At 68.7% G+C, this 57,671-nt stretch carries 47 protein-coding genes and 5 tRNA genes (1 of these 52 running past the window's edge); 35 read left to right on the forward strand and 17 right to left on the reverse strand.

Annotated features, from left to right (window positions below):
• The first annotated feature begins 152 nt into the window (after nt 1-152).
• The 15 genes from LB310_RS12025 (at nt 153) to LB310_RS12095 (ending at nt 18,721) form a co-directional block, all read left to right on the forward strand.
• Nucleotides 153-1,745, forward strand: a complete 1,593-nt coding sequence (locus tag LB310_RS12025; protein WP_157009663.1) for a serine hydrolase — start codon at nt 153-155, stop codon at nt 1,743-1,745.
• A gap of 66 nt (nt 1,746-1,811) precedes the next feature.
• Entirely contained in the window at nt 1,812-2,756 is a 945-nt protein-coding gene (locus LB310_RS12030; RefSeq protein ID WP_087191593.1) for a lysine exporter LysO family protein, read from the forward strand.
• 42 nt (nt 2,757-2,798) lie between these two features.
• Entirely contained in the window at nt 2,799-4,991 is a 2,193-nt protein-coding gene (locus LB310_RS12035; protein ID WP_301155104.1) for an ATP-dependent helicase, read from the forward strand.
• A gap of 714 nt (nt 4,992-5,705) precedes the next feature.
• Nucleotides 5,706-8,075: an excinuclease ABC subunit UvrC gene (uvrC, locus tag LB310_RS12040; RefSeq protein ID WP_238991250.1), complete on the forward strand. Its 2,370-nt coding sequence runs from the start codon at nt 5,706-5,708 to the stop codon at nt 8,073-8,075.
• The gene (gene rapZ, locus LB310_RS12045) at nt 8,072-9,091 is read left to right on the forward strand and encodes an RNase adapter RapZ (protein ID WP_096228477.1); all 1,020 of its coding nucleotides are present in this window, start codon (nt 8,072-8,074) and stop codon (nt 9,089-9,091) included. The genes uvrC and rapZ overlap by 4 nt, the downstream gene beginning before the upstream one ends.
• 9 nt (nt 9,092-9,100) lie before the next feature.
• Complete coding sequence (gene yvcK / locus LB310_RS12050) at nt 9,101-10,225, forward strand: gluconeogenesis factor YvcK family protein (RefSeq protein ID WP_087192127.1); 1,125 nt, start codon at nt 9,101-9,103, stop codon at nt 10,223-10,225.
• Nucleotides 10,204-11,136, forward strand: a complete 933-nt coding sequence (whiA, locus tag LB310_RS12055) for a DNA-binding protein WhiA (RefSeq protein ID WP_087192128.1) — start codon at nt 10,204-10,206, stop codon at nt 11,134-11,136. Before yvcK ends, whiA begins: the two co-directional genes overlap by 22 nt.
• A 72-nt stretch (nt 11,137-11,208) precedes the next feature.
• A complete protein-coding gene (gap, locus tag LB310_RS12060; RefSeq protein ID WP_087192129.1) occupies nt 11,209-12,210 on the forward strand; it encodes a type I glyceraldehyde-3-phosphate dehydrogenase in 1,002 nt (333 codons plus the stop codon).
• Nucleotides 12,211-12,416: 206 nt separating this feature from the next.
• The gene (gene pgk / locus LB310_RS12065) at nt 12,417-13,601 is read left to right on the forward strand and encodes a phosphoglycerate kinase (RefSeq protein ID WP_087192130.1); all 1,185 of its coding nucleotides are present in this window, start codon (nt 12,417-12,419) and stop codon (nt 13,599-13,601) included.
• Nucleotides 13,602-13,667: 66 nt separating this feature from the next.
• Nucleotides 13,668-14,438 (forward strand): triose-phosphate isomerase, encoded by a 771-nt coding sequence (tpiA, locus tag LB310_RS12070; RefSeq protein WP_087192131.1) that lies wholly within the window; start codon nt 13,668-13,670, stop codon nt 14,436-14,438.
• Nucleotides 14,438-15,982 (forward strand): 2,3-bisphosphoglycerate-independent phosphoglycerate mutase, encoded by a 1,545-nt coding sequence (gene gpmI / locus LB310_RS12075; protein ID WP_087192132.1) that lies wholly within the window; start codon nt 14,438-14,440, stop codon nt 15,980-15,982. Before tpiA ends, gpmI begins: the two co-directional genes overlap by 1 nt.
• Nucleotides 15,983-16,618: 636 nt before the next feature.
• Entirely contained in the window at nt 16,619-16,873 is a 255-nt protein-coding gene (gene secG, locus LB310_RS12080; protein WP_041238829.1) for a preprotein translocase subunit SecG, read from the forward strand.
• A gap of 69 nt (nt 16,874-16,942) precedes the next feature.
• A tRNA-Leu gene (locus tag LB310_RS12085) sits at nt 16,943-17,031 on the forward strand.
• 79 nt (nt 17,032-17,110) lie between these two features.
• Complete coding sequence (locus LB310_RS12090) at nt 17,111-18,016, forward strand: cation diffusion facilitator family transporter (protein ID WP_278806002.1); 906 nt, start codon at nt 17,111-17,113, stop codon at nt 18,014-18,016.
• Between the two features lie 12 nt (nt 18,017-18,028).
• Complete coding sequence (locus LB310_RS12095) at nt 18,029-18,721, forward strand: HAD family hydrolase (RefSeq protein ID WP_278806000.1); 693 nt, start codon at nt 18,029-18,031, stop codon at nt 18,719-18,721.
• Between the two features lie 201 nt (nt 18,722-18,922).
• Here LB310_RS12095 and LB310_RS12100 read toward each other — a convergent pair whose 3' ends face one another.
• The 4 genes from LB310_RS12100 to LB310_RS12115 form a co-directional block, all read right to left on the reverse strand.
• A complete protein-coding gene (locus tag LB310_RS12100; protein ID WP_278805998.1) occupies nt 18,923-20,293 on the reverse strand; it encodes a radical SAM protein in 1,371 nt (456 codons plus the stop codon).
• 221 nt (nt 20,294-20,514) lie between these two features.
• Nucleotides 20,515-20,590 (reverse strand) — tRNA-Gly (locus tag LB310_RS12105).
• A 52-nt stretch (nt 20,591-20,642) separates the two neighbouring features.
• Nucleotides 20,643-20,716, reverse strand: a tRNA-Cys gene (locus tag LB310_RS12110).
• 70 nt (nt 20,717-20,786) lie between these two features.
• Nucleotides 20,787-20,862: transfer RNA gene (locus LB310_RS12115), tRNA-Gly, on the reverse strand.
• Nucleotides 20,863-21,108: 246 nt separating this feature from the next.
• On the opposite strand from LB310_RS12115, the gene LB310_RS12120 reads away from it, so the two are divergent.
• Nucleotides 21,109-21,183, forward strand: a tRNA-Val gene (locus LB310_RS12120).
• Nucleotides 21,184-21,316: 133 nt separating this feature from the next.
• Here LB310_RS12120 and LB310_RS12125 read toward each other — a convergent pair.
• Nucleotides 21,317-21,520 (reverse strand): zinc ribbon-containing protein, encoded by a 204-nt coding sequence (locus tag LB310_RS12125; RefSeq protein ID WP_224767965.1) that lies wholly within the window; start codon nt 21,518-21,520, stop codon nt 21,317-21,319.
• 218 nt (nt 21,521-21,738) lie between these two features.
• On the opposite strand from LB310_RS12125, the gene LB310_RS12130 reads away from it, so the two are divergent.
• A complete protein-coding gene (locus LB310_RS12130; RefSeq protein WP_087192137.1) occupies nt 21,739-22,938 on the forward strand; it encodes a GAF domain-containing sensor histidine kinase in 1,200 nt (399 codons plus the stop codon).
• Nucleotides 22,935-23,579: a response regulator transcription factor gene (locus LB310_RS12135; RefSeq protein ID WP_087192138.1), complete on the forward strand. Its 645-nt coding sequence runs from the start codon at nt 22,935-22,937 to the stop codon at nt 23,577-23,579. Before LB310_RS12130 ends, LB310_RS12135 begins: the two co-directional genes overlap by 4 nt.
• Before the next feature lie 139 nt (nt 23,580-23,718).
• On the opposite strand, the gene LB310_RS12140 is transcribed toward LB310_RS12135, so the two are convergent.
• From LB310_RS12140 to LB310_RS12165, 6 genes are all read right to left on the reverse strand, one after another.
• Nucleotides 23,719-24,633, reverse strand: coding sequence for a 4Fe-4S binding protein (locus LB310_RS12140; protein ID WP_157006996.1), 915 nt, complete (start codon nt 24,631-24,633; stop codon nt 23,719-23,721).
• Entirely contained in the window at nt 24,630-24,887 is a 258-nt protein-coding gene (locus LB310_RS12145) for a chaperone NapD (RefSeq protein WP_087192140.1), read from the reverse strand. Before LB310_RS12145 ends, LB310_RS12140 begins: the two co-directional genes overlap by 4 nt.
• Nucleotides 24,888-25,047: 160 nt before the next feature.
• Nucleotides 25,048-25,380 carry a hypothetical protein gene (locus LB310_RS12150; protein WP_301155105.1) on the reverse strand — a complete coding sequence of 111 codons (333 nt, stop codon included), beginning with the start codon at nt 25,378-25,380 and terminating at the stop codon, nt 25,048-25,050.
• A 5-nt stretch (nt 25,381-25,385) separates the two neighbouring features.
• Entirely contained in the window at nt 25,386-27,956 is a 2,571-nt protein-coding gene (locus LB310_RS12155; RefSeq protein ID WP_157006994.1) for a molybdopterin-dependent oxidoreductase, read from the reverse strand.
• 91 nt (nt 27,957-28,047) lie between these two features.
• Entirely contained in the window at nt 28,048-28,656 is a 609-nt protein-coding gene (locus LB310_RS12160) for a 4Fe-4S dicluster domain-containing protein (protein ID WP_278805624.1), read from the reverse strand.
• A 327-nt stretch (nt 28,657-28,983) separates the two neighbouring features.
• Complete coding sequence (locus tag LB310_RS12165; protein ID WP_096228492.1) at nt 28,984-29,760, reverse strand: teichoic acid transporter; 777 nt, start codon at nt 29,758-29,760, stop codon at nt 28,984-28,986.
• A 275-nt stretch (nt 29,761-30,035) separates the two neighbouring features.
• On the opposite strand from LB310_RS12165, the gene LB310_RS12170 reads away from it, so the two are divergent.
• Nucleotides 30,036-31,139, forward strand: a complete 1,104-nt coding sequence (locus LB310_RS12170) for a TerC family protein (RefSeq protein ID WP_087192145.1) — start codon at nt 30,036-30,038, stop codon at nt 31,137-31,139.
• An 88-nt stretch (nt 31,140-31,227) separates the two neighbouring features.
• Here the strand turns inward: LB310_RS12170 and LB310_RS12175 are convergent, their stop codons facing one another.
• On the reverse strand, nt 31,228-32,139 hold the full coding sequence (locus LB310_RS12175; protein WP_301155106.1) for a diacylglycerol kinase family protein: 912 nt from the start codon (nt 32,137-32,139) through the stop codon (nt 31,228-31,230).
• A gap of 73 nt (nt 32,140-32,212) precedes the next feature.
• On the opposite strand from LB310_RS12175, the gene rnd reads away from it, so the two are divergent.
• The 5 genes from rnd to LB310_RS12200 all read left to right on the forward strand — a co-directional run bounded on the left by rnd (nt 32,213) and on the right by LB310_RS12200 (nt 36,521).
• The gene (gene rnd, locus LB310_RS12180; RefSeq protein WP_087192151.1) at nt 32,213-33,370 is read left to right on the forward strand and encodes a ribonuclease D; all 1,158 of its coding nucleotides are present in this window, start codon (nt 32,213-32,215) and stop codon (nt 33,368-33,370) included.
• 242 nt (nt 33,371-33,612) lie between these two features.
• Nucleotides 33,613-34,287, forward strand: a complete 675-nt coding sequence (locus LB310_RS12185; RefSeq protein WP_087192147.1) for a zinc metallopeptidase — start codon at nt 33,613-33,615, stop codon at nt 34,285-34,287.
• A gap of 10 nt (nt 34,288-34,297) precedes the next feature.
• On the forward strand, nt 34,298-35,875 hold the full coding sequence (xseA, locus tag LB310_RS12190; protein WP_123674521.1) for an exodeoxyribonuclease VII large subunit: 1,578 nt from the start codon (nt 34,298-34,300) through the stop codon (nt 35,873-35,875).
• Complete coding sequence (gene xseB / locus LB310_RS12195; RefSeq protein ID WP_087192149.1) at nt 35,862-36,116, forward strand: exodeoxyribonuclease VII small subunit; 255 nt, start codon at nt 35,862-35,864, stop codon at nt 36,114-36,116. The genes xseA and xseB overlap by 14 nt, the downstream gene beginning before the upstream one ends.
• Before the next feature lie 51 nt (nt 36,117-36,167).
• Complete coding sequence (locus LB310_RS12200) at nt 36,168-36,521, forward strand: histidine triad nucleotide-binding protein (protein ID WP_123674520.1); 354 nt, start codon at nt 36,168-36,170, stop codon at nt 36,519-36,521.
• Nucleotides 36,522-36,559: 38 nt separating this feature from the next.
• On the opposite strand, the gene LB310_RS12205 is transcribed toward LB310_RS12200, so the two are convergent.
• Nucleotides 36,560-37,762, reverse strand: a complete 1,203-nt coding sequence (locus LB310_RS12205; protein WP_301155107.1) for an IS30 family transposase — start codon at nt 37,760-37,762, stop codon at nt 36,560-36,562.
• 280 nt (nt 37,763-38,042) lie between these two features.
• Here LB310_RS12205 and LB310_RS12210 point away from each other — a divergent pair, with 280 nt between their 5' ends.
• The 7 genes from LB310_RS12210 to LB310_RS12240 all read left to right on the forward strand — a co-directional run bounded on the left by LB310_RS12210 (nt 38,043) and on the right by LB310_RS12240 (nt 44,369).
• On the forward strand, nt 38,043-38,813 hold the full coding sequence (locus LB310_RS12210) for a hypothetical protein (RefSeq protein WP_123674710.1): 771 nt from the start codon (nt 38,043-38,045) through the stop codon (nt 38,811-38,813).
• 276 nt (nt 38,814-39,089) lie between these two features.
• Nucleotides 39,090-39,686, forward strand: coding sequence for a flagellar protein FliS (locus tag LB310_RS12215; RefSeq protein ID WP_301155108.1), 597 nt, complete (start codon nt 39,090-39,092; stop codon nt 39,684-39,686).
• Nucleotides 39,687-39,765: 79 nt separating this feature from the next.
• The gene (locus LB310_RS12220; protein WP_123674708.1) at nt 39,766-40,356 is read left to right on the forward strand and encodes a hypothetical protein; all 591 of its coding nucleotides are present in this window, start codon (nt 39,766-39,768) and stop codon (nt 40,354-40,356) included.
• 1 nt (nt 40,357) lies between these two features.
• Nucleotides 40,358-40,906, forward strand: a complete 549-nt coding sequence (locus LB310_RS12225) for a hypothetical protein (protein WP_123674707.1) — start codon at nt 40,358-40,360, stop codon at nt 40,904-40,906.
• Between the two features lie 46 nt (nt 40,907-40,952).
• The gene (locus LB310_RS12230) at nt 40,953-42,728 is read left to right on the forward strand and encodes a hypothetical protein (protein WP_301155109.1); all 1,776 of its coding nucleotides are present in this window, start codon (nt 40,953-40,955) and stop codon (nt 42,726-42,728) included.
• Entirely contained in the window at nt 42,728-43,018 is a 291-nt protein-coding gene (locus LB310_RS12235) for a hypothetical protein (RefSeq protein ID WP_123674700.1), read from the forward strand. The genes LB310_RS12230 and LB310_RS12235 overlap by 1 nt, the downstream gene beginning before the upstream one ends.
• A 499-nt stretch (nt 43,019-43,517) precedes the next feature.
• On the forward strand, nt 43,518-44,369 hold the full coding sequence (locus LB310_RS12240) for a hypothetical protein (protein WP_301155110.1): 852 nt from the start codon (nt 43,518-43,520) through the stop codon (nt 44,367-44,369).
• Nucleotides 44,370-44,495: 126 nt separating this feature from the next.
• On the opposite strand, the gene LB310_RS12245 is transcribed toward LB310_RS12240, so the two are convergent.
• Nucleotides 44,496-44,726 (reverse strand): hypothetical protein, encoded by a 231-nt coding sequence (locus LB310_RS12245; RefSeq protein ID WP_123674702.1) that lies wholly within the window; start codon nt 44,724-44,726, stop codon nt 44,496-44,498.
• A 256-nt stretch (nt 44,727-44,982) separates the two neighbouring features.
• Between LB310_RS12245 and LB310_RS12250 the strand changes: the two genes are divergently transcribed.
• Nucleotides 44,983-46,224 carry an acetate/propionate family kinase gene (locus tag LB310_RS12250; protein WP_123674703.1) on the forward strand — a complete coding sequence of 414 codons (1,242 nt, stop codon included), beginning with the start codon at nt 44,983-44,985 and terminating at the stop codon, nt 46,222-46,224.
• Between the two features lie 900 nt (nt 46,225-47,124).
• On the forward strand, nt 47,125-52,821 hold the full coding sequence (locus LB310_RS12255) for a leucine-rich repeat protein (RefSeq protein ID WP_301155111.1): 5,697 nt from the start codon (nt 47,125-47,127) through the stop codon (nt 52,819-52,821).
• A 23-nt stretch (nt 52,822-52,844) separates the two neighbouring features.
• On the opposite strand, the gene pta is transcribed toward LB310_RS12255, so the two are convergent.
• Complete coding sequence (pta, locus tag LB310_RS12260) at nt 52,845-53,840, reverse strand: phosphate acetyltransferase (protein WP_123673562.1); 996 nt, start codon at nt 53,838-53,840, stop codon at nt 52,845-52,847.
• 188 nt (nt 53,841-54,028) lie between these two features.
• Between pta and glf the strand changes: the two genes are divergently transcribed.
• Both glf and LB310_RS12270 read left to right on the forward strand, forming a co-directional pair.
• Complete coding sequence (gene glf, locus LB310_RS12265; protein WP_301155112.1) at nt 54,029-55,243, forward strand: UDP-galactopyranose mutase; 1,215 nt, start codon at nt 54,029-54,031, stop codon at nt 55,241-55,243.
• Between the two features lie 4 nt (nt 55,244-55,247).
• Nucleotides 55,248-56,270 carry a glycosyltransferase family A protein gene (locus LB310_RS12270; RefSeq protein ID WP_087189838.1) on the forward strand — a complete coding sequence of 341 codons (1,023 nt, stop codon included), beginning with the start codon at nt 55,248-55,250 and terminating at the stop codon, nt 56,268-56,270.
• Nucleotides 56,271-56,299: 29 nt separating this feature from the next.
• Here LB310_RS12270 and LB310_RS12275 read toward each other — a convergent pair whose 3' ends face one another.
• Together LB310_RS12275 and LB310_RS12280 are read right to left on the reverse strand one after the other, a co-directional pair.
• Complete coding sequence (locus tag LB310_RS12275) at nt 56,300-56,659, reverse strand: hypothetical protein (RefSeq protein ID WP_202914309.1); 360 nt, start codon at nt 56,657-56,659, stop codon at nt 56,300-56,302.
• Nucleotides 56,660-56,793: 134 nt separating this feature from the next.
• On the reverse strand, nt 56,794-57,671 hold the 3' portion of the coding sequence (locus LB310_RS12280) for an OPT/YSL family transporter (protein ID WP_301155113.1). Its footprint extends 844 nt past the window's final position; only the last 878 of its 1,722 coding nucleotides appear in the window; its start codon lies beyond the right edge, outside the window — the gene reads right to left on this strand; the stop codon is at nt 56,794-56,796.

Genomic DNA, 57,671 nt, shown 5'->3' on the forward strand with positions numbered 1-57,671 from the left:
GCGGCCGCGGTGCGCGCCGCGGTGGAGGCGCGGCCCCGGGTGCTCGGCGCGCTCGCGGCGCTGGCGACGGCGACGATGGTCGTGCTGCTCGCGTGGTTCCTCGTGTTCTCGGGGTTGAACGGGCCGGTGCAGTTCGTGTACAGCAGCTTCTGATGGCGCGCGACGACGACAGGCGGGCGTGCGCGCCGTGCGCGGGACGGGTTGCGCGGGCGTTTGCCGCGGCGGCGCTCGCGCTGGCGTGCGCGCTGCCGCTGGCATCGTGCGGGGCCGAGGCGGATACGGCGGATGACGAGGGCTTCGCCGCCGAAACGGCGGCGACGGCGGACGAGGGCCCAGCCGACGACGAGGAGGGGCCCGAGGACGCGGACGGCGCCGCGCCCGCAGGGCTCGAGCCGACGGGGGAGGACCTCGCCGCGCGCCTGGACGCCTACCTGTCCGCGAACTTCCCGCAGGTGGGCATGCCCGGGGCGGCGGTCGCCGTGGTCGACGCCGACGGCGTGCGCTACCTCGCCACGCTCGGCGACTGCCCCGGCGCCGACGCGCCGTTCGTCGTGGGCTCGCTCAGCAAGTCGTTCGCGGCCGTGGCCGTCATGCAGCTGGTCGAGCAGGGGGCGGTGGACCTCGACGCCCCCGCCGCCCGCTACGCGCAGGGCTACGACGTGCCCGACGAGGTGACGGTGCGCAGCCTGCTCAACCAGACGAGCGGGTTCGGCTCCCACGATTCGCTCTCGGAGGCCGCCGACGGGCAGCTGGGCGACACGTTCGGCTCGTTCTCGTACGCGAATGCGAACTACGACCTGCTCGGGCGCGTCGTCGAGGGCGCGTCGGGCGAGCCGTACGCGCGCTACCTCGACGAGCACGTGCTGGGCCCGCTCGGGATGACCGCTTCGACGGCCGATCCCGTTCGCGCCGAGGCGCTCGGCATGGCGCCGGGGCACCGCGACTGGTTCGGCCTCCATCTGGCCGACGGGTTCCGGCACGCGCAGGGCGACGACGCATGGGGCGGCCCCGCGTCGGGCTACGTGGCGTCCAGCGTGCGGGACATGGCCGGCTACCTGCGCATGTACCTGAACGGCGGCGCGGCCGACGGCGATGGGCGCGTGCTGTCGCCCGACAGCGTGCGGCGCATGTTCCTCGACCGCGTGCCCGATCCGGAGGGCGACACGTACTACGGCATGGGGTGGACGTCGTTCTACTGGGATGACGGCGAGCTCGTGCTGTCCCACGACGGCCAGGTGGAGAACTACGTGGCCAGCATGTGCCTGCTGCCCGAGCGCGGCATCGGCGTGGTGGTGCTGGCGGACGCCAACGACAACGCCGGCGGCAACAGCCGATTCTTCGACCTGGTCAGCGGCGTGGTGACTGCGGCGGTGGGCGGAGTGCCCGCGCCGGTTGACGCGCAGTGGACCGCGCTGTGGCGCCAGCGCACCGACGTGCTGTACGCGTGCGCGGCGCTGGCCTGCGCCGCCCCGCTGCTGCTGGTACGCCGCTGGCCGCGGAGGCTGGCCTCGGCGCCGCGCCGCCGCCTGCTCGCGCAGGGGCTCGCGCTGCACGCGGCGCTGCCCGCCGTCCTCCTCGCGCTGCCGCTCGCACGGGGCGTGCCCTGGCGCGACCTGCTCGCGTTCGCCCCCGACGCGGCGCTCGTGCTCGTCCTGTGCGCCGCGCTGCTCGTCGTCGCGGGGGCGGCGAAGCTCGCATGCGCCGCGCTGGCGCGAAACGCTGCGCCGCCCGCGAACTTGCGGTAAGATAGCTCCTTCACCGATGGGATCGCAGCGCAGGCTCTCGCCATGCGCACGGCGGGAAGGGATGTCGTGGAGATACTGGTCGTCATGGTTGCAGGGGTGCTCGTGGGGGCGACGGTGTTCCCCGCGCGGCTCAAAGGGCTGAACGAGAAGCTGACGCTCGCGGCCACCGGGCTGCTCATCTTCTCGATGGGCGTGCTGCTGGCCGGGCGCGACTCGTTTCTGGAGGAGCTCGGCACCGTGGGGTGGGCCAGCGTCCTGTTCTGCCTCGTGCCGGTGGCGTTCTCGACGATCGCCGTGTACGCGCTGACGAGCCTGTTCATGTCCGACATCGCCCGCCGCCCGGCCGGCCCGCGCGTGGCCGCCGCGCAGGACGGCTCCGAGGGCGGGGCGGGCGCGCGCGGCGAGGCCGCGATGATCGGCGTGGCGGTGGGCGCGCTCGCGCTCGGCGCGGTGTACGGGCTGGCGGGCGTGCCGATCGCGCCGATCGACTTCGTGGCCGGCCATTCCGAAGCCGTCCTCTACGCGCTCATGTTCTTCGTGGGCATCAGCGTGGGCGGCAGCCGCGGCCTGCTGGGCAAGCTGCGCCAGTACCACGTGCGCGTGCTCATCGTCCCGGCGGGGATCGTGATCGGCTCGGTGCTGGGAGGCCTCGCGTGCGCGCCGCTTGCGGGCATGTCGCTGCCCACGGGCGCGGCCGTGGCGTCGGGCCTGGGGTGGTACAGCCTCGCGGGCGTCATGATGACCGACATCGCCGGCGCCCAGGTGGGCAGCATCACGTTTCTGGCGAACCTGCTGCGCGAGCTCGTGTCGTTCTTCAGCATCCCCTGGATCGCGAAGCACCTCAACTACCCCACGTGCATCGCGCCCGCCGGCGCCACGAGCGAGGACACCACGCTGCCCATGCTCATCCGCTGCACGAACGGCGAGACCGTGGTGCTCTCGGTGCTCAACGGCGTTATCTGCTCCGCGCTGGTCCCCGTGCTGATCGAGGCGTTCCATCAATTTATGTAGGAACATCTGTGCGTTTTCTGGTACACTGATCGTATGGAACAAATGATCGAAAAACCAGGGGACTTCCCAGCGGGCGACGGGGGAGGCGGCAGGCCGCCTTTGAACGCGGCCCAGCGCGAGGCCGTCGAGGCGACTGAGGGGTACGTGCGCGTGATCGCCGGCGCCGGCACGGGCAAGACGCGGGCGTTCACCGAGCGCTTCGCCTACCTGGTGAACGAGTTGGGCATCATGCCGGGCACCATCCTGTGCGCCACGTTCACGAACAAGGCGGCCAGCGAGATGCGCCGCCGCATTCGACGGCTGATCGGCGACAGCGACACGGGCTACATCAACACGTTCCACGGCTTCTGCGTGTCGGTGCTGCAGGAGGACTGCCACGCCGTCCAGTACCCGAAGAGCTTCCTCGTGCTGGACAACGCCGACGTGGACGCCATGCTGCAGGTCGTCTACGAGGAGCGCGGGCTCACGCTGCGCGACATGACGTTCTCGAAGGCGCGCGACATGATCGAGATCGTGAAGCTGAAGGAGCGCCCGGACTACTACCGCGACATGCTGGCCCTGCCGCTCGAGGGCCTGCGGCAGAAGTACCTCGATGCGACCGCCGCGAAGGACGTCATCTTCTACGGCTACCTCTACCAGGAGAAGAAGTGCTTCGGGCTGGACTACAACGACCTCATCGTGTTCGTGCTGCACCTCTTCGAGCAGAACCCCGACATCCGGTCGAAGTGGCAGAAGCGGCTCGAGTACATTATGGTCGACGAGTTCCAGGACATCGACGGCCTGCAGCACGAGCTCATGGAGGTGCTCGCCGGCTACCACAAGAACCTGTTCGTGGTGGGCGACCCCGACCAGACCATCTACACCTGGCGCGGCGCGGACGTGCGCTACCTGCTGGACTTCGACCGCGCGTTCCCGGGCACGCGCACCATCATGATGCTGGAGAACTACCGGTCGGCGCCGCGCGTGGTGGCCGTCGCGAACTCGCTGATCGAGAAGAACCGCGAGCGCATGCCGAAGAGGCTCGTCGCCGCGCGCGCGGCCCATGGGCCCACGGTGTGGCATCACGCCAAGAGCTCGGCCGACGAGGCCGCGTGGATCGCCCAGGGCGCTCTCGCGCTGCACGGCGAGGGCGTGGCGTACCGCGACATGGCGGTGCTCTACCGCGCCCATTACGCGTCGCGGCCGGTGGAGGAGGCGCTGCTGCGCGCCGAGGTGCCCCACGCGGTGTACAGCGGCGTGCCGTTCTTCGGCCGGCGCGAGATCAAGGACGCGCTGTCGTACCTGCGGCTCGTCGCCTACCAGGACGACCTGGACTTCGCGCGCGTGGCGAACGTCCCCAAGCGCAACCTGGGCCAGCGGCGCATGGCCTTCCTGCGCGAGAAGGCCGACGAATGGGGATGCAGCCTCATCGAAGCGCTCGCGCGCTCGGCGGACGACGAGCTGTTCAAGCGCACGAAGGCGCGGCAGCTCCTGCAGCTGGTCGATCGCTTCCGCTCGTCGTACGAGGGGCGTCCCGTGTCCGAGGTGCTGGCGGCCGTGCTGTCGGAAAGCGGCTACGAGGGCATGCTGCGCACCGAGGGCGGCCAGGAGCGGCTCGACAACCTGGCCGAGCTGAAGCAGTCCATCTACGAGTTCGAGTCGACATGCGGGGAAGAGGTGACCCTCGAGCACTACCTGGCGCACGTGGCCCTGCTCACGAACGCCGACGCGATGGACGATGCGCAGGACAAGGTGCGGCTCATGACCGTCCATGCGGCGAAGGGCCTCGAGTTCGCGCACGTGTTCCTCTGCTCCATGAGCGAGGGCGTGCTCCCGTCGCGCAAGACGAGCACGCCGCAGGGCATGGAGGAGGAGCGCCGGCTGGCGTTCGTGGCCATGACGCGGGCGCGCGACGGGCTGTACCTCACCGAGGCGGAGGGGCGCTCGCACGAGGGCGCGCCGCGCTACCCGTCGCGCTTCCTGCTGGACATCGACCCGGCGGCGCTCGAGTTCTCGAACAAGCCCGACGAGCGGCGGATCGAGGACGCGCGCGCCGCCTACGCGCTGACCGACCGCTGGATCGCCGACCTCGTCCGCGACGCGCGTTTCTCCCCGGGCGACCGCGTGGCCCACGCGGTGTTCGGCGTCGGGCGCGTGGCGGCCGTCGACACCGAGAAGCGCGCCTACGAGGTGGAGTTCGACGACATGGACACGTCCCGCACCATCTCGTTCAAGGCCAAGCTGGAAGAAGCCTGACGGTCCTGCGCGCCTCGCCCCGTCCGCGTTGCGCAGTCTGCGCCCGCGTCCCGTTCGCGCCCGTATTCCGCGTGGCTCGTGCGCCCGCATCTGCGCCACAAACACCTGCTTTCCGCGCCTCGAGCGTCCGTTGCAGGTTGTTTCACGTGAAACATTTGTTCTGACCCTCTCCTTATCGTGCAGGGCCGCGGACAACCACCCCGGCCCCCTGCGCGCGGCGGCGCCGATCCGGCAAGTGCCCACGTGAAACGTCGCCGAGGCGGGCGAGGGCCGCCCTGCAACCCCGCGCGGCGCCTGTCGGCATCGGGGCAGCGCGCGGAAACCCCCGTTCGTGGTATATTTCGACGGGAAATGATCATCGGCTCGGGAGCCGGTCGGCGACTCGAAGCCGCACGCCCCGCCGACCTGGGGCGATGCCGAAGAGGCGGTTTCGCCGCGGCGCTTTCGGCCCGGGCCGGGCTTCCCGATGATCATTTCCCGTCGAAATCTGCCACGAAACACGGTTTCGCGCGCGCTGGACGGTCGGGGAGGGCCCGAACGGCGTCCGCCCTGTGCACGACGAGCAGCGTCTGCCCCGAGCACCCTTCCTCTCGCGTTTCCGGCGGGGGCTCGGGTGGCGGATCGCCCGTCGTCGGGGGGGGGGGTTCCTTTTGCATTCCGCGTGGAGCAGAGCGTGCCCAGGGGAACGCTTGTGCGGTTTGCTATACTGGCGGTATGGACGAACTCAACGAAACCAACAACGGAGCCGCCTCGTTTGACGTGGACGACGGCCTCGGGCCTGCCGACGCGGGCGGGTTCGAGCGCCTGGATCCCGAGCCCGCGCTCGATCCCGAGGACGCCGAGCGCCTCGAGCGCGAGGGCCGCCGCCGGCCCTCGCTCAACCGCGCCGTGCGCGAGCGCGGGGATGGCTCCGCCGACGATGCGCTCGCCGCCAAGCTCGAGCGCATCAAGCGCGAGCTCGACAGCGTGCCCACGCTTCCGGGCGTGTACCTGTGGAAGGACAAGTCCGGCCAGGTCATCTACGTGGGCAAGGCGAAGCAGCTGCGCGCCCGCATGCGCCAGTACGTGAACTACCAGGACGAGCGCGCGAAGATCCCGCTTCTAGTCGACCAGATCGACAGCTTCGACTACCTCGTGGTGGAGAACGAGCACGAGTCGCTCGTGCTGGAAAAGAACCTCATCAACCAGCATGCCCCGTTCTTCAACGCCGACTTCAAGGACGACAAGTCCTACCCCTTCATCGCGCTCACGAAGGGCGACGTCTTTCCCGCCATCAAGTACACGCGCGAGAAGCACCGCCCCGACACCAAGTACTTCGGCCCCTACACCGACAGCCGCGCCGCCCGCGACATGGTGGACATCGCCCGCCGTGTCGTGCCGCTGTGCGCCACGTCGTGCGCCGATTGGCGCGGGCTCAAGCGCCGCCTCGACAAGGACCCGCTCGCCCTGCTCGACCGCGACGCGCGCCCGTGCTTCGACGCGCATGTGGGCCTCGGCCCCGGCGCGTGCTGCGGCGGCATCACGCCCGAGGAGTACCGGGTCAACGTCAAGCGCATCGAGCGCTTCCTTGCGGGCCAGCACCGCGAGTTCGTCGACGAGCTGACCGAGGAGATGCAGGCCGCCGCCGCCGAGCTCGACTTCGAGCGCGCCGCGCGCATCAAGGCCCGCATCGACACGATCAACAGCCTCACCGACAGGCAGCACGCGGTGTCCACGCGCAACCTCGACGCCGACGTCGTGGGCCTGTTCCGCGAGGAGACGGTGGCGGGCGTGCACGTGTTCATGGTGCGCGAGGGACGCATCATCAACTCCAACGAGTTCGTGCTGAACCGCGGCAAGGACGTGCCCGACCAGGACCTGCTGCACATGTTCCTCCTGCGCTACTACGACGCCACCACCTCCATCCCGCACGAGGTCATCCTGCGCGACGAGCCCGAGGACACCGAGGCCATGGAGGCATGGCTCACGGAGAAACTGGCCAGCCCCCATGGCGCCAAGGTGCGCATCTGCGCTCCGCAGAAGGGCGAGAAGGCCGAGCTCGTTGGCATGGCCGAGACGAACGCGAAGCACACGCTCATGCGCTACAAGGTGCGCACGAACTACGACGACAAGCGCATCAACAACGCGCTTCTGCAGCTGGAAAGCGCGCTCGCCCTCGACGAGCCGCCCATGCGCATCGAGTGCTTCGACATCTCCACCATCCACGGCTCCTACACGGTGGCCTCGATGGTGGTGTTCACGAACGGCAAGCCCGACAAGAACCAGTACCGTCGCTTCAAGATCAAGACGCCGCTCGACGAGGCGAACGACTTCCTGTCCATGCAGGAGGTCATGAGCCGCCGCTATGCGCCCGAGCGCATGGCCGACGAGCGCTTCGGCAGCAAGCCCGACCTCATCATCCTCGACGGCGGCAAGCCGCAGCTGTCCGCGGCGCTCGAGATGTTCGACCGGATGGGCATCGACGACATCGCGATGTGCGGCCTGGCCAAGCGCGACGAGGAGCTGTTCGTGCCGTGGCAGGACACGGGCCCCGTCGTGCTGCCCAGCGGCTCGGCATCGCTCTACCTCGTGAAGCAGGTGCGCGACGAGGCGCACCGCTTCGCCATCACGTTCCACCGGGAGCTCCGCGGCAAGGGCATGACGGCCTCCATCTTGGACGACGTGGTCGGCATGGGCCCCGTGCGCAAGAAGGCGCTGCTCAAGCACTTCAAGTCGTTCAGGAACCTGAAGGCCGCCACGCTCGAGGAGATCAAGGGGGCGCGCGTCGTGCCAAACGAGGTGGCCGAGGAGCTCTATCGCGTGCTGCAGCAGTATAATAGGGATCGCAAGGACGAGCGCGTCGTGGGCGGCGGAGTCGGGAGGGCGGAGGGCCCTGGCACATCCGAGGCCGTAGGCGGCTCGGCAGCCGAGGCCGCGTGCGGCCCGGACGCCTCCGACGCGCTCGACGAGCGTGCGGCCGCCTGCCCGCCCGCGGGCACGGGGCCAGCCGCCACGTGGTCGCCCGCCGTGGACGAGGCGGTGCGCGCGGCCGTGCAGGGCAGGGAGCCCGGCAGGGAAGGAAACGAGGGAAGGACGATCGCATGACCGACGAGAACACCGAGCTGGCGAGCATGCCCGAACTGGTCATCGTGAGCGGCATGAGCGGCGCCGGGCGCACCGAGGCCATGCACTCGTTCGAGGATCTGGGCTACTTCTGCGTGGACAACCTGCCCTCCAGCCTCATCGGCAATCTGCTCGAGCTCACCGGCATGCCGGGCCAGCCCGACGAGCACCGCCGCCTGGCCGTGGTGTGCGACGCGCGCAACCGCGACTTCTTCGCCAACCTCACGGCCGAGCTGGCGAAGCTCAAGGCCCAGGGCATCGGCTACCGCATCCTGTTCCTGGATGCGGCCGACGAGAAGCTCGTCGCACGCTACAAGTCCAGCCGCCGCCGGCACCCGCTGTGCGCCGACGGCGCCTCCATCGCGCAGGGCATCGACCGCGAGCGCGACCTCCTGTTCGAGGTGCGCGAGGCGGCTCACCACGTGGTGGACACCACCGACATGCTGCCGGCGCAGCTGCGCGCGACCATCCGCGCGCTGTTCGCACCCGGCTCCGAGCAGCAGGGACTTGCCGTGACGGTGTACTCGTTCGGGTTCAAGCACGGCGCGCCGCTCGACGCCGACCTCGTCATGGACGTGCGCTTCCTGCCGAACCCCTACTACGAGCCGCAGCTGCGCGCGCTCACGGGCCTCGACAAGCCGGTGCGCGACTACGTGCTCTACCGACCGGAGACCGAGGAGTTCGAGCAGCGCTGGCGCGGCCTGCTGGATTGCGTCATGCCCGGCTACGTGGCCGAGGGCAAGCAGCAGCTCGCCATCGCCGTGGGCTGCACGGGCGGCCAGCACCGCTCCGTGGCGCTGGCGGAGTCCACGGGCGACTACCTGAAGACGAAGGGCTACCGGGTGAGCATCGCCCATCGCGACCTGGCGCTCGCCGAGGGCGCCGACGGCCGCCTCGCAGCGGACCCGCAGGCGGCGGCCCCCGGCCCCGACCCGGCGGCCGCCCCGCAGCCGCCAGCCCCGGCCCCCGACGGCCCCGTGGCCGCCCCGCAGGCGTAGGGCGCCCCCATGGCGAAGCCCGCGTTCACCCACGACCCCTCGGCCACCGCCGCCTTCGCGGCGCTCGGCTCCACGCCTCCCGTGGTCGGGCCCGGCGAGCACCTGCGCGCCGTGGTCATCGGCGGTGGCACCGGCGCCCCCGTGTCCATCCGCACGCTCCTGTCCATGGGCCTGGACACGGCCGCCGTCGTGGCGATGGCCGACGACGGCGGCTCCACCGGCGTGCTGCGCGAGGAGGCGAACGTCACGCCCCCCGGCGACGTGCGCAAGTGCCTGGCCGCCATGGCGGCCGATCCCGCCGACCCGCTCACGCGCGCGTTCAAGTACCGCTTCCCGTTCGCGGGCAACCACACGCTGGGAAACCTCATGCTCTCCGCGCTCGAGGACGCGGCCGGGTCGTTCCCGGAGGCCATTGCCATATGCGAGCGGCTGCTGGGCGCCCAGGGCCGCGTGTACCCCTCCACGCTCGACCGCGTGACGCTCGTGGCGCGCACGCGCGACGGCCGCGAGCTGGAGGGCCAGGCCGTCGCCTGCCATTCGCGCACGGCGCTCGAGCGCGTGACGCTGCGCGCCGACCGCTCCATCGAGGCCTACCCGCCCGCCCTCGAGGCCATCCGGAAGGCCGACCTCATCGTGCTGGGCCCCGGGTCGCTCTTCACGTCCATCATTCCGAACCTGCTGGTGCCGGGCGTGGTCGACGCCATACGCGTATCCCAGGCGAGCACGCTCTTCGTGTGCTCGCTCGCCGACATGCAGGGCGAGACCTGGGGCCTCACGGCCCGCGAGCACGTTGAGGCGCTCATGGACCACGGCCTGCGCGGACTCGTTGACTACCTGCTGGTGCACACGCCGGTGCCGCTGCGCCCCGACAGCCCGGCCGCCGGCGTGTTCGGCGCCATGACCGGCGCCGAACCCGAGCACGCCTCCACGTCGGGCCTCGACGATGCGGAGCTCTCGGGCCGTATCCGCCCGGTGAGGATCAGCTACCATGACGTGCAGGCCATCCAGGCCCAGGGACCGGTGGTCATCGCGCGCAACCTCGTGGACAGCGGCAGCCCCACGTGGCATGACCCGCAGGCCCTGCGCGACGCGTTCTCGGGGGTGTTGAAGCTATGTCGTTCACGGCAGAGGTAAAGGACGAGCTCGCGCGCGTGCCGCCCACCTGCTCGCACTGCGAGAAAGCCACGCTGGCGGCGCTCGTGCGCATCGAGGGCACGCTGTTCTTCAGCGGGCAGGGAACCTACCGCATCGAGATAGCCACGGACGTGCCCAGCGTGGCGCGCCTCATCATTAAGCTGCTCCACGAGCTGTACCACCTGAAGACCGAGCTCACCGTGCGCCGCAGCGTGCTGCACAAGACGCCGAACTACCTTATAGAGGTGCCGGCACAGCCCCATCTGGCCGATGCGTTGCGCGACATGGGCGTGCTCTCGGAGGAGGGCGGCCTGGAGCTGGGCATCAAGGAGAGCCTCGTGGCGAAGGAGTGCTGCACGGCGGCCTACCTGCGCGGCGCTTTCCTCGGGAGCGGCTTCGTTTCCGACCCGCGCGGCGACTTCCACTTCGAGGTCACCGTGGAGAGCGGGGACCTGGCCGAGGGGCTCGTGGATCTGCTCGACCGCAAGGGCATCAACGCGCGCGTCATGCAGCGGCGCAGCTCGCACATGGTGTACTTGAAGAGCGGTGCCGCCATCCTCGAGTTCCTCGCGTTCACCGGCGCGCACCAGAGCGCGCTGTCCATGGAGAACGCGCGGGTCATCAAGAGCGTGCGCAACGACGTGAACCGCATGACGAACGCCGAGATCGCGAACCAGGCGAAGGCGGCCAGCGCCTCGGTGGACCAGATCTACGCCATCAGGGAGGTGCTGGAGGCGCACGGCATGGAGAACCTGCCCCCGGCGCTGCAGGAGTTCATACGCCTGCGCGTGACCTATCCCGACGCCACCCTCAAGGAGCTGGGCGAGCGCGCGACCCCGCCCCTGTCCAAATCGGCCGTTTACCATCGCGTTCGCCGGATCGAGCAGATGGCGAAAGAGTTACACCGCTAGAATGGTTTGCGTACGTGTTGTATCATCGTCTCAGCTTCAGCGAGCAAGAGTATCTTATGAAAGGGGATACGCATGGCAATCAAAGTAGGCATTAACGGATTCGGTCGCATCGGCCGCCTGGCGTTCCGCGCGATGGTGAACGATCCCGAGATCGAGGTCGTGGCAGTAAACGACCTCGGCGACATTCCGACGATGGCCCACCTGCTCAAGTACGATTCCATCCACGGGCGCGCCTTCGACACGGTCGAGGTCACCGAGGACGGCTTCGTGGCCGACGGCCATGCGGTCAAGGTGCTCTCCGAGCGCGAGCCGGCGAACCTGCCCTGGGGCGAGCTGGGCGTCGACGTCGTCGTGGAGTCCACGGGCTTCTTCACCGACGGCACGAAGGCCAAGGCGCACCTCGACGCGGGCGCCAAGAAGGTCGTCATCTCCGCGCCGGCCAAGAACGAGGACATCACCATCGTCATGGGCGTGAACGACGACCAGTACGATCCCGAGAAGCACAACATCATCTCGAACGCCTCGTGCACGACGAACTGCCTGGCTCCCTTCGCGAAGGTGCTCATGGACAACTTCGGCATCAAGCGCGGCTACATGAACACCATCCACTCCTACACGAACGACCAGAAGATCCTCGACCTTCCCCACAAGGACCTGCGTCGCGCCCGCGCGGCCGCCATGTCGATGATCCCCACCACCACGGGCGCCGCCCGCGCGGTGTCGCTCGTGCTGCCCGAGCTCAAGGGCAAGCTCGACGGCTTCGCCACCCGCGTTCCCACGCCGGACGGCTCGATGGTCGACCTCACGGTTGAGCTTGAGCGTGACGCCACCGCCGAGGAGATCAACGCCGCGATGAAGGCCGCCGCCGAAGGCCCGCTCAAGGGTATCCTGGAGTACACCGAGGACCCGATCGTCTCCATCGACATCGTGGACAACCCGCACTCCTCCATCTTCGACAGCAAGCTCACCATGGTGCTGGGCGGCGAGGGCAACTTCGTCAAATGCATCTCCTGGTACGACAACGAGTGGGGCTACTCGAACAGGGTTAAAGATCTGGTGAAGATTTTGCTCTAACGAGCAAAATCTTTGTCGACGCTGCGGGGCGCTGGGGCACCCGATCTTCGCACGATGCCGCGGACTCGCGTACCCAAGTACGCATCGCCCGCGCCATCCCGCGAATCTCGGGCACCGCAGCGCCCCTCGCTGTCTTACTACGCCAACCTGTGCGCCTGTTTTCACGCTTCGCGCGAATTGGACGCGCTTCGCAGAAGGAGGGCCCTATGGCCGATATCAAAACCATCGACGAGCTGGACGCCGCCGGGAAGCGCGCGCTCGTGCGCGTCGACTTCAACGTGCCGGTGAAGGACGGCGCCGTCGCCGACGACACGCGCATCCGCGCCGCGCTGCCCACCATCGAGAAGCTCGTTGCGCAGGGCGCGCGCGTCGTGCTCATGAGCCATCTCGGCCGCCCGGCGGGCGAGGGCTTCGAGGAGGCGTTCACGCTGCGCCCCGCCGCGCAGAAGCTCTCCGAGCTCTTGGGCAAGCCCGTCGTGTTCGCAACCGACACGGTGGGCGACGACGCGCGCGCGAAGGCCGCGTCTCTGCGCGACGGCGACGTGCTCGTGCTGGAGAACCTGCGCTTCGACAAGCGCGAGAAGAAGAACGACCCCGCGTTCTGCGAGGAGCTGGCCGCGCTCGGCGACGTGTACGTCAACGACGCGTTCGGCACCGCGCACCGCGCCCATGCCTCCACGGCCGGCGTCGCGGCGTTGCTGCCGGCGTACGCGGGCTACCTCATGCAGCGCGAGGTGTCCACGCTCTCGGGCATGCTCGAGGCGCCCCGCCGTCCGTTCGCGGCCATCCTCGGCGGCTCGAAGGTGTCCGACAAGATCAAGGTCATCGATGCGCTCATGGACACCTGCGACACGCTCATCATCGGCGGCGGGATGTGCTTCACGTTCCTGCTGGCCCAGGGCAAGCAGGTGGGCACGTCGCTCAAGGAAGATGACTGGGTGGAGCGCGCGGCTGCCATGATCGAGAAGGCCGAGGCGCGCGGCGTGAAGCTGCTGCTGCCCGTGGACGTCGTCGTCGCCGACCGGTTCGCGGAAGATGCCGAGACGCTCACGGTTTCGGTCGACGACATCCCCGGTGATATGATGGGCCTCGATATCGGGCCCGAGACGGCGAAGCTCTACGCCGACGCCGTGGCAGAGGCCCAGACCGTGTTCTGGAACGGCCCCATGGGCGTGTTCGAGATGCAGCCGTTCGAGGCCGGCACGAAGGCCGTGGCCGAGGCCGTGGCCGCCAACGCCGACGCGGACACCGTCATCGGCGGCGGCGACAGCGTGGCCGCCGTCAACAAGTTCGACCTGGCCGACAAGATGACGTTCATCTCCACCGGCGGCGGCGCCTCCATGGAGCTCGTGCAGGGCGAGGCGCTTCCCGGCGTCGAGGCGCTGCGGTAGGACCCGTTCCATGCGGCCCCTGCGACGCGGACGGGTCGCACAACACTCGAAGGAAAGGATACCCCAATGGCACGCAAACCCATGATGGCGGGCAACTGGAAGATGAACAACACGGTGGGCGAGGCGGTGGTGCTCACGCAGGAGATCTCGAACCAGTACGAGAAGGAGTGGCCTGAGTCGGTCGACATCGTCATCTGCCCGCCCTACGTGGACCTCAAGCCGGCCAAGACCGTGCTCGACTTCGACAAGACGAAGATCGCCGTGGGCGCGCAGAACGTGTACTGGGAGCCGAAGGGCGCCTACACCGGCGAGATCTCGGTGCCCATGATCAAGGAGATCGGCTGCGCGTGCTCCATCGTGGGCCACTCCGAGCGCCGCGAGCTGTTCGGCGAGACGAACGAGGACGTGAACCGCAAGGTGAAGGCGCTCGTCGAGGGCGGCCTGTACGCCATCGTGTGCGTGGGCGAGTCGCTGGCCGTGCGCGACGAGGGCACGACCGACGAGTACGTCACCGCCCAGGTGCGCGCCGCCTTCGCCGGCGTGGATGCGAGCGATGCAGCAGGCTGCGTCGTGGCCTACGAGCCCATCTGGGCCATCGGCACGGGCCGGACGGCCACGCCCGAGCAGGCCGAGGCCGTGTGCGCCGCCATCCGCGCGACGCTCGCCGAGCTCTTCGGTGGCGAGGCGGCCGAGGAGATGCGCGTGCTGTACGGCGGCTCCATGAACCCCGGCAACGTGGAGGGCCTGCTGGCCCAGCCGAACATCGACGGCGGCCTTATCGGCGGAGCCAGCCTCAAGTGCGAGTCGTTCGTGCAGTTGATCGAGGCGTGCCTGTGATGGAGCGCGCCGACCTCGCCCTGCCCGCCTGCCTCATCATCATGGACGGGTTCGGCTTGGCCGAGCCCGGCCCCGGCAACGCCATCTCGCAGGCGCGCACGCCGAACCTCGACGCGCTGTTCGCAGAGCGTCCGTGGACGCGCCTCGAGGCCTCGGGCGAGGCCGTGGGCCTTCCCGAGGGACAGATGGGCAACTCGGAGGTGGGGCACCTCAACATCGGCGCGGGGCGCGTGGTGTTCCAGGAGCTCACGCGCATCAACCGCGCCTGCGCCGACGGCTCGCTGGCGGCGAACCCCGTGCTGAACGACGCGTTCGCCGCGGCGCGCGAGCCGGGCGCGGCGCTGCACCTCATGGGGCTCGTGTCCGACGGCGGCGTCCATTCCTCCAACGAGCATCTCTACGCGCTCGCGCGCGCCGCGAAGGAGGCCGGGGTCGGGCATATCGCGGTGCATTGCTTCATGGACGGCCGCGACGTGCCGCCGAAGAGCGGTGCGGGCTACCTGGAGGAGCTCGAGGCCGTGCTGGCCGAGCTGACCGACGACGCGTGCGCCGCCGAGATAGCCAGCATCTCGGGGCGCTACTTCGCCATGGACCGCGACAACCGCTGGGAGCGTGTCGAGCAGGCGTGGCGCGCCATCGTGGCTGCCGATCCGTGCACGGACGCAGCGCCGGCCGAGGTCATGGCGGCCTCCTACGCCGAGGGCGTCACCGACGAGTTCGTCGTGCCCACGGCGCTCTCCGGGCGCGGGGTGCAGGACGGCGACGCCGTCGTGTTCTTCAACTTCCGGCCCGACCGTGCCCGCGAGATCACGCGCGCGCTGGTGGACCCGGCGTTCGAGGGCTTCGGGCGCAGCCGGTTCCCGCAGGTGAGCTTCGTGTGCCTGACCGAGTACGACCCGGAGATCCCCGCGCCGGTGGCCTGCCCCAAGGAGTTCCCCGGCAACGTGCTGGCCGACGTGCTGGCGGCGGCGGGCCTGCGCCAGTACCACATAGCCGAGACCGAGAAGTACGCCCACGTGACGTTCTTCCTGAACGGCGGCCGCGAGGAGCCGAAGACGGGGGAGGAGCGCGCGCTCATCCCCAGCCCCAAGGTGGCCACCTACGACCTCAAGCCCGAGATGAGCGAGCCGGACGTGGCCGCCACGCTGGCCGCCGCCATCGACGCCGACGAGGCCGACGTCTACCTCGTGAACTTCGCGAACTGCGACATGGTGGGCCACACCGGCGTCATCCCGGCCGCGGTGGCCGCCGTCGAGGCGGTGGACGCGGGCGTGGGCGAGGTGCTCGCCGCGCTTGAGCGCAAGGGCGGCGTGGCGCTGATCACGGCCGACCACGGCAACGCCGACAAGATGCTCGGCGAGGACGGCTCGCCGTTCACGGCGCACACCACGGCTCCCGTGCCGCTCGTGCTCGCGGACTTCGCCGGAACCGGCCGCACCCTCGACGGCCGCGAAGGTGCGCTCTGCGACATCGCGCCGACGCTGCTCGAGCTCATGGGCTTGCCGAAGCCCGCCGAGATGACGGGCAGGAGCCTGCTCGCGTAACCCGGCATGATCGGCCGACCACGAGAGGCGTTGCGGCCCGAGCCGCGGCGCCTCTCTTCTTGGTCGCGGGCGGCCCTGTGCCCATCGGGCTGTAGCGTAAAAAGCCCCCTTATGCCAAAAAAGGAGCGGTTTGGCAATCGTGGGAAGTGGTTCGCCGCCTGTCTTTCCCAAATCGTCCGGGAAAGGCCAGGTCGCGTCTTGCGACTTGGCCGGCGAGGGCGGCCTCCCTTGCCAAACCGACTCATTTTTGGCAGGGGAGGCCCGAAATGGCGACAAGGGGGCTGCACGTAACAGGGCTTCGTCGTGCACGGCGGGGTTCTGCCAGGCACGACAGAGTACCGTCGTGCCTGGCAGAGTACCGTCGTGCACGACAGGGTTCTTCTGCGTACGGCAGGGTCCCTCCAGACGCGGCAGGCGGAGCCGGCCGTCCGAAACCAAGGTACGGCCGGCTCCGAACCAAAGCCGGGCCGTCAGGCCGACGGCAGGGCGGCGTCCTGCATGTCATCGGCGCGCTGTTCTGGACGTTTTGCGATACCCACGCCCTGTGACCCATCCCGCTTGCCAGGGAAGGCGCTTTTCGGGTATACTTCATGACTTGTGTAAACGATCGTTCTCAATGGAAAGAAGAGAGACGCCTTGAACCCGTTCCTTATCATCATGCTCATCCTGCTCGTCGTCTCGGGCTTGGGCCTCATCGTGTTCATCCTGCTGCACTCTGGCAAGGGCACGGGCATATCCGACATGATCGCCAGCTCCGTGTACTCCACGCAGACGGGCACGAGCATCGTGGAGAAGAACCTCGACCGCATCACCATCATCTTCGCGGTGGTGTTCCTGCTGTCGCTCATCGTGCTGATGATCATCTACCCGCAGGGAACGATCGCAAAATAGCGAAAATTCGCTCTTCACAAGCGGCGAGGGTTCGGGTAGAATAACCAACGTTGCTTGTGAGCAGCATATGTCGGAGTGGTGGAACGGCAGACACGCTAGCTTGAGGTGCTAGTGCCCACACAACGGGTGTGCGGGTTCAAATCCCGCCTCCGACACCATCGAAGCTAGAAGGAGAGTCCGAGTGGCTCTCCTTTTTCGTATTCTGGCCCCTGACGAGAAGATGCGGAGGAATCGAACATGGCGAAGGCGCTTGCTGCCAAGGACGCGGTCTCCACGCGCATGCGGTCGATCCGCCGGGTGCTGTGGATCGTGCTCGTGCTGAACCTGGCCGTGGCGGCTGCGAAGTACGTGTACGGCGCCGTCACCGGGTCGGCGTCCATGCAGGCCGACGGCATCCACTCGGTGTTCGACTCCGCCGGCAACGTGGTGGGGCTCGTGGGCATCGCCCTGGCCTCGCGGCCGGCCGACGAGGGGCACCCCTACGGCCACGCGAAGTTCGAGACGTACGCGAGCCTCGTCATCGGCGTGCTGCTGCTCCTGGCCGCCTTCGAGGTGGGATCGAGCGCCGTGGCCAAGCTCGCGTCGGGCTCCTATACGGCAGAGGTCACGCCGCTGTCGCTCGTGGTCATGGTAGGCACGCTGGCCGTGAACCTGGGGGTCACCACCTACGAGCGGCGCTGCGCCAAGCGCCTCAAGAGCGAGGTGCTGGCGGCTGACGCCAACCATACGCTCTCCGACGCGCTCGTGTCCGTCGGCGTCATCGTGGGCTTGGCGGCCGTGGCGCTCGGGTTCCCCATGGCCGACCCCGTCATGGCGCTCGTGGTGACGCTCGCCATCCTGGCCACGGCCTGGGACGTGTTCAAGCACGCTCTGGCCACGCTCTCGGACCGGGCGCGCATTCCCGAGGAGGACGTGCGCGCGGCGGCCCTGGCGGTGCCCGGCGTGCGCGACGCGCACCGTATCCGCACGAGGGGCACGGAAGGGGAGGTCTACGCGGATCTGCACGTGCTCGTCGCGCCGGAGATGACGGTGAAGGACGCCCACGGCCTCTCGGAGCGCGTGGAGCGCGCCGTGGAGGAGCGCTTCCCGAACGTGGCGGAGGCGCTCGTGCATATCGAGCCCGACGACGGGCACGTGGACTAGGAGGGGAGCCGCATGATGGAGGCCGTTTTCTTCGACGTGGGATCGACGCTCATCCGGCCGTGCCCGTCGGTTGCCGAGACGATGGCGCGTGCAGCCGCCGAGCGCGGGCACGCGCTGACCGTGCGCGACTTCGAGCTCCACATGCCCGCCATGGACGCCTACTACGAGGCGGAGTACCTGCGCGACGGGGACTTCTGGTGCTCGCACGAGGGCTCGACGGCCATCTGGCTGGACCAGTACCGCTACGTGTGCCACCTGGCGGGCATCGGGCACGACGCGGAGGGGATGGCTGCCGCGGTGAACGGGGCGTACCGCCGCGCGGCGAGTTGGGAGGTGTACGCGGACGTCGCGGGCTGCCTGCGCGCCCTCAAGGAGCGGGGGCTCGCCCTGGGCGTCGTGTCGAACTGGGACGCCGAGCTTGAGGACCTGCTCCGCGACCTGCGGCTGCTGCCGTACTTCGACACGGTGGTTTCGAGCGCCGCAGTGGGCTACCGCAAGCCGAACCCCGTGATCTTCGACCTCGCCTGCGAGCAGCTGGGCGTGCGGCCCGGCGCGTGCGCGCACGTGGGCGACCGCCCCGACGCGGACGGGGACGGGGCTGCGGCCGCCGGCATCCGCCCCGTCATCATCGACCGTCACGGCGCCGAACCTGACTGCCCCTACGACCGCGTGGAAACCCTCGCCGACATCCCGAGCGTCCTATAAGGAATCCCCCACAGGTCGACCCCTCTCGCCCCGCACGGACGCCCGGGCCCCCGGTTGTAAAAGCACACCACGGCACCGAGAGGCCCTGTAGGCGGCGGCAGGCGGGACGAGGAGCTTTCGCGCAGCGTGCGACGAGTTCCGCCTGCCGCCGCCTACAGGGCCGGCCTCGCAGGTCCGTGGAGCTACTTCCGCCTCCCAGCGTTAGGGCCCGCTCGTCCAGTGCCCCTCTTCCCACAGGCGCTGCGCCACGGGCTCCCAGCGGTCGGCTGCGGCGTGCGTCTTCGCGCAGAGCGCCGCCGCGTCCTCCGGCTCCTCCAGGTCGGTGGAGCGGGCGCCCGAGGCCTCCACCATCTGGGCCAGGCGGTCCTTGTTGTCCAGCACGGGGCAGGGCCGCAGGTGGTTGCCGTTGAAGGGCTGGTTGTCGTGGTAGGCCATGAACAGCGGCCGCTTGAGCGCCTCCAGAAGGGGGGTGTCGCGGATGTTCGCGTCCGAGTAGTGGATGAACGCGCAGGGCTCAATGTCGCCGTTCGCGTTGATGTGCAGGTAGCGCCGCCCGCCGGCGATGCACCCCTGCGTGAACTCGCCGTCGTTCCAGAAGTCCATGGTGAACAACGGCTTCGTCTCGCGGAACGCGCGTATCCGGCGGTACATGAACGCGCGGTCCTCGGCCGTGGCCAACAGGTCGGTCGGTGCGGAGGCCCCTACGGGCATGTAGGTGAAGAACCAGGCGAACTTTGCCCCGCGCGCCACGAGGTCGTCGAAGAACGCCTCGCTGCCGATGGAGGCGGCGTTCGCGTGCGTGTAGCAGCACGACACGCCGAAGGGCAGGCGATGGCGCCTCAGCACCTCCATGGCCCGCACGACGGCGGCGTAGGTGCCCTCGCCGCGGCGGGCGTCCGTGGCCTCCTCGAAGCCCTCCACCGAGATGGCGGGGATGAGGTTCTTCACCCGCAGCATGTCCTCGGCCAGCGCGTCGTCGATGAGCGTGGCGTTCGTGAACGCCGTGAAGGCGCAGTCGTCGTGCTTCTCGCACAGGCGGATGACGTCGCGCTTGCGCACGAGCGGCTCGCCGCCCGAGAACAGGTAGAAGAACACCCCCAGCTCCTTGCCCTGCTCCACGATGGAGTCCAGCTCCTCGAACGTGAGGTTGAGCCGGTCGCCGTACTCGGCTGCCCAACAGCCGGTGCAGTGCAGGTTGCAGGCGCTCGTGGGGTCTACGAGCAGGGCCCATGGCACGTTGCAGCCGTGTTCGGCTGCCGCGGCGTCCTGGCGGCGCAGCCCGATGAGGCTCGCGTTCACGAGGAAGTTCTCCAGCACCTTCTGGAGCACGTCAGGGTCGATGTCGGCCCACAGGCTCTTCAGCAGCACCATCCAGTTGTTGTCGGGATGGTCGATGACCTCGTGGAACAAGGCGCGCTGTTCCACGAGGTAGTCCTTGGGAACCAGCGCGTCCACGGCTTTGAGCATCTTGGGCAGCTGCACGTCGGGGTCGCCTCCCTGTGCGTACGCCAGCAGCTTGCGCGCGACTGCCGACTGCGCGCCCTCCGCGATGGTCTTCTTCGTGGATGACATTGGTCTGCTCCTTTCCGGGGGATATCGCAGAACATGATGGCAGAAGGCCTGGAACAGGGGGCGGTTTGTCATCCGGTTGGAACGGGGAGGTTGTCGAGCTGTTGGAGTGCAGCTGCATCGAGGGGGCTGGCCGCGGGACGCTGCCGGACGAGGGAGCCCGTCGCCGTATGCCGCAGGATAAGAAAAACCCGCCGGATCGATGTCCGGCGGGCGGGGTTTCGTGGAGCGGACGACGGGGTTCGAACCCGCGACCCCGACCTTGGCAAGGTCGTGCTCTACCAGCTGAGCCACGTCCGCATTGTGAAGCGTGCAGTGCTTTTGGTCATCCGTCCTCGCAAGGAGGAGCGAATGGAGGCGACGCCCGGATTCGAACCGGGGGTGAAGGCTTTGCAGGCCTCTGCCTTACCACTTGGCCACGTCGCCGTGTTGCGGCAAAACCGTCATGGAAAAGGCCGGCCAAAACTTTGGAGTATGACCGGCCTCGTGATGACGATGGAGCGGACGACGGGGTTCGAACCCGCGACCCCGACCTTGGCAAGGTCGTGCTCTACCAGCTGAGCCACGTCCGCGTCGCGAGGAAATATAATACTGGAACGGCCACTTTCGCGCAAGCCCCCATTTCTGATTTTTTCACATCTCGATGACAACTCTTTCCAAAGGCCGCGCTTTTCCGCTGCGCTGCGGGATACCGCGTCCACGCCAAGCCCGCAATTCGAAACTTTTCGTTCGAAAAGTGAAAAGGCCCTTTGACGCGGCGCCGTGTTCTGGTAACATACCAACTCGTCGGTACGGACGGCGTCCGAACCGCGGAATGTGCGCGATTAGCTCAGGGGGAGAGCATCACCTTGACACGGTGGGGGTCGCAAGTTCAAATCTTGCATCGCGCACCATCGAAACTCGAAAGGCACCCTTGAGGGTGCCTTTTTCATGCAGCCGCCCCTTGCGGGCACCTGTCTGGCGCGGACCCCGCGCAGGCCGGCACCCTTGCGGGCGCTGGCCTGCCATCGTTTCGGCCCGCGCGCGTCAGTCCTCGTCCTCGAGCTTCTCGAACTCGTGGTGGCCGCAGTTGGGGCAGGCGGGCAGCTTCTCGGTATCGCTCGTAATGCGCACGATGTAGCCGCAGTTCTTGCAGCGGTAGCGCCCTTCGCCGGGCTGGTCTCCGGTATGGAACTCCATGTCGCGCTCCTTTCGCTTGTCGAGGGGATCCTTCGGCAAGCAGCCTACCACGCGGCCGCCCCTGGGCGGTGGCGGCCCTGCAACGGCACGGCGAGCATTCGGCGACGCCCCTGCGGCGGGCAAGGCGCGCCGCAGGCTCCTGCGCAGGCGCGCGCGGGCCGAATGTCGTGCAACGGCACGCGAAATAGGGGATAATGGGGAAGAGCAAGGGGAGGCCGTTTCGCGGAGACGGCGGCAGCTGCATCCGCGCCGAGGCGAGGGGGAGAGGCATGGGGGCGTCGAATTTCTGCGAGGACGTGCTTGCGGGCAGGAGCGAGGTCTACGCGCGCACCGTGGAGGACCTGAAGGAGCGCTACGGGTTCGACTTCGTGGGCTTGGGGTTGACGGCGTTTTTGGGGGCGCCGCTCAAGTGGATCTACAGCGCGGGCGCCACCGACGAGCGGCACCACCGCATCGTGCTCGCGCCCGGGCACGGCATCGGCGGCATCGTCATCAAGGCGGGAAAGCCCATGCTGTTCACGAACATAGATGCCGAGATCGACCCGCGCGAGTACTCGTCGTACCCCATCGTGTTTGCCGAGGACCTGCACAGCTTCTGCGCCCTTCCGCTTGTGAAGGAGGGCCGTGTCGTGGGGGCCATCCTGTGCGCGTTCCGCACCGTGAGCGACGCGCACCGCACGAGCTACAGCCGCTTCATAGCCGACCAGAAGGGCCGGCTCGCCGACTTCGACCTGGTATCGAGCGACTTCATGGACTTCGAGCGCATCGCCGAGGAGAAGCGCGACGACGAGGCGGACAGCCCGCTGCTCGTCCACTCGGAAGTGTCGCGCGTCATCGCCGCCCAGGAGGCCGAGCGCAAGCGCATCTCGCGCGAGCTTCACGATGGCATAGCCCAGGAGCTCCTGGGGGTCTCGTTCGTGCTCAAGCGCCTGGAGCCGCACCTGGGCGGCGACGCGGAGGCGCGGCAGCTGTTCGCGGAAGCCAACAACGACATCGACCGCATCCTGGACGAGCTTCACAACATCTCGGTGGAGCTGCGCCCCTCGGCGCTCGACCACCTGGGCTTCATCCCGGCCCTGCGCTCGCAGGCGGCCGTGTTCGAGAAGACCTACGGCGCCGAGATCGTGTTCGAGGGGAACCTGTCGCGCAAGCGCTTCGACCCCGCGCTCGAGACGCAAACCTACCGCATCTGCCAGGAGGCCGTGCTGAACGCCTGCAAGTACTCGGGCGCCGACAAGGTCTACGTGACGCTGGAGGACGCCGACGGCTGGCTGCACGCCACCGTCGTGGACCACGGCTGCGGCTTCGACGTGGAGCACCCCGAGGTGAAGGGGAGCGGCTGCGGGCTCTCCGGCATGCGCGAGCGCGCACGTCTGATCGGCGCCACCCTCACGATGGCCTCCGACGGGGGCGGCACCGTCGTGACGCTCGTCGCGCCCATGAAGATGGCGGAAGGCGGTGCGGCATGATACGCGTGGTGCTGGCCGACGACCACGAGGTGGTGCGCGCCGGGTTCAAGATGATCTTGGAGCAGGACGCCGAGATCAAGGTGGTGGCCGAGGCTGCGGACGGCACGCAGGCCTATACGATAGTCTCGCGCGAGAGGCCCGACATCCTGCTCATGGACATCTCCATGCCGCCCGGCCAGAGCGGCCTTGTGGCCTGCGAGAAGATCGCGCGCGATTTCCCCGGCACGCGCATCGTCATCCTTACCATGTTCGCCGAGCCCGAGTACCTGTTCTACACGCTGCGCGGGGGAGCTGCGGGCTACGTGCTGAAGAACTCCACGTCAGAGGAGCTGCTCTCCGCCGTCCACGCCGTGGCCGGGGGCGGCAGCTACATCCACCCGAAGATGGCCGCGCTGCTCACCAAGCAGCTCGTGGGCTCCGGCGAGGAGGAGGACCGCTCCTACCAGCAGCTGTCGAACCGCGAGCTGGAGATACTGCAGCTTCTTGCGAAGGGGTACACGAACAAGGAGATATCGGAGCAGGTGTACCTCTCCGTGAAGACCGTGGAAGCCCATCGCTCGAAGATCTACAAGAAGCTCGGGTTCAAGACCCGCGCCGATTTGGTGTCCTATGCCCTGGAGCACAAGCTGCTGGACGTGTGAGCCCTTGTGGCCGGCCGGAGGGGCGCTTGCCTGTTGGGGGGGTGCCGTCCGGCGCATGCGATCGACCTCGGCGGGACCGCCCGGCGTGCTGGGCGGTCCCGCATCGCGCAGGTGCCTTCGACCGGCTATGGGAGCGCCCTTACGCCTTCGCGGGGACCTCGTCGGCGGAGGCTTCGGGCGCCTCCTTGGCGCCCTTGCCCAGGCCCAGCGACAGGGCGCGGGTGGGGCAGGCATCCACGCAGGAGCCGCAGGCCATGCAGTCGCCGGCGCGCACGTACGTCTCGTCTCCTGCGAGCACCGGGTTCAGGATGGACGGGTCGGCCAGGCACGCCTTGCGGCACGCGTCGCAGTGGATGCAGGCCGTGCGGTTGTACCTTGCGTTCACCACGCCCACGCGGCCGATGGCCTCGTAGAAGCCGCCGAGCGGGCAGAGCGCGCGGCACCACACGCGGTGGCCCCAGAAAAGCTCCGCCGCCACGATGGCCCCGAGCGTCCAGAGCCCCGCCACGCTGCCGAAGAGGATGCCCTTGTTCACGGCGCCGATGGGTGAGAACGACTCGAACAGCGGCACGCTGGTGGCCGCCGACAGCACGAGCACGGCCAGCGCGACCCCGATCTTCGCGCGGCGCGGCACGGGCGCCTCGCTTACCTTGATGCCCAGCTTGCGGCGCAGCGCGTCCACCAGCTCCAGCAGCAGGTTCACCGGGCACACCCAGCCGCAGAACGCCCGGGCGCGCACGAGTCCGTAGAACGCCACGACCGGCAGCGCGAACCAGAGCCACTCGAGCTCGAATGTCTTGGAAGCGGCGACGACCTGAAGAACCCCGAACGGGTCCAGGAGGGTGACCCCTCCTATCGATGAAGAGGAAAGGCTGCCGAAAAAGGGAAGGTCGGCAGGAGTGGGAACAGGGTCGTCGCCGCCGACGGACACCCCGAACAGGCCCCAGCCGGCAACGAGCAGCGGCGCGGCGAACAGCAGCAGGGCCGCTATCTGCACCGCGTGCCGCAGCCAGGACCACTTGAGCGAATGCGAGGTGTTCGGGGTGCGCATCATCTCTCGGCTGCCTTCTGCACCGTGGGGTCGTCCTCGAAGTTGGCGTACACCAGGTTGATGCCGATGACGCCCTCGAGGGCGACGAACGTGCTGGCGATGTCGTGCGACTCGTCGAGCGTCTCGGCCTCTATGGTCACCACGACCTTGTAGCCGTTCGTCTCGTGCACCTCGACGCCCTCGATGCGGCCGAGGTCCTCGGCTACGCGCGCCGTGGTTTCGGGCGTCGTCTCCACGACGAGGCTTGATATGACCATGCTGCTCTCCTTGCATTCGGGTGCCCCGCATCGGGGCACGTTCCGTTTGGCTGTCCGCGAAAGCGGTCGCAGGGAACGCTTTCGCGGACAGCCAAGGTGGCGAAGGGGTTGGGGCGGCGGAGGGAGCCGCCCCAACGGGGAAGGGTGCTATCTCGACGTGCTAGCCCTGCACGTGGCAGGTGTTGCACTGGTCGTGCGTGGGATCGAGCTCGAGCGTCTGGGACGAGCCGTCCGCATAGTGGTCCTCGGGCATGGCCTTGGAACCGTTCAGCATCGGGTTCGAGCGCTCGCTCGCGCCGTGGCAGCCGTAGCAGCCGGAGGCGCCCAAGGTCTCGAACCGGTCCTGATGGGTGGCGGGCATGAGCGGCGGCGCGCCGGCCGGCACGTTCGCGTTCACGTCCTCCGCGGGCGCGGGGCCCGAGCATCCGGCCGCGGCCAGCGTACCGAACGCCATCGCAACCACGAGGGCGCCGGCAACCAAATGTTTCCTCATAGCGATCACCCCTCGACCTTCGTGATAGAGACGCAGGTCTTCTTGTAGTCGGGCTCCTTCGACAGCGGGCAGTACGTGTCCTGCACCGCCAGGTTCACCAGCGTCTCCTCGGCGAAGAAAGGCGCGAACACGATGCCCTCCTGCGGTTCGGTGCGACCGGCCGTGGAGGCCTTGATGTCGAACTCGCCGAAGCGCGATTTCACGTGCACGAGGTCGCCGTCCTTCACGCCGAGCTTCGACGCGTCGTTCGGATGGATGTTCAGCAGCGCCTCGGGCAGCGCGCGGTCGAGCTCGGGCACGCGGCGCGTCATGGTGCCGGTGTGCCAGTGCTCCAGGAGGCGCCCTGTGCAGAAGTAGAACGGGTACTCGTCGTCGGGCTCTTCTGCCGGCGGCTCGTAGGGGCGGAACACCACCGAGGGCTTCAGGTTGGCGGACTTGTAGAACGACAGGTTGTTGGCCAGGCCCTGCTTGCCGTACTTCGCCACGCCTATCTCGTCGAAGCCGTCGGCTTGCTTGCCGTCGGCGAAGCGCCAGTGCGTCTCGAGCCACTTTCCGTCCACGTTGCGCACGGGCCAGGTCATGCCGTGGCGCGCCAGGTACTCCTCGTAGGGCGCCAGCTGCTTGGCCTCCATCTTCAGCTTCGCGTTGAACTTCCCGTCGGCGTCGTCGTTGATGGCCTTGGCCTTCTCGTTCATCTCGGGGTTCGAGAAGATGCGGTACTCCTCCCACAGCAGGCGGTTCGTCTCGCGCCCGTCGTTCTTGAAGTCGTGCGCGCCCTTGTCGTAGATGAAGCCGAACAGGTGGTCGAAGGCGTCCTTGCCGTCGATCTGCTCGCCGTCGAGCACGCGGTGCGCCACCTCCATGAACGCCCACAGGTCCCACTTGGCCTCGCCCGGCGGGTCCACGGCCTTCTCGAACACCGCCGTGCGCCGCTCGGCGTTGCCGAACTGGCCCTCTCGCTCCACCCACAGGGCCACGGGCAGCACGACGTCGGCGTACTGGGTGGACAGCGTCGGGTACACCTCGTTCACCACGATGAACGTGTCGAAGATGCCCTTCTTGTCGCCCTGTCCCAGGAAGCGGGTGAGGTTCGGCATGGACTGCGCCCAGTTGTTGTGCGCGGTCCACAGGAAGTCGAGGTTGCCCTTCGACATCTCGCGGAAGATCTTCACCGTGTGCATGCCGGGCTTCTGGATGGCGTCGAGGTAGCCCTCGGGCAGATCCCAGATGGCCTCGGTGTAGCGGCGGTGCTGGGCGTTGGCCACCAGGAGGTCGGCGGGCAGGCGGTGAGAGAACGTGCCCACCTCGCGGGCCGTGCCGCAGGCCGTGGGCTGGCCGGTGAGCGAGAACGGGCCGCAGCCGGGGCGGGCGATCTTGCCGGAGAGCAGGTGGATGTTGTAGAGGTTGTGGTTCATCCAGGTGCCGCGGTTGTGCTGGTTCACGCCCATCGTCCACAGCGACATGATGTTCTTGTCAGGGTCGGCGAACTCGAGCGCGAGCGCCTTCAGATCCTCTGCCGGCACGCCGGAGAGCTCCGAGGTGTACTCGAAGGTGTAGGGCGCCAGGCGCGCGGCGTACTCCTCGAACGTGATGGGGCTCACGGCGTCGACGGTCTTGCCCACGTCGCTCGCGTCGTAGCCGTCGTCGGTGGCATTGCCGATGTTCTCGGTGCCCTGCTTGAACTGCAGGTGGTCGTTCACGAAGGTCTCGTCGTACTTCTTGTTCTGCACGAGGTAGTTCGCGATGCAGTTCGCGATGGCCAGGTCGGTGTTCGGCTTGAACAGCATGACCGTGTCGGCGCTCACAGACGTGCGGGTGCGCAGCGTGCCCAGGTCGTAGTGCTTCACGTTCTTGCCCGAGAGCTTGCGGGCCGTGAGGCGCGAGTACAGCATGGGGTGCGCCTCGGCCATGTTGGCGCCCCAGGTGACGAACACGTCGGCGTTGTCGAGGTCGGCGTAGCAGCCGGCCGGCTCGTCGGTCTGGAACACGTTCATGAAGCCCACCACGGCGCTGGCCATGCACAGGCGCGCGTTCGGGTCGACGTTGTTGGACAGCAGGCCCGCCTTGATGAACTTGGCGCAGGCGTAGCCCTCGGTGATGGGCTGCTGGCCGGAGAGCCAGAACGCCAGGCGGGTCTTGTCGGCCTTCCACGTTTCCTTGAGCTTCGCGGACACGAGCTCCAGCGCCTCGTCCCACGTGGCCTCGCGCAGGCCCTCGTCGGTGCCCTTCGTGGCCTTGTCCTCGCGGATGAGCGGCTTGGTCAGACGGTCGTCGCCGTAGAGGATCTTGCCCAGGTAGTAGCCCTTCACGCAGTTGAGTCCCTTGTTGGAAAGGTTCTCCGGGTCGCCCGTCACGCTCACGAGCTTGCCGTCCTTCACCTCGCAGATCACGCCGCATCCGCAGCCGCAGAACCGGCACACGGCCGTGTGCTTCTGCCCCTCGCCGCCCGACGCGGCGCCCGTGGAGCCCGAACCGCCGCCCGCGCAGCCGGTCATCGACGCTAGGCTGCCCGCCGCTGCGGCGCTCGCCAGCGCGACAGCCGTCGCCTTGACGAATGCTCGTCTTGAGATGTCCATGACACCCCTCCTTCTCTCCCTTTTAGCTCTTAGCTTTTAGCTCTTCGCTCTTCTATCCCACCGTTCCTCGAACGGATTGGCAGTGCTTGGGTCAGGCGCCGGCACGGGGATGCTCGGCGTCGGTCCTGATGCGGATGGCGACGTCCGGCTCGTCCACCACGCAGCGCTCGACGCACAGGCCGCAGCCCACGCACTGCTCCTCGTCGATGACGGGAGCGAACACGGAATGGATGGCATCGCCCTCGCGCAGGCGGTAGTCGATCGAGATAGCCTGGTCGATGAGCGGGCAGGTGCGGTAGCACACCTCGCAGCGCATGCCCTGGAACGCGATGCACAGATCCTCGTCGATCACGGCCGTGCCCATGCGCACGTCGGAGCGCTCCTCGATGCCGCGCAGCGCGTTCGTGGGGCAGGCCTCGACGCAGGGAAAGTCCTCGCACAGGCGGCAGGCCTGGGCGCGCGCGTCGACCATGGGGGTTCCGGCGGCGAGTCTCTGGTTGCCGGGTGCAGGGAAGAGGGCGACGTACGGGCAGGCCTCCATGCACTTGCCGCATTTGATGCAGCGGGCCGAGAAATCGGCCTCGCCCTGCGCCCCGGGGGGTCGCAGCAGGCTCTTTGCGGGGCCCTGCACGGCATAGGCGATGCCCTGGAAGGCCACGGCGGCGGCTGACAGGCCGGCTATGACGCTTGATAGTCTCATTCGATCCCTCTTTCCTCACCTCGTATGATGCGCCGAAGGCGAGGTCCTGCCAATCGGGGTAGCCCCGAGGATGCACAGGGGAAGCCCCTCAAGGAGGCGAGGGTTTTCTTCTATTTTTTGCGGTGGATAATTAAAAGGGAGACAGGGGAGACAGGGGGACGGGGATAACGTCATCATTTTTGTTTGCCAAAAATGATGACGTTATCCCCGTCCTGTGTCACGCTGCGTCATGTCCTGTGTCATCAGGGAGGTACCGCCCTTGGCTGCGCTGCAGAACGAGGCATCGTTCCCGTCCCCCTGTCTCACCTGCCTCCTGCGGCGGGGCGCCTAGGCGTACAGGCGGATGCCCACGTACACGGCGGTGTCCGGCAGTCCCTTGATGTCGTAGACGCTCGAGAGCTTGATGGCGGACACGCGCCAGTGGTACGTGGCGTCGCCTGCGGCGACCGTGCCCTCCTGGAACGTGTTGCCCGACTCGTCGACGGCCATCTCGCCGGCCGTGGCCGGATCGAAGCCCTCGGAGGCGATGGCCGTCTGCACGGCGGCCTCCACGCTGCCGGACGAGAAGTCGGCGTACTTCACGCGCATGTTCACGGAACCGCCCGCCTCGGACGTGAACTGCCATGATCCGTTGAGCAGCAGGGTGGCGTCGGCCGCGGACAGGCTGGATACGTTGCTGTACATGAGAAGGGCCTGGGCCTCGCTCACGTCGTCGGGCAGCTTGATGAGGTCCAGGTTGCCGCTTTCGTCGCCGGAGAGCGCGCCCTTGTCGGCGATGGACCAGCCGGATTCCGCGAACGCGGTCTTGACGCCCTCGGCATCGAGGCCGACGAGCGAGGCGAGGTTCGGCAGGCTGGCCATGGAGGCGGGGCGTGCGAGGTTCTGCTCGACCGTCGCCCGCGTGCGCTCGGCCGAGTGCGTCACGTTGTCGATGACGTTGAACAGGAAGACCCCGCCGATGACGGCTGCGGCCAAGACGAACGCGGCCATGGCGAGCATCTGGGGCCGGGGCGCCTCCAGCGGGCGGGTGAGCGAGCTGCCGTCCAGGTAGCGGACGGGGCCGTCGCCCGCGTCGTAGCCGTTCTTTCGCGCGTTGAAAAACATGAGCGTACTCCTGAGGGGTTTGTGTGCTTTGGGCATTATAGCATTGTTCCCACACCGCTCCGTGATAGGATACGTCTCGCCCGTGGGGGAGTAGTTGGCTCGCGCTCTGGAAGCGCGAGCGGCACGTTCAACATCATGGCCGAAAAGCCTGGCGTGTCTTGAATAACGAGACTCATGGCGCAGCTTGCATGCATGCAGCCGCGCCATGAGTCTTTTTTGTGGACTCTGCCCGCCTGCGGTACGGACGAGGAACCCGACAAAGGAGCTAGCAACCCGTGGATCTGTCAATCTTCGCATCGCCCGAGGCATGGATCAGCCTGGTCAGCCTCATCTTCCTGGAAATCGTGCTCGGCGTGGACAACCTGGTGTTCATCTCGATCACCACGAACCGCCTGCCCGAGGACAAGCAGCACATCGGCCGCAAGCTCGGCCTGGCGGGCGCGCTCGTCATGCGCATCGTCTTCCTGTGCTTCGCGTCGTTCCTCGTGCATATGACCACGCCGCTGTTCACCATCGACCTCGGGCCCTACGCGCACGGGTTCTCGGTGCGCGACCTCGTGCTGCTCGTCGGCGGCGCCTACCTTATCTACAAGGGCATCGCCGAGCTGCGCGACACGCTCAAGCTCACCGAGCTCAAGGCCGAGCACTGCGAGGAGCACAAGGCGCTCCACCGCATCGCGCTGCCGCAGGCGGTGGGCACCATCATGGTCATGGACCTCGTGTTCTCCATCGACTCGGTCATCACGGCCGTGGGTATGGCCGACCACCTCATCATCATGATCATCGCCGTCATGCTGGCCGTGTTCCTCATGATGATCTTCATCGACCCCATCTCCAACTTCATCAACGGGCACCCCGAGATGAAGATGCTCGCGCTCACGTTCATCGTGGCCATCGGCTGCCTGCTGGTCATCGACAGCGCGGGCTTCCACACCGGCATCGAGCTCATGCACATGCCGCTCGAGAAGCTGATCGTGTACTTCGCCATGGTGTTCTGCATCGTGCTCGAGGTCATCCAGATGCGCTATAACGCGAACGTCCTCGCGTGGCGCAAGGAGCGCTGGCAGAACGAGACGGCCGCGCAGATCGACAGCGTGCGCGCCGAGATGATGGAGCAGATGAAGCGCGATGCCGACGGCGATGCCGCCGCAGGGGCTTCGGCCGAGGGCGCGAAGGCGGCCGCCGCCGAGCGCATCCGGCCCGTCATCATCGGCAACAACGTGTACGTGATGATGCCGATGGCCGGAGAGGACGCCGCATCGTTCAAGGAGCTCATGGCCTCCTCGAGCACCGCGAGCGCCGCCTTCGACGCCCCGCTGGAGATAGGCGCCCAGGTGGAGGACGTCGAGCCGACGTACGAGGAGCCCGCGGAGAAGTAGGCGTGCCCCTCTTCTCCAGCCGGCCGTGAGGCAGGGGACGGGGATGGCGTCTGGCGTGGCAGGGGGACGGGCGTCCCCCTGCCACGCCCTATTTCTCGGCGAAGAGGCTCCAGCCTTCCTCGCTCACGAAGAAGCGGGCGGCGCGGCGCATGATGTGGGCGGTGAACGGCGTGGTGAGGTTGGTGGCCTCGCCGTCGTACTGCACCTCCATGGGCGGGTCGGCCTCCACGCGCACCTCGCGGGCGCGGTGGATCTCGAGCGAGCCCGTGCGTTCGGGGAAGTCGCCGCCGCGGTCGAGCAGGCCGGCGAGGAGCGCGGGGATGAGCTCGAAGGCGTTCTGGGCCTTCAGCACCACCACGTCGAACACGCCGTCGCGCGGCTCGTTCTCATGCGTGACCGTGATGTCGAACTGGATCTTCGAGAAGTTCACCAAAAGGATGCCCAGGCCCTCGCTCTCAACGTGCTCGCCGTCGAGGTCCAGCTTGAACTTGGAGGTCTGCGGCAAGGGGTTCGCCAAGGCGGCCGAGAAGTAGGCCATGGGGCCCAGCAGGCGCTTCGCCGGCGCGGCGCCGTGCATGATGGCCGCGTCGTAGCCGGCCCCCGCCATGATGCCGAAGCCGAAGCGTTGCCCGTCCACCTCGATCTCGCCCAGGTCGAAGTCGAGCGTGCGCTCCTCGCGCACGAGCTTCGCGAGCGCGTGGGGCTCCATGGGCGAGGCCAGGTTCGCGGCCAGCAGGTTCGCCGTGCCCGCGGGAAACGGCAGGATGGGGACGCCCGTGTTCGCCAGACGGTAGCTCACGTTGGCCACCGTGCCGTCGCCGCCGCTCGCCACCACGGCGTCGAACTCCTCCGCGTCGCCCAGGAGGTCGCGCACGTCGGTGGTGCCGTCGGTCGAGCGCACGCACACCTCGTCGCCGTCGCGGGCGAACGAGCGGATGAAGTCGTAGACGGACCCTTCTCCGAAACCCGAGGCAAGGTTGTTGATGACGAGCAGTTTCACACAATCCCTTTCTGTTTGCTATGATGGCATAGTACAACATGGAGCGCGGATGACAAGGCAGGGAATCTCGTACATGTATATTGCTACCCAGGAAAACCTCGCGGCATTCGTGGAGCGGGCGCGCTCGTCGAGCGTGCTCGCCATCGACACGGAGTTCTTGCGCGAGAAGACGTACTACGCCAAGCTGTGCCTTTTGCAGATGGCCACCGATGACGAGGTGGTGATCGTCGACCCCTTCGAGATGGACGACCTTTCCGTGATGGCGCCGCTTTTGGAGGACGAGCGCATCGTGAAGCTCTTCCACGCGGCGGGGCAGGACCTGGAGATCATCCTGCGCGAGGTGGGCGTGCTCCCGCGCCCCGTATTCGACACGCAGATCGCGGCGGCGCTGCTGGGCCACACGCAGCAGATCGGCTACGCGGCGCTCGTGCATGCCGAATGCGGCGTGTCGCTCAAGAAGATCGACTCGTTCACCGACTGGTCGCGCCGGCCGCTGTCTGCCTCGCAGCGCGACTACGCGGCCGACGACGTGGTGTACCTCCCGCGGCTGTATGCGGGCATGCGGGCGGCGCTGGAGGAGAAGGGGCGGCTGCACTGGCTCGACCACGACTTCGAGGAGCTGTCCGACCCGGCGCGCTACGAGGCGAACGAGCGCGAGCGCTTCCGGCGGCTCAAGCGCGTGTCCCAGCTGTCGCGCCGGCAGCTCTCGGCCGCGCGCGAGGTGGCGGCCTGGCGCGAGCTGGAGGCGCAGCGCCGCGACGTGCCGCGGAAGTGGGTGGTCACCGACGAGCAGATCGTGGAGGCGTGCAAGCGCGAGGCGCGCACGATCGACGAGCTGTTCATGGTGCGGGGGCTGTCCGACCGCCTGTCCACGAAGGACGCGCGCGCGGTGGTGTCGCTCATCTCCTCGGCGCTCTCGGCGCCGCCGGACACGTGGCCCGAGCTCGACCGCTGCGGCAAGAGCGAGCCGAACGTGGATGCAGAGCTCGACCTCATGAGTGCGCTCGTGCGCCTGAGGGCCAAGGAGAACGGCATCGCGTTCCCCACGCTGGCCAGCCACGACGACCTGGCGCGCGTCGCGCGCGGCTACCGCGAGGGCGTGGACCTGCTGCGCGGCTGGCGGCGCGCCATCGTGGGCGAGGAGCTGCTGGAGCTGCTGGACGGCCGGCTGACGCTTAGCCTGGACGGCGGGCTCAAGGTGGAGCGGCGGGAGGGCCCCGGCGCCGCGTGAGGCCAGCCGGGTTCGCGCGGCCCGGAAAGGCGGCGGGCACCTGAGCAGGCCGCTCCTGATAAAGGCCCGCGGCCGCAGGGTTGCGGGAAGATCACGGCTCGGTAACGCGCCTTTGGTGATTCCGCGCTGTTTGCCGCGCGTTTTCAGCCCGATTTCACGCTCTTGTATAATACAGGTGTACGGTAAAAAGCGGCCGCCATGCGGTCGCGGAAGCAACCTCTTCGAAGGAGTGGTTACGTCCTATGTTTTTCGGATTGAGCTATGAATACCTGCTGCTGATCGTGGCCACGCTCGCCATCGGCGGGCTCGCCACGTGGTACGTGAACTCGCAGCTTAAGAAGTACACGAGGGTGCCTATTTCCAACGGGCTCACCGGCGCCGAGGCCGCGCGCCGCATGCTCGCCTACTACGGCGTGACGGACGTGGCGGTGCACCGCGGCGGGCCGGGCCAGGACTTCTTCGACCCGCGCACGAACTCGGTGACGCTCTCGCCCGACGCGTTCGACGGGCGCTCCATCACGGCCACGGCCACCGCGTGCCACGAGGTGGGGCACGCCTGCCAGTACGCCGAGAACTACGCGCCCATGAAGATCCGCGGGGCCATCGTGCCCGTGGTGAACCTGGCGTCGAACGCGTGGATCTTCCTGCTCATGCTGGGCATCATACTGGTGAGTAATCAGCTCACGACGCTCGCCATCGTCATGTACGCCGTGGTGGTGCTGTTCCAGCTGGTCACGCTGCCGGTGGAGTTCAATGCCTCGCGCCGCGCCATGACCTACATGGACACCATCGCGCTGCCGCAGTCCGAGCAGGGCGGCGCGTTCAGCGTGCTGCGCGCTTGCGCGCTCACCTACGTGGCGGCGGCCCTCACGTCCATCCTGCAGCTGCTGTGGCTGCTGGGCCAGCGCCGGGAATAGCGAGGCGTCCATGGGGGATCGAGGAGAAGGAGGGCGCGCGGCCCTGGCCGACGCGCTCGAACGGGCGCGCGCGGCGACGGCAGGGGCCTCCGCGCCCGCCGCATCGTGCGCAGCCGCGCCGGCGCGCGGCGAGGACGGGTCGGATGCCGAAGGCGCGCCCACGGCGCTCTCCGTCTCCGCGGCCATGGCCCTTGCGAAGGGCGCGCTCGAGGGCGTGGTCGTGCGCCTGGTGGGCGAGGTGTCCGAGACGAGCAGCAAGCGCGGCTACAAGGCCGTGTACTTCACGGTGAAGGACGCCGACGCCGCGCTGCCCTGCATGATGTGGATGGGCCGCTACAAGGCCTCGGGCGTGGACCTGGCAGTGGGGCAGCTGGTAGAGCTGACCGGCAGGTTCACGCTGTACGCGGCCAAGGGCCGCATGAACTTCGACGTGTTCTCGATCGAGCTCGCCGGCGAGGGGCGCCTGCGCGCCCAGGTGGCGGCGCTCGCGCGCAAGCTGGAGGCCGAGGGGCTCATGGACCCGGCGCGCAAGCTGCCCATCCCGCAGTTCCCGCTGACCATCGGCATCGTCACCTCGCCGCGCGGCGACGCGGTGCACGACATGCTGCGCACGCTGCGCAACCGCTTCCCCGTGGCGCGCGTGTTCGTGGCGGGCGTGCAGGTGGAGGGTGCCCAGGCCGCCGCCAGCATCGTGGAGGGCATGCGCTGCCTGTACCGCGCCGGCGTGGAGGTCATGCTGGTCGGGCGCGGCGGCGGGTCCTACGAGGACATGATGCCCTTCAACGATGAGGCCCTGGCGCGCGCCATCGCGGCGTGTCCCATCCCCGTGGTCACCGGCATCGGGCACGAGCCGGACACGTTCATCGCCGACATGGTGGCCGACCGGCGCGCCTCCACGCCCACCTATGCGGCCATGGCCGTCACGCCCACGCGCGAGAGCTTGTCGGAGCTGTTCTGCGCGCATGCCCGCTCGCTGTCCATGAGCGCAGGGCGCGCCGTGGAGCGGACGGCCGCCGAGGTGCGCCGCTGTGCCGAGCGCCCCGTGCTCCGGGACCCGAACCTGCTGCTCGCCGCTCCTATGCAGGGCGTCGACCTGGCCTCGGAGCGGCTGTTCCGCGCCATTCCCGCCAACCTGGAGCGCGACCGCGCCACGCTCGACCGCCAGCGCGAGCGCCTGGCGCGCCTTCTGCCCGAGGGCGTGGCGCGCGAGCAGGCCGCGCTGGAACGGTGCCGGGAGCGCCTGCTGCCGGCTCTGCCCGCCAACCTGGAGCGCGATCGGGTGCAGGTCGGGCACGCGCGGCAGCGGCTCGCGTCGCTGGGGCCCGGGCTCGTGCCCCGGTTCGGCCAGCAGGCGGCACTGGCGGCCGCGCGCCTCGAGGACCTGTCGCCCCTGTCCGTCATCGGGCGCGGCTACGCCATCGCGCGTACCCATGAGGGCGCCGTGGCGAGGAGCATCGAGGACGCGCCGCCTGGCTCGGCGCTCGAGGTGACGGTGTCGGACGGCGTGCTGGCGTGCCGCGTGGAGTCGGCTCGGCGCGAGGATATCGAGATGATACTATGGGAGGATGATGATAATGGAGACAGGTGATCGCAAGCCCATCGAGGAGCTGACGTTCCGCGAGGCCATGGGCGAGCTCGACGGCATCGTGCGGGTTCTGGAGAGCAACTCGCTGGAGCTCGAGGACAGCCTGGTCAGCTACGAGCGCGGCGTGGCTCTGCTGCGCGCGCTGCAGGGCCGCCTGAACGAGGCGCAGCAGAAGGTCGAGGTGCTGATGGGCGAGCTTGAGGGCGAGGTGGACGACGCCACGCGCGACGCCACGCTGTCATAGGCTGACGCCGCCTCCGACGGGGCGGCGCACGGAAGGGAAGGAGAGGGCTCCATGCGCAAGGAAGACTGCCTGTTCTGCAAGATAGTGGCGGGGGAGATCCCGTCGACGAAGGTGTACGAGGACGATCGGGTGCTCGCGTTCGAGGACGTGAATCCCCAGATGCCGGTGCACACGCTCATCGTGCCGAAGAACCATTACGACAACATCGGCGACGGCGTGCCCGACGAGGAGCTGGGCTACCTGTTCAACACGGTGCGGAAGGTGGCCGACATCAAGGGCATCGCCGAGAGCGGCTACCGCGTGATCGTGAACACGAACGACGACGCGCAGCAGTCGGTGCATCACCTGCACGTGCACGTGCTGGGCGGCGCGCCCATGAACTCGGGCGACCCCTCGCAGAAGTAGCACGGCGGCAACGAGCGTGACAGGGCCCCGGGGCGGCGTCAGGCGGTCATTGCACGGTTGGCGTTTGCCAGCTCCGATTGTAGCGCCTCGGCCGGCGTCTTCCAACCGAGCGTCTCCCTCGGCCGCCCGTTGAGCTGATCCTGCATCGCCCGCACGTCCTCGTCGCTCACCTCCGAGAACCTCGTGCCCTTCGGGAAGTACTGCCTCACGAGGCCGTTGGTGTTCTCGTTGGTCCCCTTCTGCCAGGGGGAGTGGGGGTCGCAGAAGTAGACCTTCACCCCCGTCTCGAGCGTGAACCTCGCCGCGTCGGCCAGCTCGCAGCCCTGGTCCCAGGTGAGCGTCGAGAGCAGCCCGTCGCGCACGGCGCCCGGCACCTCGGCGCACATCTCCACGAGCAGGTCGACCACCGTCTTCGTGTCGTGGGCCATGAGGCGCCGGGCGACGAGGAAGCGGGTCCTCCTCTCGACGAGCGTCACGAGGCAGCTCGCCAGGTCGCCGCCGACGACGAGGTCCCCCTCCCAGTGCCCGGGCACCGCGCGGTCGGCGGCCTCGGGCGGGCGCTCCGATATCCCGCACCCCTCCACCCAGCTCCTGCCGCGCGGGCGGGCGGGCAGCCGGGATCGCGGGGCCCTCCTCTTCCTCCCGGAGCGGAGCGCCTGCTCGACGGCCACCTCCTGGCGCAGGGACCCCCTGCCCTGCACGTAGAGCGCCTGGTAGATGGCCTCGTGGCTCACGCGCATCTCCTCCTCGTCCGGGAACTCCTCGCGGAGCCTCATCGATATCTGCCTGGGCGACCACAGGAGCGCGAGCTTCGAGGCGACGTGGCCCCGCAGCCGCCCCTCCTCCAGCTTGCGCGCCTTCGGCCTGCGGGCGCGCCTCCTCGGGTCGTAGGCCCCCTCGGCGCACCGGGCGAGCTCGCGGGCCACGGTGGTCCTGTGCACGCCCACCTTGAGGGCGATCTCGGAGGGGCCGCATCCCTGGGAGCTCATGGCCGCGATGTAGGCGCGGTCCTCGAAGGAGAGCCTCTGCCTGGCGCTGCGCCCCTGCGCTATCTGCCGGTCCAGGTCGACCCCGTAGTCCATCGGCGCCACCATCCTGTCAGGAGGCTCGTCCATGCGGCTCCAGGAGAAGACGGCGCCGCGGCCAACCCCGCACGCCTCGGCGGCTCCCCGAACGGTGTCGCCGAGGCGGAGCCTCTCCTTGACGGCGCTCCAATCGTCAAGCGTGTACTTCCCTCCCATTGCACCACATCCTAAGGTCGTGTGCAATGATCGGTTGAAACCGCCCGGGGATATCGTCACATTCACGTTCGTCTTGCCTGGTCGTGATACGTTGCGGATGCGACAGTATCCGCAACGTCTCCTTGTCGCGCCTTTTAAGTTTGCTCACCCCGGGGGCAGGTAAAAAAGGCGGTGTTTGAGGGCCCGGCGCTCTGTCGCGCCGGGCCCTTTGCTATGCTGGCCTTGTCGTTGGGCGCGGCTCGGGGCCCCGCCCGCCTGTCAAGTGCGAGGAGGTGGGCGCGTGCCCGGTTCGGACAGCTCGGCGCTCACCGTCGAGGAGCTGCTCGCGCTCGCGGGCCGTCTGCCGAAGGACGAGGAGGAGCCCGCAGAACGTCCCGAGCCCGTTGACCTCGCGTCCCTGCCCTCGCTCGAAGAGGCGGCCGCGGCGGCGGGCGCGGCGGCCGCCGACCCTGAACCCGACCCCAATCTCGGCTCCGCGCCGTTCCCCGGCCCCCTGCGCGACGCCTCGCCGTTTTTCGACGCCGTGCCGCGAGGCCTTGCCGATGGGCTGCGCGACGCCACCGCCGCGCACCGCCGTACGCTGGGGATCGCCCTCGCCGTCGCGGCTGGGACCCTCGCCCTGGCGCTGGCCGCCGCACTACTCGCCGCCCTCCTCGCGCCGCCGTCCGCCGGCCCCGCTCCCGAAGCCCCCGAGGCGCCCGCACCGTTCACCGAGCCCGCGCCCCCGGAGCGCCTCTTCCTGCGCTACACGGTGGACGGCGGGGACGGCTCGTCGCACCGGGTGACCGAGACCGTGACCCTCGATGAGGACGGCCTCTGCGCCGCCACCGAGATGGAGGCCCGTTTCGACGACCCCGCCCTGGCCGCCGCGTTCGCCGCTGGTCTCGAGCGCGATTTCGGCGCGCGCTGCCTGAGCGCGGAGGTCGAGGGAGGGGAGGTGCATGCGGTGCTCGACGTGTCGTCGCTCGGCCTGGACGCCGCGAGCTACGAGCGGGCCGTGCGGTCGGCCTCGCGCGACCTCGAGGCCGACCTTCCCGGCTCCGCGCGATAACTCACCCCCTATCAGCTAAAACGCCTTTTCTCTCCCCCCGTCATATATAAACGGTGAAGGCCGGCGACCCCGCACGCCCGGTGATGGGGCCGTCAAATTAGCCCCCTCAACTGCTGGTTTACACCAACCCCCTGTTCATAACGCTCGGAGGCCCTCGGTTCCGCGCCAGGTCGCCGACCTGCGAAGTCATCATCGGGGGGCTATACTGCGGTCGAATTTTCAGGCGTGCGCCCTCGCGGCGCGCGGCGGAGGCGTCGAGGCGAGGAGGTGGTTCGCATGGAAGACGAAGGGGCCGGCGAGGGACGGCGGGACGGGCGGGAGCCCGTCGGGAAGCGCCGCCGCGAGCCGGCCGGGGTCGAGGGGCGCCCGGGCGGACGGCGCAGGCGAGCGGCCCTCGCGGCGCTTGCCCTCGTCCTGGCCGCCGCGGCCCTGGGAGCGCTCGCCCTCTTCGGGCCGGGCGGCCTCGAAGACGGCTTCTTCGACGATCGTGCGAAGGAGGGGCAGGCCCCCTACAAGAGCGCCGAGGAGGCGCAGGCGGAGCTCGACCGCGTGGTGGAGGAGGGCATGTTCGGCATCTCCATCGCCAGCGTGATCCCCTTCGCCGACGGCGCGTCGGAGGGCACGGCCTACATCGAGAACGTGCCGGGCAACCGCTACCTCATGCGGGTGGCCATCGTCCTGGACGGAACGGGCGAGACGGTGTTCGAGTCCAAGGCGCTCAAGCCGGGCACCTACCTGGAGACCGTCGAGCTCGCGAGCGACCTCGACCCCGGCAACTACGCGGCCACGGCCACGTTCACGGCGCTCGACCCGGAGTCGCGCGAGGAAGTGGGCAGGGCGGGGGCCAAGGTCACGCTGTCGGTCGAGGGATGAGCGGGACGGCCGTAGGGCCGAGCACACCGCCCGCGCCCCGAGCGCGCGGGCGGGAAAACCAACGAGAAGGAGGAAAGCCATGAGCAGGGAGATTTCGAGAAGCGCGGGGAAGGCGGCCGCGTGCGTGGCGCTCGCCGCCACGCTTTCGCTGGCGGCGCTGCCCGCCTGGGCCGCGGGCGACCAGCCGGCCAACACCAGCAAGGTGCAGGTGACCACCACGGTGGACAACCTCGTGGCGGACGTGCCGGTGAACCTGCCGGTAGAGGTGCTGGCGACGGGCGGTGCGGCCAAGACCGTCCCCACGAATTACGTGATCAAGAACAACTCGGCCTTCCCCATCAAGGTGTCGCAGGTGCAGGCCGCGGCCGTCGAGGGGTGGACCATCGCCCCCGCCGCCCTCACCGCCGAGTCGACGTCGACGAACACCATCGGCGACATCTACCTGAAGCTCACGCCAACGGGCAAGGACGGCGTCGTGCTGAACACGAGCGCGGTGTCTCCCACGGGCTGGTCGATGGCCGGCAAGGCCGACACGGCGAACTCGCAGCTCGCCTTCGGTATCGACTGCTCGGTGAGCCAGCTCAAGAAGACGTTCGAGACGGCCGCCGAGGCGCTCACGGTGACCTACGTCGTGGAGCCCGACCCCACGTACGCGGCGTCTGTCGCGTAGCATGGATGCGCGGGACGACGGCGCCGCCGCGGCCGAGGAGGGCCGAGCGCGCCGCCGGGGGCTGCTCGCGCTCGCGGCGGCGATCGTCCTCGCGGCTGCCCTCGTCGCGGCGGCGCTGCTGCTCGCGCCGCGGGCCGGGGTCGTCCCCGAGCCCGGGCGCGACCCCAACGCCGCGCTAGGGCAGCTGGCCGGCAAGAGCCCCGAGGAGGTGCAGGAGGAGCTCGACCGCATCGTGGCGGAGGGCATGTTCAGCATCTCCATCGCGAGCCTGGTGGAGGCGACGCCCGACGGCGAGGCTGAGCTGCGCATCGAGAACGTGCCGGGCAACCGCTACCTCATGCGGGTGGAGCTCGTGCGCGACGACACGGGCGAGACGGTGTACGCAAGCGGCCTCATCGAACCGAACAGCCACATCCAGCGCGCGCCGCTCGCCATGCGCCTGGAGGAGGGCACCTACGCGTGCACCGCGGTGTTCACGGCGGTCGATCCGGAGACGGAAGCCGCGGTGGGTACGGCGGCGGCCGCCGTTGAGGTGGCGGTGAGGCAGTGAGCGGGAACGGGGGCGATCGGCCCGCAGTCTGACGAAGGAGGAAGCGATGAGGAGGTTCGCGCTCGCTGCCGTGGCGGCACTGCTCGCGGCGTGCCTCGCCGCGCCGGCTCTTCCGGCGCAGGCGGCGGACGGCGCCGGCTCGCCCGACCGCGCGACGGCGATCTCGACGGTGCGCGTGCTGGTGGCGGGGCTGCGCATCGCGGCCGTGACCGACGACATCGCGGTCTCGCTCGAGCAGATCGAGGCCGATCCCGACACCTACGTGCTGCGCGCGGAGGCGGCCGGCGCGACGGGCGCGTGCTCCTTCACGTGGACGCGCACCTCGGACGGCGCGCCCGACGGCTTTTCCTGGGCCGGGCCGGAGTGCCGGCTGGCCGACCACTTGGAGCTGCTCGAGCGAGGGCGCTCCTACGTGTACGAGGTGGAGGCGCGCGACGGGTCGGGCGCGGTCGCGCGGGCTTCGGTGCGGGTGATTGTGGTCGACGGCTACGCCGAGCGCACCCTCTCGGCCGCGGGACTGACGGTGACAGGGTCGATCCACGCTTCCGCCGCGCTGGAGGCGCGCGTGCTCGCTCCCGACGACCCCACACGGGACGCGCTCGCGGAGGTGGCGGGGGAGGCCCGGGTGGCGCGCGCCTGGCATGCGGAGCTCGCGGGCGCGCCGGAGGGCATGCCTCCCTTCGTGGGCACGCTCGAGGTGCGTGCCCTGGTTCCGGGTGCGGGCGAAGGCGCTGAGGTCGTCGTGGTCCGCCGGGACGCGTCGGGCGCGACGTCGGTGTCGCGGGCCGCGGCGGGCGGGGGGAGTGTCACGGTCCTCGCCACCGGGTTGGGCGATGTGGCCGTGGCGCTGCCGGGTGGGGGCGGGCCGGTCGACCCGGGGCCCTTCGTCACGGTGACCGTGGACGTGCGCGGCAGCGCCGAGGCGGGGAGCGGCGGCACGGTGTCGCCCTCGGGCACGTTCGTGGTGGCCACCGGCTCGTCGCAGACGTTCTACGCCTATCCCGACGAGGGGTACGACCTGGACGCGGTATTCGTGGACGGCGTCGAGGTGGAGGCCTTCCCCGTGAGGGCCGGCGGATCGCCTGCGGCCCGCGCGGAGGCCTTCTCGGCCGCCTCGCGTAGCGTCTTCCTGCGAGTCGCCGCTGCGCCGGAGGCTGCGCCCCTCGCGGAGAGGGAGGCCCGGCCCGGAGGGCACGGGGCCTACTGGTTCACCGTGCGCGACCTGCGCGAGGACACGGTCGTGGAGGTGCTGTTCAGAAGGCTCGGGGCGAGCGAGGATCCTGGCTCGAAGCCGGTCGCCACGCACGTGGTGCGCGCGAGCGCCCAGGGCGGCGGCACGGTCTCGCCCGAGCGGGCGGTCGTGCCCGACGGCGGCTCGGCCTCCTTCGCGCTCCTGCCGGAGGCGGGGTTCCGCCTCGCACGGCTGACACTCGACGGGTCCGACGTGACCGGCCGGGCGTCCGGAGGCTGCTTCACGGCGGAGGACGTGCGCGCCGACGCGGAGCTCGTGGCGTCGTTTGCGCCCGTCGGCGGCCCGGACGAAGGCGGGGGAGATGGCCCCCAGGACGGCCAGGGCGACGACGGCGGGAGCGGGGTCGACCGGCAGCCGGCCTCCGCCGCCGAGGGGCCGCGGGACCCGGGCGGCCTCGGGGCCGCGCACACCGGCGACGGCGCAGCGGCGCGCGCGTTCGCGTTGGCCGCCTGCGTCGCGCTCGCCTCGCTACTCGTCGCGCTGCGCGCCGCGCGTGCGCAGCGCAGGGAGCGGCTCCGCCCGGCCCTTCCGAAAACGGAAGGGAGGACGAGTGGAAGGAGAATACGATAATGCCGCGCGTGAGCAACAGGGAGGTTCAGGAGAGCCGTATGCGGGTGCTCGTGTTCCTCGGGGAGCGGACGAGGGGGCAGAAGTGCCCCGTGTCGCTGTCGTACCGCGTGATATCCCAGACCACGGGCCTGTCGCGGGTGCAGGTGCGCAGCATATGCGGGTACTTGGAGCAGAAGGGACTCGTGCGGCGCGTCGCCTCGTTCGCCGAGGACGGCGGGCAGCGCGCGAACTGCTTCTCGATCACCCCGCGGGGCTGGAAGCGCCTGCGCGAGTACGAGCAGGTCGTATGACGGAGGCGAAGCGTCCGCGTGCATGCCTCCGCGCGGCGTGCGCACAGGCCCTCGCGCTGCTGCTCGCGGGAGCGTCCCCCTCCGCGGCCCTAGCCAGCGCCCCCGGTCCGGGGGCGCTGGACGACGCGGCAGTGTGCATGGAGCGCCCCTCCGCCGAGGAGCCCGAGGCGCCAGATGCCGAGGAGCCTTCGGAGGCGGGCATAGAAGCGAGCGAGCCTGCAGCGCCGTCGGGCAGCGTCGAGGCACCCGACCCGGTGGCGACGTTCGCGCTCCAATCGCCGGGTTGTTCGCAGTTCGGCGCCGAAGGCTCCCCGCTCGCCCCGTCTGCAGAGCGCCTCGCGTTGAGCGGATCCTCGCCATCTCCATTCCAGGCGCCGTTCCTGGGCGCGGCTGCCGTCTTCGCCGCGGCTTCTGCCGCGCTCGCCTTTGGCGGCATGCGTCTCGTGCGCGCTCCCTGCCCCCGCGCCTCGTATCACCATGACAGAACGAGAGGAGAGACATGTCCGAAACCGAAGCGGCGCCCACCCTCACGCTCAACGACCTCGTGAGGGCCGCGCGCTCCGAAGGAGGGAGTTCCGACGAGGAGGAGACTCCCGTGCCATCGTTCGACCTCGCCGCCGCGCTCGGCTACCGGCCAGACGCCCCGGTCGAGGGCGCCGCTCCCGTCCCGGCACCGCCGCGCGCGGCCGAGCCGTTCGACCTTGCGCGCGCTCTGGGCTACGAGCCCGGGCCGAAGCCCGCCGCCGCGCCGTCCGCGCGGACGGCGCCTGCGCACGAGGATCCGCCTGCGCCCGCTCCTTCCTTCTCCGAGAAGCGCCAGGATCCGGTGAGCTTATCCATAAGGGGGCGCTATGCCGACATCGGCGTGCAGGTCCCCGCACGTTTCCCCAAGCCGCGTCCGCCTGCTCCCGAACCTGCGCCGAAGCCTGCTCCCGAGGCGGTGACGGCGTCCTTGGGTGCCAATGCCGACGAGCCGGCGGGCCAGCTTGCCCTGCGCTATTCGGGCGGGGGCGGCGAGGCGCTCCTGCTGCTCTTGCAGGGCTCGGGTCGCCTTGCGGAGGGAGTCGCGTCTGTCGGGATCGAACTTGTCGATGATCCGCGCCCCGCTGCTCCCGAGCCCGCCGGTGCCTCCATGCCCCTGGCTCCAGCCGTGCCCATGTCCCGGTCTCCGCTAGCAGCGCCGGTCCAGCGCGTTTCCGCGTTTAGTCCTTCTGCCGCGCAGACGCCGCCAAAGGCGCGCCTTAAGGGCGCTGCAATGCTCGCGCTCGCCGTCGCCTTGCTCGCGCTCGCCGTCGCCTGTCTGGTTGTGGCCTTGGGAGGGGTTGATCCCGCCGCATTTATGCTCCTGTAGCACGCCGTATCGCTAGGCGCGTTGACCAGTGGACCCTCGTCGTGCCTTCCGCAACGAGAAAGGAGGGCGGCAATGTGTGTGCCGCCCTCCTTTCTCGTCTTTCCGTCACCGTCTTTTTTGCAGGGATCACGCTTGCGCAGCGGGCTTCATCACCTTGTCAGTGACTTCCAGAAAGGCGCTGTACACCTCGGGCGCCAGCATGACGCAGGTGATCTGATTGTCGGTGACGAGCATTTTCACCTTGTCCTCGCGGATGCCCTTCACGAACTCTGCTTCCTTCGCGCGTCCGAGGTCGTCCGAGGTCAACAGCAGTTTGGAAAGGTCGTTCAAGCGGGGCAGGTTCATGTCGGCAGCCATGGCTCTCCTTCTTCTCGTGGGTTCCTCCGTAATCCCCATTGTACGTTCGCCCTAAGCCTTATACAGCCGTATCCGCAGGTGAATGCTTGAAAACCAGTAAATATACCTCACGGGGGGGAGAGCAAACATCCCGCGCTCTCCTCGGTACCTTTTCGGTGAGCGGCTTGCCGCTTGCCGACAGGACGGTGCGTCTGCATCCGGGCGTTCCGAAGCGCGCCTAAAATAGGTGCTTTAGGAAAGCGAAGGAGGCAGGTCGTTGAACGTTCTCGTAATCAATGCAGGATCATCTTCCTTGAAGTACCAGCTGGTGAACGTGGAGCAGCACGAGCTGCTCGCCAAGGGCATCTGCGAGCGGGTGGGCTCGGCAGAGGCCTTCCACAAGCATGGCCTCGACAAGAACGAGGAGGTCATCGATGCGAAGATGGCCGACCATGACGACGCGATGGCGCTCGTCCTGGAATCGCTGACGAGCGGCCCGACGAAGGCCATCGACTCGCTCGACGAGATCGACGCCGTGGGGCACCGCATCGTGCAGGGCGGCAAGTACTTCGACCGCTCGGTGCTCATCGACCAAGACGTCATCGACAAGATCGACGAGCTGGCCGAGCTCGCCCCCCTGCACAACAAGGCGGCGCTCATGGGCATCAACGCCTGCCTCAAGCACATGCCGGACGTGCCGATGGTAGCCGTGTTCGACACGTCGTTCTTTCAGACGCTGCCCCCCAAAGCCTATATGTACCCCCTGCCCTACGAGCTGTATGAGAAGTACGCCATTCGCAAGTACGGCGCGCACGGCACGAGCCACCGTTATATCTCCGAGCGCGCGGCTGTCGTGCTGGACGAGCCGCTGGAGGACCTGAAGCTCATCACCTGCCACCTGGGCAACGGTTGCTCCATCAGCGCTATCGACCACGGAGTGGCCGTGGACACGTCCATGGGCCTCACGCCGCTCGACGGCCTCATGATGGGCACGCGCTGCGGCGCCATCGACCCGGCCATCGTGCCGTTCGTCATGGAGCACGAGGGGCTCTCGGCCGTCGAGATGAACGATCTCATGAACAAGAAGTCGGGCCTTTTGGGCATCTCGGGCATCTCGAACGACCTGCGCAGCGTGCGCGACGCCTCCGAGAAAGGTGACGAGCGCGCCATGCTGGCCTACGACATGTACTCGAACTCCGTGAAGAAGTACATCGGCTCTTACATCGCCGTCATGGGCGGCGTGGATGCCATAGTGCTCACGGCCGGCGTCGGCGAGAACTGCGAGAAGATGCGCCGCATGATTTTTTCCGGCCTGCAGCCGCTCGGCATCATCCTCGATGAGGAGAAGAACCGTCAGCGCGGCTTCGAGCGCGAGATCTCGTCCGAGTCCTCCCAGGTGAAGATCATCATCATCCCCACGAACGAGGAGTACATGATCGCACGCGACACCTATGACATCGTCCACGAGCAGATGCGCGTCGAGGGCGACGTCTTCGACGAGGAAGCGGTGGCCGTGTAGGGCGCGTTTCGCTGTCGAAGTCTGATCTGGGATAGGGCCCCGTGCGACGCACGGGGCCTTTTCGCGTCGGCGGCCGTCCTAGGCGGTAGGTGAAGCCCCTTTCCCGTGCCCTGCATCGCGACGCTTCGACGTTTCGGCCCCTCCGAGTCACCGTTTTGGCCTCTCTGAAGCTCTTCCAGCTCTTTTAGGAGAGAACGGTTTTCGGCGACCTGGGCAAATGTCGGCGGACGCCCCGGCATGCCGTCGCGAGCGGGCCTCGACCCGTCTAAAACGCTTCAGAGCGGCCAAAACGGTGACTCGGAGGGAGCTTTTCCGCGAGGTTGGCCGTCGTACGCAGCGGTGACACAGGACGGGGACACAGCGGTGACGCAGGATGACGCAGGACGGGGATAACGTCATCCTCTGCGTCATCCTGCTGACGTTGCCCCCTTCCTGCGTCCCCCTGCGTCATCCTGGTTCTTGTGGATAAAAGCGAAGGCTATGGTAACGAGAGCTGCGCCGGATGCTGCAAGGTCGGCTCTTTAGGCCGCATAACTCCAGGTCGCAGTTCTCGATAGGGGGAGAGGCCCCCTTGAGCGTTGCCATAGGCAGCGTCTTTGTCCATGATGCCAACGGTCATGGATAGTAGATCGCTCGCGGGCTGGAGGATGAGTCGGGGCGCCACGCGAAGGACGGCGCGTCGTTGCCGCGGGGGATCGCGTGCCAGCGGAGGATGCACCGGTTGGCGGGGCGGCCGTCCATCGTCTTACATGGCGGGGGAGGCATCTATAATCCGTGAAATCGTCGCCCGGGGTGCGGCGATTTTGCGCGAACTATCAGCCCTGATGCTATATTTGGGACGCCGGGGGCGCGCAGCGTCGCGGCTCGGCGCGTCTGAAGGCAGCGAGTGGGGAGGCACATATGGGCGAGGGAATCACGGCACGTTCTCAGCGGGTTCTCGCCGTCGCGCTCTGCCTGGCGCTCGCGTGGCCGCCCGCCGCGCCCGCCTGCGCCCATGCTGACGAGGCCCCGGCGGCGCCGGGGGAGCGCATCGCGGAGGTCGTGCCCCTCGAGGGCCCGCAGGTCGAGCGCGTCTCCGAGGTCGTGCCGCTCGAGGGCGCGCAGCCCGCTCCCGAGGAGGCCCCCGCGCCCGACGCCGGCGCCGCGCCGGAGGAGCCCGCCGCGCCGGCAGCCCCCGAGGGCGGCCTTTCGGCCTGGGCGGACGCCTCGCGGACGCGCACCGACGTGCCGCTTTCCGCCGACGAGCCGCGCGTGGCTGTGGGCACGCTCGTGAGCGGCGGGCTGGCCTTCGCGCTCAACAACGACGGCGTTACCGCCACGTTCGCGGGGTGGGCGGGCGACGCGCCCGAGGGCGTGCTCGCGGTGCCCGCGACGGTGGAGAGCGGTGGCGACTCCTACCGCGTGACGGGCGTGGGCGCCTCCGCGGGCGGCCTGCGCGGCTCGCGGGTGGAGGAGCTCGTCCTACCCGCCGGCGTCGAGGACGTCGACCCGCGCGCCCTCGAGGGCTGCCCGACGCTCGCCGCCGTGCGGGTGGACGCGGGCAACGCCGCCTACGCCTCGTTCGACGGCGCGCTCTACAACAAGGATTTGACCGCGCTCGTCGCGGTGCCGGAGGGCAAGGCGGGCACGCTCGCGCTGCCCGCCGCGGTGGACGACGTGCCCGCAGGCGCGCTCAAGGCCTGCGCCAAGCTCGGGGCGGTGAGCGTGCCGGACGAATGCGCGGCGTACTCCGCGCGCGGCGGCCTCCTGTACGACGCCGATGGAACGACCCTCATCGCGTGCCCGCCCGCCGCCGGCCCGGCCGTGGCGCTGCCTGCGGAGACGCAGAGCGTGGCCGCCGGCGCGCTCGCGGGCTGCACGTCGCTGCGCACCATCGCCCCGCGCGGAGCGGTGGCCGAGGTGGACGCGGAGGCCGCGCCGCCCGAGGTGCGCGAGAACGCGTCCGTGGCGCTGCCGGCCGGCGTGGACGTGCAGGAGGCGCGCACGGCCTGGGAGCGCGCGGGCTTCGCGCGCTTCGCCGAGGTCGCGCGCCCGGGTGACACGTGGACAGGCACGGCAGGCGAGGGCGGTGAGGCGGACGCGGGCTTCGCGTTCACGCTGCTCGACGACGGCACGGCCAGCGTGTCGTGGCGGGGAGAGGCCGAGCCGCCGGAGCGCCTCGAGGTTCCCGCGTCGGCCGAGAAAGACGGCGTGGCCTACCGCGTGACGGCCGTGGCCCCGCGGGCGTTTGCGGGGCGGGGGATCGTCGCGGTCGCGCTGCCCGCGTCGGTGCAGGTCGTGGGCGAGGGCGCGTTCGAGGGCTGCGCGCGGCTCGAGCGGGTCGAGCTTCCCGAGGGCCTCGCGACCATCGGCGCGCGGGCGTTCGCGGGCACGGCGCTCGCGGACATCGCGCTGCCGGCCTCGACGGCTTCGGTGGGCGCGGCGGCCTTCGACGGCTGCGCGGCCCTCGAGAGGATCGTGGCGCTCGGCGACGTGTCAGCACCCGACCCCGCCGCGCTCGACGGCTGCGCGGGCGTGGAGGTGCTCGTGCCCCGGCGCGACGACGGCGCCTACGCCTGGAATGTCGGCGTGCCCGCGAGCGGCAACCACCTGGCCCCCTACGGCGTGGCGCTCGCGCCCGAGCCGCTCGAGCTAGCGCCGGGCGGCGAGGCGAGCGCGCTCGAGGGAGGCTCGGCCTACGTGCCGGAGAGCTGCGCGCTTACGTTCGATTGTCCGTCGTCCGCCTTCGAAGTGGACGCGGAAGGCGTCGTGCGAGCCCAAGCCCCAGGCGAAGCCTCGGTGGCCGTCACGCTCGCCTGGGGCGACGTCGTGCTCGCCCGCGCCGAGCGCCCGGTGACGGCCGTCGACCCCGAAGCCGCAGCTGAGGAGCCCCTGCCGCTCCCCGTCCACGTTTTCGCCTCGCTGGCGAGCGCACCGGCGGCGACGGAGGTAGCTACGCCGCCGGCCGTAGGCACCCATTTCCAAGACAATCAGGGCGTATGGTATACGGTCAAGACGGCCGCCACCTACGATACTCCCGGAACCGTCTATACGAAAGGAAACGGATACGGCGACAGCCTTTCAGGGCCGAACAAAGACGTGGCGGGGGATATCGTGATACCCGAGACGCTTGTGAAGGACGGCTACTCCTTCACCGTGACGGGCATCGGAGACCACTCCTTCCGCGACAACGAAGTTCTCACGTCCATCAAGCTGCCGCGGAACATCGAGTACATCGGAACCGACGTGTTCTCGCAGTGCACATCGCTCGTTTCGTTCGATGCTTCCGCCGTGACGCGGTCGTGCGAATTGAGGGGGACGATGTATTTCCAGAATTGCCAGCGGTTGCAATCCGTCTCTTTCGGACGCGGCATACGCAACATGCCCCGATATATGTTTTACACTATAAGAAAAGGGATAACGCTGACTGTGCTAGGGAATATAATTGATTTTCACCCTGATTTCGTCAGTGACTACAATGGAATCAGCTCGGCAATCGTGTATCTGGCTGGCGGCGTGGTGGACGGAGCCACGTTCGATCAGCGGGCTGCTGAGTGGAGAAAGCTGCAATACAGGGGCGCACGTTTCAAGGAAATCAGGCTTGCGACCGAGGACGACCCTGAGCTCGGGCTGACGTTCTCCAAGGTCTCGGACACGGAGCTCTCCGTGTGGGCCACCGACCCGGCCACCATCGAGGTCGCGGCCATCCCGGCCACGCACCCGTTCGGCGGGGTTGACGGGTTCGCCGTCACCGTCATCGAGCAGGACGCGTTCAAGGACGCAAAGAACCTATGCTCGGTCACGGTGCCGGAGTCGGTGCGCGAGATACGCTCGGGGGCCTTCGCAGGCTGCGACAACGCGGACCTCGCCTCCATCGCGCTGCCCTCCACGCTCCAGAGCATCGGCGCACGGGCGTTCCAGGGTTGCACGGCGCTCGCGGGCGCGACCGTGGCCGAGCCCGGTGCGCTCCAGACGATCGGCGACTCGGCGTTCGAGGGGTCGGGGTTGCGGGCGTTCCAGATACCCTCGTCGGTGACGGCTATCGGGGCATGGGCGTTCGCGAACTGCGCCGAGCTGGCCTCGGTGAACCTCGACGTGGGCGAGTCACAGCTCACCTCCTGCGGGGCGTCGTGCTACGAGGGGTGCGTGAAGCTCAAGGCGCTCGCGTTCTCGAAATACCTCGCTGCCATCCCCGACTCGTTCGCCAAGGGGTGCGCGTCGCTCACAACCGTGTACTCCAACGGAGCCGTCGCCACGGTAGGCGCGTCGGCGTTCGAGGGGTGCTCCCAGCTCAAGGAAGCTCCCTTGTCGGACAAGATGGCGACCATCGGCGCCGCCGCGTTCTCCGGCTGCGCGGCCATGGCGGTGCCCACCCTGCCCAACGGCCTGATCTCCATCGGGGAGCGCGCCTTCGAGGGGTGCCGGGCTTTCGACAAAGTGGAAGTGCCCTACAGCGTGACGTCACTCGGCGCGGGCGCGTTCAAGGGGTGCGATCGGCTCGAGTCCGCGAAGCTGGGCGGGAGCATCACGGCCACGGCGGCGAAAGAGGGCGTCACGGTCGTGCCGGCCTCCGCTTTCCAAGGATGCACGGCGCTCTCCAAGCTCATATGCTATGGCGATGTGACTACTGTGGACAAGACGGCGCTTGATGGCGTCGAGACGTCGCGCTTGGAAGTTTGTCTACGCGGGGAAAGCGTCGAAGACGCGGCAAGCGCAGAGGAGCTTGCAAAGTGGAAGAACGTGTGGTCAAGTTGGACGTTCGCCGTTCTCAGTCCTTACGCGTTCGTAAACGACGTCAACGGGGCTCCCCACGACAACAAATTCTCGACCCTCGAAGCCGGTTGCCGGGTGTATATCGGCCCGCCGAAGGCTTGGGAAGGCCATGTCTTCGGCGGCTGGTACTCCGACAAGGACGTGTGGGAGGATCTATGGCCCAACAACGACAGCGGCCTTGATCCCCACGTCATGCCCGCGCACGACGTCACGCTGTACGCACGGTGGTTCGCCTCGGGATCGCAGGTGACCGACTTCCCGTTCACGTACACGCTCATCGACGGCGGCTCGCTGGAGGTGTCGCTCGCGCCGGGGGCCGAGTCGGTGTCCGTGCTGCGGGTTCCGAAGACCCATGCGTTCGACTTGGCGGGCGAGTTCCCGGTCACGCGCGTGGCCGACGGCGGGTTCGAGGGCGCGCTGGCCGTGAGGGGCGTCGAGCTGCCGGACTCGATCACCGAGGTAGGCGCGCGGGCCTTCAAGGGGTGCACCGCGCTCGAGGGTGTCACGCTGCCCGCGTCGGTGACGAAGGTGGGCGAGCGGGCGTTCCAAGGCTGCACGTCGCTCGAGCGGGCGGAGTTCGCGGCGCCTTCCTCGCTCGTTGAGCTGGGGGCGGGGGTGTTCGAGCGGTGCTCGGCGCTGCGGGAGATCGCGCTGCCGAAGGGGCTTTCGGCCGTGCCGAACGACGCGTTCTCGGGCTGCGGGTCGCTCGCGAAGGTGGGGTTCGCGAAGGACGCCGCGCTCACGTCCATCGGGGACTTGGTGTTCTACGGCTGCGCGTTCTCGGCCGTGCGGCTGCCGTCGTCGCTGCAATCGGTGGGGAAGTACGCGTTCGCGGGGTGCCCCAACCTGCAGGCCGCCGAGCTGCCCGACGCGGTGACGACGCTGGGGGAGGGCGCGTTCTCGTTGAGCTTGGCGCTCAAGGTTGCGTCGCTGGGTGCGGGCATCACGGTGGTGCCGGACAACGCGTTCTTCGGGTGCCCGCTTGAGACCATTTTCGCGGCGGGGCCTGTGACGACCATCAACAAGCTCAACTCGTTCAAGCTGGAGATCAAGGACACAGCCTACGTGGTGCTGCCCGACACGGCCGACTTCGACACGCGGGCGAAGGTGTGGACGGACGCCGGCTTTAAGAACGTGGGGCGCGTGCAGACGTCCTACAAGGTGACGTTCGATGAAAACAATCCCAGCGCGACGGAGGAGCCGGCAAAGACGAACCTCGCCTACGGCACGAAGCTCACGGCTCCCGATCCGCCGCCCACGCGCGAGGACTATATGTTCACCGGCTGGTACCGCGACGCGGCCGCCACGGCGCGCTGGGACTTCGACGCGGACGTCATGCCGCCCTACGACGTGGTGCTCTACGCCGGATGGCAGGCGGTCGACCCGGTGCGAGTGACGGTGCCCGTGGCCTCGCCCGTGATCGGCATCGACGCTTCGGGCGCCGTGACGGCCGAGGGCGGCGAGCGGGCGTTCCGCATCGAGTCGACCAGCTTGCAGCCCGTGCGCATCGCGTCCATCACGAGCACGGCCGCGCCGGGCGCGCTGTCGCGCCTGTTCCCCGCGGGCGGCTCGCGCGTGCGCCTCACGTTCACGGAGCAGCGGGACGGCGGGGACGTGAGCGCGTCGCCGCCCGCGTCGGTGGCACTGCCGGTGGACGGCGGCGCGTGGACGTGCACGCCCGGCTACGCGCCCGACTTCGTGGTGCCGACCCGGGTCTCGGCCGACGTGCCGTCGGTGTTGCGCGCCGACTTCGGCCTGGACATCCCCGCCGACGAGCCCCTCGCGTTCCTGTCCGGCGGCCCGCTGGATTTCGCCGAGGTGTCCTTCACCTTCGCGACGCTGTGAGCAGCACCGTCGCTCCGCCGTTGCTACGCCCGGTTGGCCTGGGCCTGCACGCAGGTGATGGCGATGACGCCCACGATGTCGTCGGCGGAGCAGCCGCGCGACAGGTCGTTCACCGGCGCGGCGATGCCCTGGGTGACGGGGCCGTACGCCTCGGCGCGGGCCAGGCGCTGCACGAGCTTGTAGCCGATGTTGCCGGCGTCCAGGTCGGGGAACACGAGCACGTTCGCACGGCCGGCCACGGGGGAGCCGGGCGCCTTCGACGCGCCCACGGAGCCGATGATGGCCGCGTCGAGCTGCAGCTCGCCGTCCAGCGCCAGATGGGGCGCCAGCTCCCGCGCGATCTCGGTCGCCTCCACCACCTTGGCGGCATCGGCGTTCTTGGCCGAACCATGGGTCGAATGCGACAGCAACGCCACGCGGGCCTCCTCGCCCATGAGGGTTTCCCACGACTTCGCGGAGTTCACGGCGATGTGCGCCAGCTTCTCGCTGTCGGGCTGCACCTCCAGGCCGCAGTCGGAGAAAAGGAACGTGCCGTGCGCGCCTAAGTCGCAGTCGGGCACGCACATGACGAAGAACGAGCTGACCAGCTTCACGCCGGGCGCGGTCTTGAGTATCTGCAGGCTCGGGCGCAGCACGTCGCCGGTGGCGTGGCAGGCGCCGGCCACCATGCCGTCGGCCAGCCCCTGCTTCACCATCATCACGCCGAAGTACAGCACGTCGTCCATGAGGGCCTCGGCCTGCTCGGGCGTCAGGCCCTTGTGGCGCCGCAGCTCGTAGAGGGCTGCGGCGAACTCGGCGCGCTCCTCGGCCGTGCGCACGTCCACGATGCGCGCGCCGTCCAGCGCGTAGGGGCTCGCCTCGATGGCTGCGGCATCGCCCAAGATGACGAGGTTCGCCACCCCTTCGGCCAAGATGCGCTCGGCCGCCTGCAGCATGCGCTCGTCGTCGCCCTCGGGAAGCACGATCGTCTGCAGGTCGTCCTTGGCGCGGGCCAGCATGGAATCAAGAAATGCACTCATCGGCACTATCCTTTCGCGTATACTATCGGAGCTCGCACGACGGAAGGCATGCGAAAAAAAACGATGGTTGTATGATAGCGTGCCCGCGGGCTGCGTTTTTCGGTAAACTGGCTTCTCGGTGCAATATGCGCATACTTCGGGCCGGGAGAGGCCCTACCGCTGGTATAGAGACTAAAGGAAGGTGCCCCATGGGTGTGCAGTACTGCGATTTCAAGGACGTCGACATCGACGAGGTGGACGCCCTCGTCGTGGGAAGCGGGTTCGCGGGCGGCGTCATGGCACGCGAGCTGGCCGAGCGCGGCGGCAAGCGCGTGCTCGTGGTGGAGAAGCGCCCGCATATCGGCGGCAACATGTACGACGAGGCCGACGAGGCCGGCATCCTCGTGCACCGCTACGGGCCGCATATCTTCCACACCAACGACGAGCGCGCCTTCGACTACGTGCGCCGCTTCACCGAGTGGCGCGACTACCAGCACGAGGTCCTGGCCGACTGGTACGGCACCTACCTGCCCGTGCCGTTCAACAAGAACTCCATGGAGATCGCCTTCGGCGAGGAGAAGGCGGCGCGCCTCACGGAGAAGCTCGTCGACACGTTCGGAGACGAGCGCAAGGTAACCATCACCGAGCTGCGCGCCCAGGACGACCCGGAGCTCTCCGAGATCGCCGACTTCGTCTACAAGAACGTGTTCCTCTACTACACGCAGAAGCAGTGGGGCCTCACGCCCGAGGAGGTGGATCCCTCCGTCACGGCGCGCGTGCCCGTGTTCGTGTCGCGTGACAACCGCTACTTCCAGGACGCGTTCCAGGGCATGCCCCTCCACGGCTACACCCCGCTGTTCGAGCGCATGCTCGACCACGAGAACATCCAGGTGTGCCTGGGTGTGGAGGCCGAAAGCGTGTTCGACCTGGAGTTCGAGAGCGATGACGAGGACGCGCCCCTGTCCGCCATCAACGTCAAGGACCGTCCGTTCACGGGGCCCATCGTCTACACCGGGCCGCTGGACGAGCTCTTCCTGTCGCGCTTCGGCCGCCTGCCGTACCGCAGCCTGGACTTCGTGTACGAGACGCACGACGCCGAGCACGTGCTGCCCTGCGGCACGGTGAACTTCACCGTGACCGAGGACTACACGCGCATCACGGAGTTCAAGTACCTCACGGGCCAGGAGGCCGGAAAGACCACCATCATGAAGGAGTACAGCCACTCCTACGACGACCCCAAGACGCAGACGCCTTACTACGCCATCATCAACGACGAGAACGCCGCGCACTACGAGCGCTACCGCGCGCTGACGAAGCCGCTGCCGAACTTCCACCCGCTGGGCCGTTTGGCCGAGTACCGCTACTACAACATGGACGTCATCATCGGGCGCGCGCTGGCGCTGGCAGACGAGCTGGTGGGGTAGCGCCGTGAAGACCATCTCCTTCGCCGTGCCGTGCTACAACTCGGCCGATTACATGGACGCGTGCATCGAGTCCATCCTGAAGTGCGGCGACGACATAGAGATCATCGTCGTGGACGACGGATCGACGAAGGACGACACCGCGGCCAAGGCCGATGCGTGGGCGGAGAGGCACCCCGGCATCATCAAGGCCGTGCATCAGGAGAACGGCGGGCACGGACAGGCCGTGAACACGGGCCTGGCCAACGCCACGGGGCGCTACTTCAAGGTGGTGGATTCCGACGACTGGCTCGACGAGGCCGCCATGCGCGAGATCATGGCCTACCTGCGCCGCCAGAACGAGCTCGAGGACGCCACGGACCTCGTGATCGGCAACTACGTGTACGAGAAGGTGTCCGAGGGCTCGCGCACCGTCATGCACTACCGCAACGTGTTCCCCGAGGGACGCGAGTTCGGCTGGGACGAGGTGGGGCACTTCGGCCAGAGCCAGTACCTGCTCATGCACTCGGTGGTCTACCGCACCGAGCTCCTGCGCGACATGGGTCTGGAGCTGCCCAAGCACACGTTCTACGTGGACAACATATTCGTGTACGTGCCGCTGCCGCACGTGCGCACCATCTACTACCGCGACGTGGACATGTACCGCTACTACATAGGCCGCGAGGACCAGAGCGTGAACGAGAGCGTCATGAAGGGCCGCATCGACCAGCAGCTGCGCGTGACGCGCCTCATGATCGACGCGGTGCTCCTGCCCGACGCGGTGCCCGAGAAGCGCCTGGAACGCTACATGGAGAACTACCTGTCCATGATGATGTGCATCTGCTCCATCTTCCTGCGCATGATAGGCACCGACGAGGCCGAGGACAAGCGCGAGGGCATTTGGGACTACCTCAAGGAGAAGAACCCCGAGGTGTACCGGCGCATCCGCCGCAGCGTGTTGAACATGGGCACGAACCTGCCCACCGGGCTCGGCCGCAAGATAGGCATCACCGGCTACCGTATGGCCCAGAAGATATTCAAGTTCAATTAGCAGGAAGGCGGCCCGCGGGCCGCCTTCCCCTATCCCCGGGGCGCGCGGGGCTGCTTCCGGCGGACGAACTCGTAAAAGGCGAAGATGATGGAGACGACGGTGAGCACGCACACGATGAGCTCCGCCATGTTGTTCGCGTAGTCGGTCTGGTCGGGGTAGAGCGCGCCGACGACGAGGAAGCCGGTGCACCAGATGAGCCCGAGGGCGAGGACGGTGCCCGTGGCGAACCGCATGAGGGTGGAGCCCTTCCTCCACAGATGCTGGTAGGCGGCCACCTGCTTTTCGGAATAGCTCCGCTTGCGGTGCAGGCGGTACTTCACTCCGCCGGCGACGACGCCGAACACCGTGCCGGCGGACAGCGCCGCACACAGGGTGACGATGAGTTCCATGGGAAACCTCCGAAGGTTGGGCGGGACGGGCGGTTGCGAGGTCGGCCGATGCGCGTCCCGCGCCGCGCCCGTCCTGGCCATGGTACCACGAAGCCGCCCTTCCCGGGCCGGGGCCCGGGCGGGAGAGGCGCCCTTTACGCCCCCAATCCGGCCACGACGGCGGCCAGGGCTATGACCACGCCCACGACCGACTCGCCACCCAGAAGGCCGCTCGCCACCACGAGACCCGTCTCTTCCTGCGCCTTGCGCTTCGCTGCTACCTCGTCGGGCGGCAGCAGCGCGCGTCGTCGCGTGCACACGGCATCGTAGGCCATCTTCGCCATGGCGCCGAGGAACGCGGTGAGCGACATGTAGAACGGCAGGTAGATGCCCAGGCCCAGCATCATGGCCGGCGCGCCCAGCAGGTAGAGCGCGAAGCCGACGGCCAGGCCGGCAAGGAACGCCGGCACGGAGGGGATGCCCGCCACCATGGTGGCCACGACGGACGCCTGCGCCGCCACGAACGTGCCCTGCAGGCCGAACGCGTCGGGCCCGTAGGCGGCCAGGAGCACGGCCATGACGGCCACGGCCACCACGGCGCCCAGCACGCCTCCCACGGCCTGCCCGATCCACTGTGCCCGCGGGTCCGTGCCCAGCACGTGGCCCGCCTTGAAGTCGTTCATGACGTCGCCTGCCAGGCCGCACGCCACGGCCACCACGCCGGCCACGAAGAAGAGCTGCACCTGCGCCACGTCGGCGAACGCGGCCACGACCAAGAGCACGATGAGGCCGAAGATCTCCATGGGGTCGATGCCGGTCTGGCCCACGCTCTGGGCGCTCATGGCGCAGGTCACGAACGCGAGCAGCACCACGACGACGCTCGGCAGCGCGCCCAGCCCCAGTGCGAAGCACAAAAGCAACGCCACGGCGGCCACGGCCAGCGCCGCGAGCCCTGCGGTGAGGCGCCGCTGGCGGCGGGTGGCCGGGCTTCCAGGCGCCTCACCGGCGACGGAGGCCGGAGATCCGGCATTCC

Origin of the sequence: Gordonibacter sp. RACS_AR49 (assembly GCF_030418435.1) — a bacterium.
Classification (GTDB): Bacteria; Actinomycetota; Coriobacteriia; order Coriobacteriales; family Eggerthellaceae; genus Gordonibacter; species Gordonibacter urolithinfaciens.

What these genes read in the sequence shown, in the direction of transcription:
- LB310_RS12185 (WP_087192147.1), top strand. Translation starts at nt 33,613, where the DNA reads ATGTTTTTCGGATTGAGCTATGAATACCTGCTGCTGATCGTGGCCACG.
- xseB (WP_087192149.1), top strand. Translation starts at nt 35,862, where the DNA reads ATGGAGACAGGTGATCGCAAGCCCATCGAGGAGCTGACGTTCCGCGAG.
- LB310_RS12155 (WP_157006994.1), bottom strand. Translation starts at nt 27,956, where the DNA reads ATGGACATCTCAAGACGAGCATTCGTCAAGGCGACGGCTGTCGCGCTG.
- xseA (WP_123674521.1), top strand. Translation starts at nt 34,298, where the DNA reads ATGGGGGATCGAGGAGAAGGAGGGCGCGCGGCCCTGGCCGACGCGCTC.
- pgk (WP_087192130.1), top strand. Translation starts at nt 12,417, where the DNA reads ATGGCCGATATCAAAACCATCGACGAGCTGGACGCCGCCGGGAAGCGC.
- tpiA (WP_087192131.1), top strand. Translation starts at nt 13,668, where the DNA reads ATGGCACGCAAACCCATGATGGCGGGCAACTGGAAGATGAACAACACG.
- LB310_RS12225 (WP_123674707.1), top strand. Translation starts at nt 40,358, where the DNA reads ATGGATGCGCGGGACGACGGCGCCGCCGCGGCCGAGGAGGGCCGAGCG.
- LB310_RS12205 (WP_301155107.1), bottom strand. Translation starts at nt 37,762, where the DNA reads ATGGGAGGGAAGTACACGCTTGACGATTGGAGCGCCGTCAAGGAGAGG.
- LB310_RS12275 (WP_202914309.1), bottom strand. Translation starts at nt 56,659, where the DNA reads ATGGAACTCATCGTCACCCTGTGTGCGGCGCTGTCCGCCGGCACGGTG.
- LB310_RS12130 (WP_087192137.1), top strand. Translation starts at nt 21,739, where the DNA reads ATGGGGGCGTCGAATTTCTGCGAGGACGTGCTTGCGGGCAGGAGCGAG.
- LB310_RS12135 (WP_087192138.1), top strand. Translation starts at nt 22,935, where the DNA reads ATGATACGCGTGGTGCTGGCCGACGACCACGAGGTGGTGCGCGCCGGG.
- LB310_RS12025 (WP_157009663.1), top strand. Translation starts at nt 153, where the DNA reads ATGGCGCGCGACGACGACAGGCGGGCGTGCGCGCCGTGCGCGGGACGG.
- yvcK (WP_087192127.1), top strand. Translation starts at nt 9,101, where the DNA reads ATGGCGAAGCCCGCGTTCACCCACGACCCCTCGGCCACCGCCGCCTTC.
- LB310_RS12100 (WP_278805998.1), bottom strand. Translation starts at nt 20,293, where the DNA reads ATGTCATCCACGAAGAAGACCATCGCGGAGGGCGCGCAGTCGGCAGTC.
- LB310_RS12235 (WP_123674700.1), top strand. Translation starts at nt 42,728, where the DNA reads ATGCCGCGCGTGAGCAACAGGGAGGTTCAGGAGAGCCGTATGCGGGTG.
- LB310_RS12220 (WP_123674708.1), top strand. Translation starts at nt 39,766, where the DNA reads ATGAGCAGGGAGATTTCGAGAAGCGCGGGGAAGGCGGCCGCGTGCGTG.
- LB310_RS12035 (WP_301155104.1), top strand. Translation starts at nt 2,799, where the DNA reads ATGATCGAAAAACCAGGGGACTTCCCAGCGGGCGACGGGGGAGGCGGC.
- rnd (WP_087192151.1), top strand. Translation starts at nt 32,213, where the DNA reads ATGTATATTGCTACCCAGGAAAACCTCGCGGCATTCGTGGAGCGGGCG.
- LB310_RS12200 (WP_123674520.1), top strand. Translation starts at nt 36,168, where the DNA reads ATGCGCAAGGAAGACTGCCTGTTCTGCAAGATAGTGGCGGGGGAGATC.
- pta (WP_123673562.1), bottom strand. Translation starts at nt 53,840, where the DNA reads ATGAGTGCATTTCTTGATTCCATGCTGGCCCGCGCCAAGGACGACCTG.
- LB310_RS12240 (WP_301155110.1), top strand. Translation starts at nt 43,518, where the DNA reads ATGTCCGAAACCGAAGCGGCGCCCACCCTCACGCTCAACGACCTCGTG.
- uvrC (WP_238991250.1), top strand. Translation starts at nt 5,706, where the DNA reads ATGGACGAACTCAACGAAACCAACAACGGAGCCGCCTCGTTTGACGTG.
- LB310_RS12095 (WP_278806000.1), top strand. Translation starts at nt 18,029, where the DNA reads ATGATGGAGGCCGTTTTCTTCGACGTGGGATCGACGCTCATCCGGCCG.
- LB310_RS12140 (WP_157006996.1), bottom strand. Translation starts at nt 24,633, where the DNA reads ATGATGCGCACCCCGAACACCTCGCATTCGCTCAAGTGGTCCTGGCTG.
- LB310_RS12230 (WP_301155109.1), top strand. Translation starts at nt 40,953, where the DNA reads ATGAGGAGGTTCGCGCTCGCTGCCGTGGCGGCACTGCTCGCGGCGTGC.
- LB310_RS12150 (WP_301155105.1), bottom strand. Translation starts at nt 25,380, where the DNA reads ATGAGGAAACATTTGGTTGCCGGCGCCCTCGTGGTTGCGATGGCGTTC.
- LB310_RS12165 (WP_096228492.1), bottom strand. Translation starts at nt 29,760, where the DNA reads ATGTTTTTCAACGCGCGAAAGAACGGCTACGACGCGGGCGACGGCCCC.
- LB310_RS12145 (WP_087192140.1), bottom strand. Translation starts at nt 24,887, where the DNA reads ATGGTCATATCAAGCCTCGTCGTGGAGACGACGCCCGAAACCACGGCG.
- gap (WP_087192129.1), top strand. Translation starts at nt 11,209, where the DNA reads ATGGCAATCAAAGTAGGCATTAACGGATTCGGTCGCATCGGCCGCCTG.
- glf (WP_301155112.1), top strand. Translation starts at nt 54,029, where the DNA reads ATGGGTGTGCAGTACTGCGATTTCAAGGACGTCGACATCGACGAGGTG.
- LB310_RS12160 (WP_278805624.1), bottom strand. Translation starts at nt 28,656, where the DNA reads ATGAGACTATCAAGCGTCATAGCCGGCCTGTCAGCCGCCGCCGTGGCC.
- LB310_RS12255 (WP_301155111.1), top strand. Translation starts at nt 47,125, where the DNA reads ATGGGCGAGGGAATCACGGCACGTTCTCAGCGGGTTCTCGCCGTCGCG.
- LB310_RS12090 (WP_278806002.1), top strand. Translation starts at nt 17,111, where the DNA reads ATGGCGAAGGCGCTTGCTGCCAAGGACGCGGTCTCCACGCGCATGCGG.
- LB310_RS12245 (WP_123674702.1), bottom strand. Translation starts at nt 44,726, where the DNA reads ATGGCTGCCGACATGAACCTGCCCCGCTTGAACGACCTTTCCAAACTG.
- whiA (WP_087192128.1), top strand. Translation starts at nt 10,204, where the DNA reads ATGTCGTTCACGGCAGAGGTAAAGGACGAGCTCGCGCGCGTGCCGCCC.
- LB310_RS12215 (WP_301155108.1), top strand. Translation starts at nt 39,090, where the DNA reads ATGGAAGACGAAGGGGCCGGCGAGGGACGGCGGGACGGGCGGGAGCCC.
- gpmI (WP_087192132.1), top strand. Translation starts at nt 14,438, where the DNA reads ATGGAGCGCGCCGACCTCGCCCTGCCCGCCTGCCTCATCATCATGGAC.
- rapZ (WP_096228477.1), top strand. Translation starts at nt 8,072, where the DNA reads ATGACCGACGAGAACACCGAGCTGGCGAGCATGCCCGAACTGGTCATC.